This is a genomic window from Candidatus Poribacteria bacterium (assembly GCA_028820845.1).
Lineage (GTDB): Bacteria > Poribacteria > WGA-4E > WGA-4E > WGA-3G > WGA-3G.
Genome location: JAPPII010000034.1, coordinates 1 through 41,981 on the forward strand (window position 1 = coordinate 1; position 41,981 = coordinate 41,981).

30 protein-coding genes are annotated in these 41,981 nt (G+C 48.6%); 6 read left to right on the top strand and 24 right to left on the bottom strand.

What is annotated here, in order from left to right:
* Positions 1-326 precede the first annotated feature (326 nt).
* Together OXN25_08485 and OXN25_08490 are read left to right on the top strand one after the other, a co-directional pair.
* Positions 327-1,070, top strand: a complete 744-nt coding sequence (locus OXN25_08485) for a 4-phosphopantoate--beta-alanine ligase (GenBank protein MDE0424889.1) — start codon at positions 327-329, stop codon at positions 1,068-1,070.
* Positions 1,054-2,982, top strand: a complete 1,929-nt coding sequence (locus OXN25_08490; GenBank protein MDE0424890.1) for a hypothetical protein — start codon at positions 1,054-1,056, stop codon at positions 2,980-2,982. Before OXN25_08485 ends, OXN25_08490 begins: the two co-directional genes overlap by 17 nt.
* Positions 2,983-2,997: 15 nt before the next feature.
* On the opposite strand, the gene OXN25_08495 is transcribed toward OXN25_08490, so the two are convergent.
* Positions 2,998-4,797 carry an ABC transporter ATP-binding protein gene (locus OXN25_08495; GenBank protein ID MDE0424891.1) on the bottom strand — a complete coding sequence of 600 codons (1,800 nt, stop codon included), beginning with the start codon at positions 4,795-4,797 and terminating at the stop codon, positions 2,998-3,000.
* A gap of 30 nt (positions 4,798-4,827) precedes the next feature.
* A complete protein-coding gene (locus tag OXN25_08500; protein ID MDE0424892.1) occupies positions 4,828-6,660 on the bottom strand; it encodes an ABC transporter ATP-binding protein in 1,833 nt (610 codons plus the stop codon).
* Positions 6,661-6,744: 84 nt separating this feature from the next.
* On the opposite strand from OXN25_08500, the gene gnd reads away from it, so the two are divergent.
* The 4 genes from gnd (at position 6,745) to OXN25_08520 (ending at position 12,192) form a co-directional block, all read left to right on the top strand.
* Positions 6,745-8,244, top strand: coding sequence for a decarboxylating NADP(+)-dependent phosphogluconate dehydrogenase (gene gnd, locus OXN25_08505; protein ID MDE0424893.1), 1,500 nt, complete (start codon positions 6,745-6,747; stop codon positions 8,242-8,244).
* Positions 8,245-8,406: 162 nt separating this feature from the next.
* Positions 8,407-9,300, top strand: a complete 894-nt coding sequence (locus OXN25_08510) for an HAD hydrolase-like protein (GenBank protein ID MDE0424894.1) — start codon at positions 8,407-8,409, stop codon at positions 9,298-9,300.
* Between the two features lie 222 nt (positions 9,301-9,522).
* A complete protein-coding gene (locus tag OXN25_08515) occupies positions 9,523-10,473 on the top strand; it encodes a D-2-hydroxyacid dehydrogenase (GenBank protein ID MDE0424895.1) in 951 nt (316 codons plus the stop codon).
* A 102-nt stretch (positions 10,474-10,575) separates the two neighbouring features.
* Positions 10,576-12,192, top strand: a complete 1,617-nt coding sequence (locus OXN25_08520) for an AAA-like domain-containing protein (GenBank protein ID MDE0424896.1) — start codon at positions 10,576-10,578, stop codon at positions 12,190-12,192.
* Between the two features lie 47 nt (positions 12,193-12,239).
* Here OXN25_08520 and OXN25_08525 read toward each other — a convergent pair whose 3' ends face one another.
* The 22 genes from OXN25_08525 to OXN25_08630 form a co-directional block, all read right to left on the bottom strand.
* On the bottom strand, positions 12,240-14,348 hold the full coding sequence (locus OXN25_08525) for a nitrate reductase (protein ID MDE0424897.1): 2,109 nt from the start codon (positions 14,346-14,348) through the stop codon (positions 12,240-12,242).
* A gap of 216 nt (positions 14,349-14,564) precedes the next feature.
* The gene (locus OXN25_08530; protein ID MDE0424898.1) at positions 14,565-15,917 is read right to left on the bottom strand and encodes a NarK family nitrate/nitrite MFS transporter; all 1,353 of its coding nucleotides are present in this window, start codon (positions 15,915-15,917) and stop codon (positions 14,565-14,567) included.
* A gap of 101 nt (positions 15,918-16,018) precedes the next feature.
* Positions 16,019-17,608 carry a ferredoxin--nitrite reductase gene (locus tag OXN25_08535; GenBank protein ID MDE0424899.1) on the bottom strand — a complete coding sequence of 530 codons (1,590 nt, stop codon included), beginning with the start codon at positions 17,606-17,608 and terminating at the stop codon, positions 16,019-16,021.
* Positions 17,609-17,838: 230 nt separating this feature from the next.
* Positions 17,839-18,441: an ANTAR domain-containing protein gene (locus OXN25_08540; GenBank protein ID MDE0424900.1), complete on the bottom strand. Its 603-nt coding sequence runs from the start codon at positions 18,439-18,441 to the stop codon at positions 17,839-17,841.
* 289 nt (positions 18,442-18,730) lie between these two features.
* Positions 18,731-19,399 carry a 50S ribosomal protein L11 methyltransferase gene (locus OXN25_08545; protein MDE0424901.1) on the bottom strand — a complete coding sequence of 223 codons (669 nt, stop codon included), beginning with the start codon at positions 19,397-19,399 and terminating at the stop codon, positions 18,731-18,733.
* Between the two features lie 85 nt (positions 19,400-19,484).
* Positions 19,485-20,525 (bottom strand): AIR synthase family protein, encoded by a 1,041-nt coding sequence (locus OXN25_08550; GenBank protein MDE0424902.1) that lies wholly within the window; start codon positions 20,523-20,525, stop codon positions 19,485-19,487.
* Between the two features lie 8 nt (positions 20,526-20,533).
* Positions 20,534-22,462, bottom strand: coding sequence for a hypothetical protein (locus tag OXN25_08555; GenBank protein ID MDE0424903.1), 1,929 nt, complete (start codon positions 22,460-22,462; stop codon positions 20,534-20,536).
* Positions 22,463-22,492: 30 nt separating this feature from the next.
* Complete coding sequence (locus tag OXN25_08560; protein ID MDE0424904.1) at positions 22,493-24,358, bottom strand: bifunctional homocysteine S-methyltransferase/methylenetetrahydrofolate reductase; 1,866 nt, start codon at positions 24,356-24,358, stop codon at positions 22,493-22,495.
* A gap of 54 nt (positions 24,359-24,412) precedes the next feature.
* Positions 24,413-26,029: a dockerin type I domain-containing protein gene (locus tag OXN25_08565; protein ID MDE0424905.1), complete on the bottom strand. Its 1,617-nt coding sequence runs from the start codon at positions 26,027-26,029 to the stop codon at positions 24,413-24,415.
* 189 nt (positions 26,030-26,218) lie between these two features.
* On the bottom strand, positions 26,219-27,817 hold the full coding sequence (locus OXN25_08570; protein MDE0424906.1) for a dockerin type I domain-containing protein: 1,599 nt from the start codon (positions 27,815-27,817) through the stop codon (positions 26,219-26,221).
* A gap of 29 nt (positions 27,818-27,846) precedes the next feature.
* A complete protein-coding gene (locus tag OXN25_08575; protein ID MDE0424907.1) occupies positions 27,847-28,572 on the bottom strand; it encodes a glycosyltransferase family 2 protein in 726 nt (241 codons plus the stop codon).
* Positions 28,573-28,599: 27 nt separating this feature from the next.
* Entirely contained in the window at positions 28,600-29,391 is a 792-nt protein-coding gene (locus OXN25_08580) for an SDR family oxidoreductase (GenBank protein MDE0424908.1), read from the bottom strand.
* 162 nt (positions 29,392-29,553) lie between these two features.
* Complete coding sequence (locus OXN25_08585) at positions 29,554-30,591, bottom strand: Ldh family oxidoreductase (protein MDE0424909.1); 1,038 nt, start codon at positions 30,589-30,591, stop codon at positions 29,554-29,556.
* Positions 30,592-30,612: 21 nt separating this feature from the next.
* On the bottom strand, positions 30,613-31,683 hold the full coding sequence (locus OXN25_08590; GenBank protein ID MDE0424910.1) for an Ldh family oxidoreductase: 1,071 nt from the start codon (positions 31,681-31,683) through the stop codon (positions 30,613-30,615).
* 274 nt (positions 31,684-31,957) lie between these two features.
* On the bottom strand, positions 31,958-32,293 hold the full coding sequence (locus OXN25_08595) for an XRE family transcriptional regulator (protein ID MDE0424911.1): 336 nt from the start codon (positions 32,291-32,293) through the stop codon (positions 31,958-31,960).
* Complete coding sequence (locus OXN25_08600; GenBank protein MDE0424912.1) at positions 32,290-32,637, bottom strand: type II toxin-antitoxin system RelE/ParE family toxin; 348 nt, start codon at positions 32,635-32,637, stop codon at positions 32,290-32,292. Before OXN25_08600 ends, OXN25_08595 begins: the two co-directional genes overlap by 4 nt.
* Positions 32,638-32,817: 180 nt before the next feature.
* Positions 32,818-33,153 carry an XRE family transcriptional regulator gene (locus OXN25_08605; protein ID MDE0424913.1) on the bottom strand — a complete coding sequence of 112 codons (336 nt, stop codon included), beginning with the start codon at positions 33,151-33,153 and terminating at the stop codon, positions 32,818-32,820.
* A gap of 33 nt (positions 33,154-33,186) precedes the next feature.
* The gene (gene nifS, locus OXN25_08610) at positions 33,187-34,347 is read right to left on the bottom strand and encodes a cysteine desulfurase NifS (protein ID MDE0424914.1); all 1,161 of its coding nucleotides are present in this window, start codon (positions 34,345-34,347) and stop codon (positions 33,187-33,189) included.
* 128 nt (positions 34,348-34,475) lie between these two features.
* Positions 34,476-35,807: a hypothetical protein gene (locus OXN25_08615; protein MDE0424915.1), complete on the bottom strand. Its 1,332-nt coding sequence runs from the start codon at positions 35,805-35,807 to the stop codon at positions 34,476-34,478.
* Positions 35,808-35,943: 136 nt separating this feature from the next.
* Positions 35,944-36,579: a penicillin-binding protein activator LpoB gene (locus tag OXN25_08620; GenBank protein MDE0424916.1), complete on the bottom strand. Its 636-nt coding sequence runs from the start codon at positions 36,577-36,579 to the stop codon at positions 35,944-35,946.
* A gap of 37 nt (positions 36,580-36,616) precedes the next feature.
* Positions 36,617-38,404 carry a threonine--tRNA ligase gene (gene thrS, locus OXN25_08625; GenBank protein ID MDE0424917.1) on the bottom strand — a complete coding sequence of 596 codons (1,788 nt, stop codon included), beginning with the start codon at positions 38,402-38,404 and terminating at the stop codon, positions 36,617-36,619.
* A 205-nt stretch (positions 38,405-38,609) separates the two neighbouring features.
* Positions 38,610-41,747 carry an SUMF1/EgtB/PvdO family nonheme iron enzyme gene (locus OXN25_08630; protein MDE0424918.1) on the bottom strand — a complete coding sequence of 1,046 codons (3,138 nt, stop codon included), beginning with the start codon at positions 41,745-41,747 and terminating at the stop codon, positions 38,610-38,612.
* Positions 41,748-41,981: the final 234 nt, after the last annotated feature.

The following is a 41,981-nucleotide window of genomic DNA, read 5'->3' on the forward strand; positions in this document are numbered from 1 at the left end:
CAAAGGAACCCTGATAAGCACTGCTTTACAATCACTTTTGAGAAATATCAGGCCATTTATTTTTAGGATTCCCCATAAATATACTACAATGCCTTGAATTTGTCAAATCTGAGCCGGAACAGGACTTACGCAATTTTGGCAGTCATGCATTCTGTGAGATGGAAATTCCTATACACACATAAACGTTTGGAAGGCACAACCTAACAGGTTATGCTACAAAAGAGCATCCTGCGTAAGTTCTACGGAATTCGGTTACACATCGGCTCTTGTAAACTTATGCAAAACGCAGTATAATAGGCGAAAACTTGTACTGAGGTGTTACGCAATTGAGCGACGTTCCGAAAACACATCCTCGATACTTTTCATTGACGCTCCGAGACACCATCGTTGCAGGTGTAGAGCAAGGGATAACCTCTATTCACGGACTCATCGCGCACGGGCGCGGGGAGGCTTTTGACTACCTCATTGGAGAAGCGACACAGCCGTTCGCGCTTGAGGCGCTCGGTGCTGCTGCTGCGATGCTCCGTTTGGCAGCACACCCCGTCATCTCCGTCAACGGGAACGTGGCAGCATTGGTACCCGACGCACTCGTTGCGTTAGGGCAGATCCTGAACGCACCGCTCGAAGTCAACATCTTTCACACGGAAAAGGGACGCGAAGAGAAAATCCGAAAGCATCTTCTAAAACATGGAGCATCGCACGTACTGATGCCTACAACCGAGGCACAACTCTCCTATATCGACTCCAATCGCAAGTTCGTGCATCCAGACGGCATCTTTAAAGCAGATGTCGTTTTCGTGCCGCTTGAGGACGGCGACCGATGTGAAGCACTCCGAAAGATGGGTAAAGCAGTTGTAACCGTCGATTTGAACCCGATGTCCCGGACGGCACAGCAGGCGAATATCACAATCGTAGATAACGTTGTGCGGGCACTACCGTTGTTATGCGAAGAGATTCAGGAATTCAACGATTCTGCCGCAAAAGACACTGTGACACAATACAGTAACAAAGCAGTATTGAAAAAAGCGTTACAGCACATCAGTAGGTGCGGGAATGGAAACCAACAGTAATAGTAAGCAGAACCTCGTCAAACCGCATATTCTGCTGATTGGATTGGTACTTGTCGCTTTCAATAGTTACTGGTGTCTGATGGGAACGGAGGTGTGGCATTCTACGCAGCTCACAATCGCTTCTCTATTTTTCAACGCCGTTTTCACCCTTCTCGTCTTTGTCCTTATCAATCTATTGTTTCAAAGATTTGTGCCGCGTCTGGCGATGTCGCAAGCGGATTTGCAAACCATCTATGTGATGGTTGTGATGCTCACGACAATCAGCGGACACACGATGATGGGCTACCTTATCCCTGTCCTTGCACACGCCTTCCAGTTTGCAACGCCAGAAAATGAGTGGATTCCGCTTTTTGGACACCACATCCCGACGTGGATCGCCGTCAAAAGTCCGCGCGTCTTGGACGGCTTCTATAACGGCGATTCTACCCTCTACACCCCTTCTCATTTAGATGCCTGGATACCACCCGTGCTGGCGTGGTCGAGTTTTGTCATCGCGCTCTGGTTGACCTTGCTGGCGTTAACCGTTTTTCTCCGAAAGCAGTGGACCGAAAACGAACGTCTGAACTATCCGATCGTTCAACTCCCTTTGGCACTGACAAGCAATCCGAAACGTTTTTTTACTTCGCCGTGGATGTGGCTCGGTTTCGCGCTTGCAGGGAGCGCGGAGCTACTGAACGGACTGAACTATCTGTTTCCTGACATACCTTCACTCCCCATCAAAGGCAAAACGATTGGACAATTCAGCTCAAAGCCGTGGAGCGCGATGGGACCGATTCGCATCTCCTTTTATCCGTTTAGCATTGGTTTGATGTTCTTTACTCCCTTGGATCTCTCGTTTTCGTGTTGGTTTTTCTGGCTTTTCAGTCGTATCCAACTGATTGTAACGGACGCGTTTGGGGCGCGGAATATCTACCACCTCGAACAGCAGACAGGGGCGTGGATTGCGTTTGGCTGCATTCCGTTGTGGATGGGTCGGCGACACTACGGACGTATCCTTCGGAAGGTTTTCGGGATTGCCCAACGCCGTGGTGAAGCTGCACCTGACGACTCCGGTGAACCGATGCGTTATCGGACTGCGGCGGGTCTGTTCACCGTCGGGATGCTGTTTCTTTTCTTTTTCTGTCACCAGATGGGAATGACATTCTGGGCGATTGGACTGTTCTTTCTGTTCTACTTTCCACTGGTCATCGGTATCACGCGTATCCGTGCCGAGATTGGACCGCCGCTGCATCAACTGATTTTTGTCGATCCCGGACGGACGATGGTTTTGGCATTAGGGACGCGGCGCCTCGGTGCCGCGAATCTCACAGGACTCACGTTTCTCTATCCGTTTGTCCGCTGCTTCCGCGCGCATCCGACACCGAGTGAGTTGGAGGCTTTCAGGCTGGCAGAGCGGAGTCGTATCGGGTATCGGCAACTCCTCATCGGGATGATCTTGGCGATTGTGTTCGGTATCCTGATAACGTTTTGGGCGTATCTACATGTCCTTTACGATATGGGGGCAGGGAGCAAAGCACGCGGATGGATTGTTTATATGGGATGGGAGACGTTCAATCGCCTGCAAACGTGGCTGGTCAGCCCGCGGGAGACGAGCGTTCCCGAACTGAGTGTTATCGGCAGCAGTTTTCTGTTTACGATATTCCTGATGATGATGAAGATTCGGTTTCTCTGGTGGCCCTTGCATCCAGGGGGTTACGTGCTGGTGAGTGGCACAGGGATGAGCGGTCTATGGTTTCCGATCTTCCTCAGTTGGTTGGCAAAAGCAATTGTGTTGAAGATTGGGGGCGTGAAACTCTATCGGCAGGCGGTACCGTTCTTTTTAGGACTTATCTTGGGAGACTATACCCTTGGATGTGTCTGGAGCCTGATTGGGTTGGTATTGGAGATGCCGACGTATATTGTGTGGCATTGATTCCGATAACGCACCTTACCGCCCATTCTTTTCTTGCCCCTTATACTGCAACCGATACAACCGATGATAGATGCCTTTCTGTTGTAACAATTCGTTGTGTGTACCGGTCTCCCGAATTTCTCCGCGGTGCATCACAATAATCCTATCCGCATTCTGAATCGTCGAGAGTCGGTGGGCGATAACAACAGAGGTTCGGTCCTCCATCAAACGTCTGAGGGCATCTTCTATCAAGATCTCGGTTTCTGTATCAACACTGGAGGTCGCTTCGTCAAGGATAAGGATACTCGGATCAGAAGCCAAAGCACGCGCAAACGCAACGAGCTGCTTCTGTCCAACGGATAATCCACCACCGTCTTCTTTAATCTCAGTCCCATAGATCTGCGGCATCTTCTGAATGAATCGATCTAAGTGTACATCTTGCGATGCACGCTTTACCTGCTCCGATGAGATTGACGGATTGCCTAAACTGATATTCCGCTCAATTGAGTCAGAAAAGAGGAAGATGTTCTGTTGCACAATGCTGATAGCTTCCCGAAGTTCCTCCACGTTCATCTCTCGGATGTCCACGCCGTCAATCAGGATTTGACCTTTGTTAATCTCATAGAACCTACAGAGCAGATTGATAATAGAGGTCTTCCCGGCACCCGTATGCCCAACAAGCGCGACCTTTTCACCCGGTTTCACTTTGAATGAGACATCTTGCAGAACGTAGTCATCATCGTTATAGGCGAACCAGACGTTCCGAAATTCAATCTCACCTTTCAGCGTCTTGGTACCATTTTTAGGGACGGCAGAAGCGATAGTCGGTTGCGTATCGAGCAATTGGAAGATGCGTTCGGAGGAAGCCATAGCGTTTTGGAAGATGGTATATTTTTCGCTGAGTTCTCGGATGGGCCAGAAGAAGCGTTCAGCATAACGGATAAATGCTAACAGTACGCCGAAGCTTAGCGCGTCTTGTACAACCTGTCCACCGCCGTACCAGATAATCACGGCTATCGCAAGAGAAGCTGTCACTTCAATCAGTGGGTGAAAAATTGAAAAATAGAAGATGCTCTTCAGATTGGCAGCGAGGTATCTCCGGTTGCGCTCGTTAAAACGGAGGTGGCTCCGTCGTTCTTGTGCGAAAAGCTTCATCGTCGTCATACCGACGATGTTTTCTTGCAGGAAGGCATTGATTCGTGCGAGCTGCTTCCGCTGTTCCCGAAACGCACGGCGCGAATAGATTTGGTAAACGAGCGTTGCACCGAAGATAATCGGTATTACTGTGAACGTCACGAGAGCAAGTTTCCAGTTATAAAGGAGCATTGCCACCATGATCCCCAAAATCTGGAGCAGGTTCGCGAAAACGGTAATCACGCCAGAGGCAAAGAGTTCGTTGAGGACCTGAACATCCCCCATAACACGGGTCATCAACCTACCCACTGGATTTTTATCAAAAAATTGAACGTCCAAGCGTTGCAAATGTGAAAAGAGGGTCTGTCGCAGATCGTGCATCACATGTTGCCCAATCATTTGCATCCGGTATTCCTCAAAGTAGCTAAATACGAACTCGCCAATCAACGCCACTACGAAAAAGATCGCGATCGTGCTTAATCCGTCTAAGATGCCCGGGGTAATGTGCTCGTCAATACCGCGCTGCAGTAGGTAGGGCCCAGCCAAGCGTGAAAGCGTATTCCCGACCATGAGAAATCCGATGATGAGCAGCTGGAATTTGTAGGGTTTGAGGTACGCCAAGAGCCGTCTCATCAGTACTCGGTCATAGACTTTCCCGAGGTCCTGCTCCTCATCGCTATATTCGTATAGGTCGCCTCCCATGCCAAACACAGGTGGTTCCTCCTTTAAATTTTAAAGTTCCTCAAGTTCCTCTTGCAAGAGTTGTGTTTCGTAGATACCCGCATAAATCCCATTTTGTTCAATGAGTTGTTCGTGTGTGCCTGTCTCAGTAATGCTTCCGTCATTGAGGACGATAATATGGTCGGCATTTTTGACAGTGGAGATCCGATGCGAAATGAGGATCGTCGTGCGGTTCTTCATAATTTCGTCGAGCCGACTGAGAATGGTATCTTCGGTCTGGGTATCCACATTCGCGAATGCGTCGTCAAGGATGAGGATTTTGGGTCTGATGATAATTGCGCGTGCGAGTGCGCTCCGTTGGCGTTGTCCACCTGAGATAGTTATCCCGCGTTCACCGAGGAAAGTCTCCAAACCGTCAGGAAACTCCTCAATTTGATCAAGGAGGTCGGCGGTGTGCGCTGCCTCTCTTATCTGTTCCTCATCTGGTGTTTCAAGGCCGTAGGCGATATTGTTTCGCAAATAGTCAGAAAAAAGAAAGGGTTCTTGCTCGACGAACCCGATATTGGAACGGAGGACGCTTAGGGGTATATCCTGAATGTCCACACCGTCGATAAAGATGGTTCCGCGTTCAGCTTGACGGATGCGTGGAATTAGGTTGACCAATGTAGATTTCCCAGATCCAGTTCCACCGACAATCGCGAGGGTCATACCACGCTTAATTTTAAGGTTGATGTCTCTGAGTACAGGCGTTCCGTCTGGATAATCAAAATTCAGGTTTCTAAACTCAATCTCACCTTCAATGGCTTTCAACTCCCATTTTACATCTTTAGCATCAAAGATTTCCGGCTTTTCATCAAGAATTGCTTGAATCCTGTCCATAGACGCTGCCCCGCGCTCAAAGGTGTTGACGATGAAACCGAGCGTAATCATGGGGCGAACAAGCATCATCAGGTAAGCACTAAAGGCAACAAATTCGCCGAGGGTAATTGTCCCTTCGATGACATGAAGTCCACCCATCCAAAGAAGGACGACACCGCCAATGCCGGGTAGAAATCGGAAGAGCGGAAAAAAGAAGGTCATTAGTCGGATCTGGCGATGGTTACGATCGACAAATTCTTGGTTTAATTCCTGGAAATGCCCAACTTCACTCTCCTCAAGTGTATAGGCTTTGACAACGCGGACACCTGACAAGTTCTCTTGTACCTTGGTATTCAGCGTTGAAAACGCCTCTTGGATACCCTCGTAGTGGACATGTAACCGTTTTCCCAGGGAACGAATTAAGACGGCAAGGATTGGGTATGGGAGCAAGGCAACAACAGTTAGACTTACATCAATCCGCAACATGATAACAAGTGCGAACCCGAAAAACACTATTGCATCCGCCGTATACATCACAGCACTGCTCAGCACCATTCTGATGGCGTTTAAGTCGCTGGTTGCGCGCGTCATCAGATCACCCGTGCGAACGTTATCGTAATACGCAGCGGAGAGTTTTTGGAGATGGAGAAAGAAGTCAGCGCGAAGATGAAACTCCATCTGCCTTGCGACCCCTTGTATGATACGCCGTTGCGCGAAACGTAGGATACCGGCAAAGAAGGCGACACCAAAAACGAGGGCACCAAAAAAGAGTACCCGCCCGGAAGATACCGTAAAGTTGGGATCTTCAAAAGTGCGCTGCAACTCATCAAAAACCATCTCAAGGATCTTTGGGCTAATCAGGAGAAGCACATTTGTCACAATAACAAGAATGAAACTGATTACGATGGCGTATCTATACCGAATGATGTACTTCTTGAGACCGAGTAGACTACGAATGGTGGGACTCCTTTCCGGCGAGTATGTCTTGCCGTGCGATGTGTCTTTTATCTTTATATTTTGACGCAAATCTTGGATATGTGTTTAATCAAGTTTTAAGGGTTGTGGGTTGTCTAAAAATATATTGACACTATTTCGTCAGCGTTTTATGATATGCAAAACCAACTTTATCACAGGAGGAACATAAATTTGGAGGCAGATATTGGACTCATCGGATTAGCAGTGATGGGCGAAAACCTTGCCCTGAATATGGAAAGCAAAGGCTTTGAAGTGGCGGTTTTCAACCGGACTCTCTCACGCGTTGACGCTTTCATAGCAGGTGCTGCAAATGGTAAAAATATCACAGGGGCACATTCAATTCCAGAACTGATTGAGAAACTGGAAAGCCCCCGAAAAATTATCCTAATGGTGAAAGCGGGGGAACCCGTTGACGCGTTTATTGCGCAATTAGTCCCACACCTCTCAAAAGGCGACCTCATTATTGACGGTGGAAACTCAAACTTCAACGACACCGTCCGTCGGCACGCCGAGTTAGCGGAAAAAGATATTCTGTTTATTGGGACAGGCATTTCCGGTGGCGAAGAAGGCGCGCTCAAGGGACCGGCGATGATGCCGGGCGGTTCAGCGGCGGCTTACGCACTCGTAGAGCCGATCTTCACAAGGATCGCAGCGCAGGTAGACGGCACACCGTGTTGTTCTTACATCGGACCAGACGGTGCGGGGCATTATGTCAAGATGGTGCATAACGGCATCGAATACGGGGACATGCAGCTGATATGTGAAGCTTACTCGCTGATGAAAGGTGTCCTCGGCATGAACGCCAAAGAGATGCACGAGGTCTTCAGTGAGTGGAACAGCGGCGAACTAAACTCTTATCTCATTGAGATTACGGCTGATATTTTCACACAACTCGACAGCAGCGGTACGCCTTTTGTTGATGTCGTGCTGGATCAAGCCGGGCAAAAAGGGACCGGCAAATGGACGAGTATTTCGGCCCTGGATCTGGGTATATCCGCACCGACGATCGCGGAGGCGGTTTTTGCGCGTTGTATCTCGGCGATAAAAAGTGAACGCGTTGATGCGGAACAGGTTATCCAAGGACCTTCCGGGGCATACCAAGGCGATCGTGAGGAAATGCTACAGGCGATTCACGACGCACTTTACGCCGCGAAAATCTGCTCCTACGCGCAAGGCTTCGCTTTAATGCGGGAAGCAAGCGCAGAGTTGGGATGGGATTTAGACCTCGGCAAGATTAGTCTCGGTTGGCGGGGTGGGTGTATCATTCGGGCAAAATTCCTACACCGGATTGCGGAGGCGTTTGCGCGGAATCCTGAGTTGCCGAACCTCCTACTCGACTCGTACTTCCGAGGTGTCATTGAAGCAGCACAACCCAACTGGCGAAGTGTTATTAGCACAGCCACGCAGCTCGGTGTCCCTATTCCGGCGTTCAGCTCGGCTTTAGCATATTTTGATAGCTACCGTAACGGTAGACTCTCTGCGAATTTGATTCAAGCGATGCGCGACTACTTCGGCGCACACACCTATCATAAATTAGACGCAGAAGGTAACACGATCCTCGGAAAAGATGGGGAGCCGACGGTATTCCATACCGAATGGATGCTGGAAGGTCGCCCAGAAGTTATTGTTGAATAGGTATTAGTTGTTGGTTATTAGTTGTTAGTTAAGAGGTTTCTCTGTAAAAAATCGCCACCACTTGGAGGCCTCCAGAGAGACATGATTAGTGAAAGACGCTTTTAACCGATAGCCACTGATAACTGACAACCGATGACTGACAGCCACGTTCAAGGAGGGTTTATGGATTACGGAGCACAACAGGCATTATACGATTTTCAACCACAACACGAGTTCTTTGTCGGAATTGATTCCGACGGCTGTGTGTTCAATAGTATGGAGGTTAAACACAACGACTGCTTCAGTGTGAACCTCGTCAAACATTTCGGCTTGGCATCAATTTCACGGCAGGTGCATCAGGCATGGGATTTCGTGAATCTCTACTCAACAACGCGCGGCACGAACCGATTTAAAGCGATACTGCTGGTGTGTGATTTCCTACGCGAGATGCCACTGGTGCAAAATATGGGTGTTACGGTGCCGGAACTCCCTTACTTAAGAGAATGGTCTGAAACTGAAACCAAACTCGGAAATCCAGCACTACAGGCAGCAATCGATAACGCAACCGGCGAGCGGCACGCGGAACTGCGTCAAGTTATGGAATGGAGTCTCGGCGTGAACGAAAGCGTCGAAGAGATCGTTTATAACCTTCCTCCATTTCCTGGGGTTCGCGAGACATTACAACGACTTCAGGGCAAAGCGGATGTTATCGTCGTGTCTGCTACACCCGATGAAGCACTCCAACGGGAATGGGCGGAACACGAGATTGATGCTTATGTCGCCGTGATTGCTGGACAAGAGATGGGAACGAAAACGGAACATCTCACGATAACCACGAAAGACAGATATGCCGAAAACCGGGTTCTCATGCTCGGCGACTCTCCGGGTGACCTGAAAGCGGCACGAGATGTGGGTGCCCTGTTTTTTCCTGTTAATCCGGGTTCTGAGGACGCATCGTGGCAATTGTTCCTTGACGAGGCAATGGAAAAGTTTTTCAATGGACAATATGCGGGTGCTTATGAATCTGCGTTGATTGACAAATTTCAGGAATTGTTGCCGGAAACCCCACCGTGGTAATAAAAAAAATAAATGTAGCACAAACTGTATGAAGATTAATTTATTAATTCGGCAATTTTCAAACGTGCGATAAATCGCACTACTACGAACCAGCCCGTTTGTAGTAGGGAAACCATTCATTGCCCGTCAATTACCGATTTATTTTCCTAAACTTCATTTAGTTTGTGTCGTATGCCGCGCAAACTAACAGTTTGCGCTACAGGAGATTAGGAAAGGGAATCTATGAAAATTCTACTTCAAGGACGTGTTGAAGGTGAACTACTCCAGAGATTGGAAAGCATCGTTGGTGACGAACACACTTATGTTATTCCGGGTTCACGCGAGGAGCTTATCGAAGAAGGCAAAGACGCTGAAGTCTTTTACGGCTACTGCAGCGAAGACATTTTCCCGCATCTGCCGAATATCAAATGGATCCAATCCTCCAGTGCGGGTATGGATCGGCACATGTATCCTGCGCTCCGCGAGAGTGATGTTATTTTGACAAACGCTGCGGGATTGTACGCGACACACGTCGCTGACCAAGCATTCGCACTCCTGCTCGGTTTGGCGCGCGGTATCCACGAATCCGTGCGGAATCAGGACAAACACCAATGGGGCGGTGCAAGGACAATGCCGATGATCGAGATTGATGGGTTCAAGATTGGCATCGTTGGGATGGGTGGTATCGGGACGCAGATGGCGAAACGCGCAAAAGGCTTTGATATGTACGTTATGGCTGTTGATGCCTACCGCACAGATAAGCCTGACAACGTGGATGAACTGCTGCCGATGGACCAGTTGTCAAATATGATGAGTCAGGTGGACGTTGTCATGATTGCGTGTCCGTTGACAGAGGAGACACGAGGTCTCATCAACAAGGATAACCTCTCTGTGATGCAGCCAACAGCGTTTTTTATTAACGTCGCTCGCGGTCCTATTGTCAATGAACCTGATTTGATTGAGATTCTGCAAGCCGGGACAATCGCTGCAGCAGGTTTGGATGTTACTGAGATTGAACCGCTCTCTGCGGACAGTCCATTGTGGGATTTTGACAACGTTATCATTTCGCCGCATTCTGCCGGTGGTTCGCAGCGCCGTATGCACCGTATTACCGGGTTCTTCTTAGATAACTTGGAACGGTATCTGAAGGGTGAAGAGTTGCGGAATATTGTGAATAAGGAACTTGGATTTTAGGCATCTGCATTTAGCACGAGGTTTACAAGCTTATGCGGGCGGATGTCATTTAGATCCGCCCGTTTCCTTATACTTTTTCTTATGTGATGAGAAAAAATATATATGAGAAGATTCGGTACACAGGGTCCCGTGAACCCTGAACAGCATTACGTTGTTCCTCGCACTGCAGAACTCACCGAGTTCATCAAGCGCGTTAAAGAGGGCCGCTATATCGTCATTTTCGCACCGCGCCAGACGGGCAAGACGACTTTCTTTCAGCGCGCCGTTGCAGCACTCACCGCTGAAGACCTAATCTATTTCCCTATTCAACTGAATTTTGAAATATATGTAGATTGTGACCGTTCCGAATTTTACGAGTCTCTCACCAAACGGATTTGCAAGGAAATTGAACGCGTTTTCCACGAACGCGGAGAGGCACTCAACGAAACACTCAAGCATTTTCTCGACAATGCCCAGATAACCAACCATTTGTCAATGATGGAATTCTTTGAACAGGTTCAGCGTTTCCTGAAGGACGGGGAAAACTATCAGAAAGTTGTCCTCATTATTGACGAGTTCGATGGCATCCCTACATCTGCCCTGAAAGGTTTTCTGCACGCGTTCCGACATACTTACATCACTCACGCCACGCTTCAATGTCCGCATAGTCTTGGCATTGTGGGTGTCAAAAGTATTGCACAACTTGACTATGATCGCTCTGTTTCTCCGTTCAATATCCATGACGATTTTGCTCTGCCCAATTTTACACTCACACAGGTGCAAGAGCTGTTTGGACAATATACCGCTGAGGTCGGACAGGCTTTTGCTCCGGAAGTAATTGAATCCATTCACAAACAGACCGGGGGGCAACCCTTCCTCGTCAACCGATTCGCGCAGATACTCACAGAGGAGATGGACATTCCGAAAACTGAAACACTTACAATGACACATTTTTCAGAAGGATACGAATTATTTTTAGACGAACGGAACACCAACATTGAACATCTCCTGACCAATATCCGCAAAGACCCGCGCTTTCAAACCCTACTTATGCGAATCGTCTCTTATGAGGACAGCGTGTCATTTAACCCTGATAATGACATTATCAATGAACTTGCAACGTATGGAGTCATCACGAAAGGGGCTGACAGAAAGTGTGAAATTGTCAATCCTATTTACCTGTACCGCATTGTCCAAGCATTCAAACCGATAGTCAACGGGTTGGAGCGCGACTACTTCCCCGAAGACACCGATGGATTTCAGTACCTCACGTCCGATGGACACATTCAGATGGAACGGCTCATGGATAACTTCCGAGACTTTATTGCCCGCGCAGGATTTAGGATTCTACAGGTACCCGAAACGCCCCAAGAATTCATTGGGCAGCATCTTCTCTTTGCCTACCTTGACCAGTTCGTTGCGAGTGTGAACGGAGCGATGTATATGGAAGTCCCAACCGGACGGGGTCGGATGGATCTGATCATTCTTCACAACCAGAGAAAATATATCGTTGAGACGAAGATATGGAGAAGCGATCGGCTCTATACTGAAGGCAAACAGCAACTGGCGGCGTATCTATCAACGGAAGGTGTAACAGAGGGTTACTACGTTGTGTTTGATCACCGCGAGGTGCCGTCACCGCGTACAGAGACTGAAAAGATAGATGGGTTGACGATTCGGAGTTATGTGATTCCTGTGGTGCCAGAACGTCCTTCGCGTGCCGTAGAACAGAAGGTTTAGATTTACTCAGTGAAACTGCATCCGAGTGAGATGTGGGTGCGGCACGCCTAAGAATTGTCAACCTCAATCCGTACAGCACAGAATTTCAACTCCGGTTGCTTGGAGACCGGATCAAACGCTGGATTCGTCACGTAGTTTGAATTGGTCTCGGCGTGGAAAAGGTCTCCCCAATGAAACGGCGTAAAAAGCAATCCTCGCCGAATTGCTTCTGTGACCCGCGCCTTTGCATAACATCTCCCGCGGCGTCCAACAAGATAGACCCACTCGCCATCTTGAACATCGTTCTCTGCAGCATCGTCGGGATGGATTTCGACAAAGGGTTCCGGCTCTTTACGCACCAGCTGCGGCACTTTGCCGGTTCGGGTGCGGGTGTGCCACTGACTCTCAACACGTCCCGTCGTCAATCCAAGTGGGAAGTCCTCAGTTACTTCCTCATCGGGAGGCCGATAGACAGGCGTTTTGAATTGTGCTCTTCCAGACTCGGTGAAAAACTTTGTACGTGTGTATCGGCGAGCCGTGCCGGGATGCCGTGGATGCGGACAGGGCCAGCGTAGCGAGGTCTTTGCGAGGCGTTCATTCGTCATTCCGAACTGATCGCACGGTGTGCCTGCTGTCAAGAGGCGATATTCATCCCATACCTCTTCAGCGTTATAGAAGTCGAAATTTGCTTTGAATCCCATCGCTTTTGCGACTTGTGCGAATATCCACCAATCCGGCATCGCTTCACCCGGGGGCGTGAGGAACTGTTCGCTTCGGACGACGAGCCGTTCGCTGTTTGTCATTGTGCCTTGCTTTTCACCCCATTGGGCTGCGGGGAGCAGGACATCGGCGTATTCCGCTGTTTCCGTTGGGTAGTAGCAGTCCTGGACGATGACCAGATCGGCGCGTCGGAGTCCTGCCTGTGATACCTTTGTATCAGGCATACTAACTGCGGGATTCGTGCAGGCGATCCAGAGTGCGCGGACTTTTCCTGCGGCTGCTGCTTCAAACATCGGCACGGCTGTTAACCCTGGATTCGGATCAATGCTTCCGGGTGGGACTCTCCATGCGCCTTCCAGATAGGCGCGGTGCATATCGTTGGTGACGACCCGGTAGCCGGGCAACTGGTGCGACAGATAGCCGACCTCTCTTCCGCCCATCGCATTCGGTTGTCCTGTCAGTGAAAAAGGACCCGCACCCCTTACGCCAACTTCACCTAACTGGAGATGCAAGTTGATGAGCGCGACGTTTTTGTCAACGCCGCTTGTGCTTTGGTTGGTGCCTTGACAGTAAAAACTGAGCAGACGACTCGGTTTAGAAAGGTATTCAACGATCTCGTCAATACGCGCAGGATGAATATCGCAGGCGGCAAGAAGTGCGTCTTCGTCAAGGCTCTTTAAATGATTCTCATAAGCACTGTAGTTTTCAGTCCGCCGACGGATAAAGCGTCGATTGATCCGTCCCATCGCAAGAAGCCGTTTGGCAATGAGTTGCAGGAAAGCGACATCGCTTCCAGGGGCAAGTGGGACGTGGATATCTGAAAAATCTGCTGTCTTGGTGCGGCGTGGATCTACGGTGATAATCCGTGCGCTTGGCTCAAGTGCCCGCCGTTTGCGAATCATCTGGAAAAGCACGGGATGATTGACCACCATATTCGCGCCGATAATCAGGAAGACATCCGCATGCTGAATATCGTCATAGCAGGTAGGCGGTCCGTCGGAACCGAACGCTTGCATGTAACCCACGACTGCTGAAGACATGCAAAGCCGGCTGTTTGTATCTACGTTGTTCGTCCGGAGGAAGCCTTTGAACAATTTGTTGAAAACGTAGGAGGCTTCCGTGTCTAACTGCCCAGAGCCGTAAAGCGCGATGGAATCCTTGCCGTGCTCCAGTTGGACTTCGTGAAGCCGGTTTGCCGTGAAAGTAATCGCTTCATCCCATGAGACCTGGCGCGGTGGTTCGCCTCGCCGTTTGCGAATCATTGGATACGCGAGCCTTCCATCATGATTCTGAAAAACCTGTTTAAGATGTGCACCTTTTGGACAGAGCATACCGTAATTTGGGGCGACATCGCCGTCCGCTGAAATTTTTGTAATCTTGTTATCAGAAACGGTTGCGCGGATGACGCAACCGACACCACAATAAGGACAGACCGCTTTTCCTGTTGAGTTCTCCACTGGTTTCTCCATTATCAAATTAGATAGGACTTACGCAGAATTTCGTCTTTTGTTGATGCGATTGGAAGATTGGAAGCGCGAAAAATGCGGTGAGAAAGCTTCAATACTTTCCCTATCTTCCTTCCATCTGACTGTGGATAGAAGGGAAGATTGGAAGTAGACCCCTTCCAGCCTTCCAGCCTTGAGTATCCATGTTGTGCGTAAGGCCTATCAGAGTTAGGACAAAGCCCCTACTTCCACTTTCAGACGCTGCCTTTCTGCGAGTGCGGCATCGAATGCTCGCTTCTCTGCGGCTTGGACTGCGGGTGAGAATCTCACTAACACTGTAGCAAACGAGGCGATTGTAACCATTGCACCAAGATACAACAAGCCTTGCGGCATCGTGATACTCTCAGCACGGAATAGGAAACCCGCAGCAACGGCACCAGCATTTCCACCCGCGCCAACGATACCCGCAACAGCCCCTAATGCCTTTCTATTAATAAAAGGGACGATTCCATAGGTCGCGCCTTCGGACATTTGTACAAAGAGACTAAAGACTATCATCGCGCCAACAGCAAGCACAAGCACCGCCATCTGTGAGAAAACTATCAGCATGACCCCTTCACCTAAGAGAACAAAGAAGAGAAACATAACACGTCCGCGAAGTCCCCTCCTCTTCGCGAAGAAGTCGGAGAAAACGCCGCCAACCGTCCGTGCGAAAATATTCATCAAACCGAACAGTCCAGCGATGAGTCCAGCGGTCTTGACATCTAACTGGAACTGGTCGTGATAGTAGAGCGCGGCGATATTGTTAATAGTGAGTTCCACACCGAAACAGACAGCATAGATAACAAAGAGTGCCCAGACGCGATAGTCTTTAATCGCCGACATGAAGGACTCCATGCCTTTGCCTTTCGCGGGTTCAAGTTCGCCGCGTTCACGGAGATCTTTATAGTTGCCGTCTGGTGCATCTTTGGTAAAGAAGTAATAGGCGAATCCAGTGATAAATAGCGCGACACCGGGAATAATCATTGCCAACCGCCAGCCGAGAAATTTGTCTACACCGAAACTGAGAATAGCCGTAAAGATGAGCGGCATGACCATCTGCGTGACACCGCCACCGAGATTCCCCCATCCGGCTGTTGTCGCATTCGCTGTGCCGACACAATTCGGGGCAAACATCACCGAGGTGTGATACTGTGTGATAACGAACGAGGCACCGATAGCACCGATTGCGAGTCGAAAGAGCAGAAACGTCTCGTAATTCTGAGCGAGTCCGATACCCATTACTGGGAGTGAACCGAGAATCAGGAGCCACGTATACGCCTTTCGAGGCCCGATCTTGTCGCAAAGCGGTCCGATTAAGACCCGTACCAACACTGTGATTGCGACGGAAGCGATAATGGTATTACCCACCTCTGCTTTTGTTAGCATCAGGTCTTCACGGATAATCGCCATAAGCGGGGCAATACCGAACCATCCGAAGAAAGCTAAGAAAAAGGCGAACCACGTGGTATGGAAGGTACGCATCTGGATCGTTTTTAAGCTAAAGAGATTTATGTGTGTTGCTTTATTTTTTATATCCATAAATTTCTCCAAATTTTTTAAATTATTAAGGATTTCGGCGGGAAGGATGGAAGACTGCAAGATTCGGAGAGACGCTTCTCCGAACCTTCCATGCTTCCGCTCTATCTCCGTGAAAGATAAGGAACGAGACCTTCAAGGACTTGCGGTAGATCATCGCAAGGCACATTTTCTAACAACTTCGGTGCAACTTTAGGGTTAGCACTGGCATCCCCCTTGACAAATACATCCACGGCATCGGTAACGACTCCGTCAATTTTAACCCTCTTTCCAAGAAGTCCGATGTCTGCGGCGGCGTGATTGCCACACCCGTTTGGACATCCCGACCAGTGGATTGTAAGTGGTCTGGTATTGCCAAGTTTTGCTTCCAAATGTCGGATCGCTTCCATGGCGCGTTCCTTGGTCTCAATAAGCGAGAAGTGGCAGTAGTCGATACCCGTGCAACTGACCATACCGCGCACGATTTCGGAGGGATCATAACGGAGTTCTTGCAGGAGTGGCTCTGCAGTTAAGGCACCAACTTTATCGTTAGGAACATTAGTGATAATCAGATTCTGTGCCTGCGTGAGACGGATATCGCCGTTCCCGTATTCATCTGCGAGACGCGCCACCTCGAAAAGCTGTGTTGCCGTAATCCGTCCGACAGGAACAACAAGTCCGACATAGTTGAGATGTGGCTTTTTCTGAGAGAAGATACCGGTATGGTCGGTTTTCTTCTTGCCGCGCATATCTTTTCCAGCAGTCAGGAGCGGTTGTCTTCTGTGCCGCCGCTTTTCTACTTCTTCTCGGAATTTTTCTACACCCCACTCCTGAATCAGAAAAGCGAGCCGCGATTTATTCCGAGCTGTCCTGGCTCCGTGGTCTCGGAAAATCAGAGCAATGTCAGCACACAAAACAGTGGCTTCCTCAGGCACAACAAACGCATCAAGGGGTTGCGCGACGGTGTAGCCCCCAGACCCCATTTTTCCACCAACAGCGACGTTAAAGCCGTGTATCTCTTGACCCTCAATTTCCTTTACCGCTGGCGTAAGGGCAATATCCTGCGAAGCCGTATGGGTGCAGTTATCAAGGCATCCTGTAATACCGACATTAAATTTGCGTGGAATATCGGTAAATTCCGTGTTCCCAACGAAGAGTTTCGTGAATTCTCTGGCGACATGGGACGCATCAAACAGTTCATTGGGGGTCAACCCAGCAACGGGACATCCTATGACACCGCGGATGTTGTCAAAACCGGTTTGGAGTGAATCCAAGCCTACCTCTTCAAGTCGATTCCAGATGTGCTGGACGTTTTCAATAGCGAAACCACGGAGCTGAATCTGTTGCCGCGTTGTAAGATCTATAAATCCGGGCCCGTATGCTTCACTGATTTCAGCAATTGCGCGAAACTGTTCGGCATTAGAAAAACCGCTGGACATGCGGAGACGCATCATAAATGCTCCCGGTGTCTGTTTTCGGTAAAAGATACCTACCCACTTGAGGCGGTCGCGTTCGTTCGTTGGAATCGATTCCCATCCGTCCCGGATGTAATTGGGAATGTCATTGATAACTTCAAGTCCATTCTTCTCCCGCTTCAGTGCTTCGGCAGCATTTACCTTAGACTTTCTCTTTTTCGCAGCTGCAGATGCCTTTAAACTGGGAGCTGAACGCACCTTTCGGTTTGCGCGGATAACCCTCTTTTTCGATTGATTCACTTTTAAACCCTCCTTCAGAAACTGACAATTGAAGAATAAAAAACAAAAAAGGCATCTACTGGTGAGCATATAGTTTCGGTTTACAAGTTGCACCGAAAGCTCAACCCAATAGACACCTATGTCTGGTCCCAAACCCCCTTTGGTTCGGGCTATTTTTGTTTTAAGCTATAAGTTAAGAGGCGGATTGTTACGGAAGTCTCTTAATTTATTAACTCTTAACTATGATTTTTTTACAATTTATTCGTCAACACTTCCGCCATAGATAACAACTCCTGTGAGACTTCCGCAAGGCGTTTTCTGCGATTCATCGCCATCTTTCGTAAAATTTGGTACGCTTGTGCCTCGTCACAACCGCGATGTTGAGCAAGGAGCTCCTTTGCGCGCTCAATGATTTTACGTTCGGCGAGGCTTGTCTTAGTTTTCTCAAGTTCCTCCTGTAATGCCCGGAATTCATAAAACCGAGCAACTGCCGCCTCAATGATCGTTTTAACTCTGGCACCGGTGAGTTCTCCAACAGCATAAGCAGAAACACCTGCACGCGTTGCTGCCTGAATCGTCTCCGATCGCTCATCACGCGAAAACATGACCATCGGACACGGATAGCTTGCGTGAAGAGAGTCAACCCAACCGAGTATTGTCTGTCCGGGAAAGTCAACGCCTATCAATATAATGTCGGGTTTTAAGTGTGAGACCTGGCTTATTAAGTCTCTCTGCAGACGCAGCGGCGCAGCGACCTCGTACCGCCCTGCTTTTAGGATTCGGATTAATGTAGCGGCTCGCTCTCGATTGTTATCAATGATTAAAACCTTTGGCGTTGAAGTGTCTGTTTCCATCCTCCACCCTTCCCAAGTCAATTTCACGTAAATCTGCTGAATTAACGAGGAGCGTCGACTTTAATATGCTATTAGCAAAAACCTTGCCAAAAGTACGAATTGCGCGCTGCAGCTATATCCACAAGGGTTTTGTCAAACAACAACCTTGCAAGATATTCAGCATGTGCAAATTTTTGCCTGTTTTTTTAGCAAGAGACACGCATTTTTTCCTATTTTTTGGGCAATATGGAAAAAGAGGATTGGAGGGGTGGAAGAATGGAAGATTGGAAACAGGACCGCAACTCACCCTTCACGCGTTCACGCGTCGGACGGTATAGATAGAAACTTGGGAAGTCTGTCTCTCTAATGTAACAGGAACGGTAGATTTTTGATAGAGGAAGCCGTTGTCGGCGATATGTTTGAAAAATCCGAGAGCGTTGTTTCGATTTGGTTCGGAAAAGAAGGCGGTCCCATCAAGAGAAAGATGGTTCTGAAGAAACGATAAAATCGGGGTCCAGTGGTGTTCTTCGTAAATGACATCGGCGGCGAGGATATACGGAAATTTGCAGTTGAAACAGGGCGTGTTCCAATCCATCTGAACGAAATCTGCATTTTCTTCAACACCATTTTGATCTGCGTTGTGTTGCGCGAAACGGACGGCTTCCTGCTCTACGTCTGTGAAGACCACACGCGCACCCATCTGACAGGCAACAATTCCTGTCAATCCAAACCCACATCCAATCTCCAAGATATGTGCGCCCTTTAGCCGTGCCCCTATTTTCTCCACATGGCGAGCAAGACCAATCGAGGATTCCCAGAGGTAGGTCCAGTAGGGGAGATAGAGTTTGCCTTCCTTGTCTTCCCGACTGAGTTGTTCGAGAAACCAATCGGGTTCTTCTATAAGCGTGAGTTGGACCCTGCGGGTTTTCAACTTAACAATGGTACTTGTTAGCGGATAGTCTTGTAGTCGGGTTTTCATTTTCAACCCACATCGGCGAGATTAGGAATGCACGTCGCATTTGAGCGAGGACGCTGCAAAACCTCGCCTACCCAGTGAGGGGTGTTTATTTATCTTTAGAATCGCCCATAAAGAGTTTAGCGATTTCATCCGTCTCAAACACAGGTAGCGGTTGTCGTGTACCAGCAGCACCTTCCAACCACAACCCACCTTCAGATGGCAAAAACGTTCCGATGATGTCGGCATTGATACCCTCCTTACCGAGGGCTTGGCAAATCGCTTCGCCTTTTTTGGGGTCCGACGCAATTAACATGGCACCCGATGAAATAACACCAAGTGGGTTGAGCCGAAACATATCACATAATGTTTGTGTTATATTTCCATACAGTCTTGATGAACCTAAAAGTTTATCCAAATAGACAACAACTCCCAACTCGGCTGCGGTTGCCAATTCATAGACCGCAGTTGCGATACCCCCTTCTGTGACATCGTGCATAGCATGGACCCCACCCGTGGCAATTGCGATTTGTGCGTCCTTGAGTACAGAAATCCCGGGATGTGTGAGATAATTCTTTGCCTGCTCCAAGAATAGATCGTCGTACTTTTCACGCAACTGCGCTTCACACTTACGGGCAATAATTGCAGTTGCCTCAATACCGATTCCCTTTGTAAGGATTAATGCGTCTCCTACGCGGGCATCTGCTGAAGTGAACAAGCCATTTTTATAGGTAATCCCCATCATTTGTCCTACGACCACAGGTTGCGTTACGGCTGGTGTAACCTCAGTATGTCCCCCACAGAGTAGGATGTCAAATTCTGCACATGCCTGCGTGAGTTGCGTCATGATGTTGCGAACCATCGTGGGTGTCGTCGCGGCTTCGGGTAGCAGCAGCGTTACCAACAACCATTTCGGCACGGCACCCATTGCTGCAATGTCATTGCTATTGACGCATACGACATACCATCCAATATCTTCAGTCGCAAAGGTGATCGGATCACTGGTAGCAACGAGGTAGTTGTCGCCTAACGCAATGACAGCGGCATCTTCCCCGAGTTGTGGACCGACAACCAGACTTGTACTTCCATCGTGTGTGGGCAGAAGCTCCTTTAAAAAATCGTGTTTGAGTTTCCCAACAGGTAGGTTCATGTTTTTTATTAAATAAAAATTTTGTAGGTTCGTAAGCCGGATGCCGGTCCGATGATTGCCCAAGTGCTGCCGATGACGTAATCGCCTAATATTAACCCCAAAAAGAGCGGTGCGACCTGACGATGGAGCCGCAAGCCACCGTGCCGTAGAATCATTAACTTCAGAAACCACGCCACGAAGAAAGCGAACCAGAAATAATCCATCGCAAAACTGATGGCAAGTGCGTAACCTGCCGGATGGAAGGGCCACCACAAGAAATGCATCCGCATATACATCATCACAAACGTCAGGAGCGCGCCGATACCCATAAAGCCTATACCAACCATGTTCGGTTCCGTTGGGTTATGTAGCCACCGCTGCAGCCGACTAAACGATTCTCTGCCAACCCAGTCTTTGAATCCACCCGCTTTCGCATCTGCACCGTTACGGAAGGTGATGTCCAGATTTGCCCAAAAGGTCACCAAAATCCCGACGATAATTGCTATCAACATCGCCACCCACAAACGTCTATTGCCCATCCCCGTTGATTCGGCAAGTTTGAACGCCTCAATCTGATTCGGCATCGGGTGATTACGGTAACCACGATTGAACCAGTAGAAAAGCGACATAATAGTGAGACTACTCGTGTCAAACTGCCGCGTTCCACCGACTGTCGCGAGCATGTCGTGCGGATTGACGTAGTAAATTTCATGAGGCGTGCCGAGTTCTGCCCGAACACGAGTGATCGCAAACGATAGGAGAAAATAAACCCCAAAGAAAAGACCGGCGACCCACAACGCCATTCCTGCAATAGAGGAAAAGACCCCAAGGGCAACAAGCGATCCGAGGATTCCCAAAAAGGCGGCACGATACGGCATCGGTTCGTTGGAATCATCGAGACGCGATTCAAACCCAAACACTTTTTTCATCACTTCCACCAGATGTCGTCGCGTGACCCAAACGGCAAGCAGGAAAAGAGCAATCCAAGCACCGTACGCTTGTTCGTTGAGGGCAGGAAAATAGCGCGTACCGAGTGCTGCGCCAATGACGAATTCCGCTAAGCGCACAACAAAGAAAAACCAACACGAGAACGAGAGGTCCAACGGCAAGAAAAACGCCAAACCCACTGCGAAAGGATAAACGGAAATTCGGGTCCCACGAATGACGTTCCATGGACGGTCAGTGAAAATATTTTGGAAAACAGCCGTCCGCTTGATATAAGGGATCTCTGGAAACTGCGGAAAAAGATAGTTGACCCCATTAATGACACCGATGGCGAACGCGATGCTGAAGCCTATCCACATCATCCGGTTCTTCAGGAGGCTGATACCGCCATCTTCGGAGAGCCGTAGCGGTAGTTGTATGATTGGATACGCGAGTTTTTCTTGCTCTGCCCATCGCTTTCGGACGATTGTGTTGATGCAAAGCATCATGAACATCATAATCAGGAAAAAGAGTCCCCAAAACGCCAACGGTTTTAGCCAAATCGAGAAGTTATGTTTTGTGTAGAAAGTGGCTTCACCCTCGTAAAACCCTTGGAGGCTTTGGGTATCCGAGATGGTAAGCCAAGCGGGTAGATACCGAAAAAAGAGCGTCTGCCACTCATTCTCGTCGGTTGCGAATTGGAATGCATGCCCAATACTCCCGAACATATTTTGCATCGTGTCGTGTCCAGCAAACGTACACGAGATCGCCACCATGATGTAGACAGTGAGCAACTCTCCCTGTTGTAGCATCTGCCGCGGCGCGAAACGTTTCAAGAGTGTGTTCGCGACAACACAGATGAACATAATGAAGACTGGTTGGATAAAAAGTGGGAGGCATGAACCGTCAAGGGAGTAATACTTCACCTCAACAAGCGTCATCCAATAAACATTGACAGGGATGAATAGAATCCCTAAGAGAAGCGACCTTGCTGTAACGCGTGCTGATGAGATGGAAGTTTCACGAGTTTGCATAGTTTACGAGCCGCGGGAATCGGAAAAATGTTAACGGTAGGTTTTAACAATTTCTGAGATGACGCTGGCTCTGTTTTTCCAATTCATGCGAGCAGGTGGGATGAGATAGATGCCGTCAATTTTACATTCATCTTGATTACGGATGTCGCGAATTAACTCCAAACACAACCGGATACCGAGTTCGTGTGCGGCGGTATCCTCAAGGTTTCGGAATTTGTCAACAATAAATTGAGGGATGTAGAGTCCCAAATTGTCGCGTAGATAGGAGGCACTGCGGAAACTGGTGAGCGGTAGGATGCCGTAAAGCATCTTTATACCGAGATGTTCCGTCGCTTGCTGGGTCCGAACGATATCCTCATAAGTCCAGACCGGTTGTGTATAAGCGAACTTTGCCCCTTGCTTCACCTTATTTGTGAGATGTTTGACGTGGGGTTGAAGGTTCTCAGCAACCGTGAAACCACCACCGTAATAGAATCCACACGGATCGCCAATAGACGAACCGTCAGCGAGTTCACCGTGATTCAGACGTGCAATGAGTTTCATCAATTGAACCGCGCCACGGACATCTGGGACGAGGCTCGCCGCTTCATAGGGACCCACTTTTGGATGGTCACCAGAGAGAGCAACAATGCCACGAATGCCCAACGCCTCCGCCTCAAGTAGGTGCGATTGCATACTGATGAGATTCCGCGAGCGGGTTGTCCAATGGATGAGCGTCGGAATTTGTGTTGTCTGCTGAAGGCGGTATGCCGTACCGACGGATCCAATATTCACGGCAGCACCGGAATTGTCGGTCACATCAAACAGATCAACACCGATGGCAGCGAGATTTTTCGCCTCACGCAACATCGCTCGCAACTGTGGAAATGTATTGGCGCGCATTTCAACACTTATGATTTGCTCTCGCGTTTCAAATACTTGTTGCACAGGATTATCAGTCAGGACTTTCGAGGTTGACCGAATCTTTGGAAGGACGAAGATCCGTTGTTTCCGTTGGACAGGCTTACGCCCTGTAACAGCCTGACGGATTTTCGCCACATAAGCCGGGGTCGTGCCGCAGCAACCCCCAATCATGTTCGCGCCAAGTTCAATCAATTTTCCGACGTAATCGCTGAAAACTTCTGCCTCAACTGTATAAGAGAGCGCAACCTCGCCTTGTTCTACCCTCGGATTACCAGCGTTGGGTTGTACAGCAATAGGAACCTTGATGACAGGTGCGAGGAGCTCCATCGCCTCAACGAGATCGTGTGGACCTCGGCAATTGACACCAACTGCGTGTGCACCGAGTTGTTCGAGCTCTTGTGCAAAGACACGGACATCCACCCCGGCACCTACTGTGCCGCCCGAAACGCCACTAATCTCAACGACGACAGGAACATCGTAAGTGAGTGCTTGCTTCGCAGCGATTTCTGCTTGTTTGGGAGAAACGAAAGTCTCAAGAACGAGAAGATCCACCCCCTCATCAACAAGCGCATCCATTTGCTGTTTAAAGATGCGTCGGATTGCCTTCGTTGAGGGCAGTGTAGTATCTAAGGTTTGGAAAGAGATCGGTCCAACGGAACCGGCTACATAGCAGGTCTCTGGCACAGCAGCACGTGCGAGTCTCACACCGTTTCTGTTAATTTCTCCAGCCTGCTCAGCCAAGCCGTGAACAGCTAACGCTTCACTGTTTGCCTGATAGGTATTGGTCTGAATAATATCGGCACCGGCATTCGCATAGGCGCGATGAATCATTGAGACTTTCTCGGCGTGTTCTGTAGAGATGTTGCAGGCATCAACACATTGTAGATGTGCTGGTACCTGTTTGCGGAGTTCGGTTCCGATAGCACCATCACACACCAAAATCTGACCTGTGAGGGCATCTATGAAGTTATTTTTTCTTGAGGTTATAGCCATCTAAGAGAAAAGCGCGCCTGTGAAGCGCGCTTCCCGATATTCATGAGACAGGTTCTATTTGATTATAGCTCCCGCACTTTCAGTCGGGATATAATAATAACCGTAGATAATGCACATCTCATCTTCAGATGTGAGTCCGAATATGAGGGGTTCATTCGTGTCGTAGTTGTTGTGGGTACACTGGAAACTGAGTCCATCGTCTGATCCTAAGCGGAGAACAGGATCAAAGAGATTAATGGGAGCATTGTCGTAAGCGATGCTTCGGTGCAATAAATCCCCGGTTGATCTCTGATTGATTTCAAACAACTCACCGTGTCTGTGCATGTGCGATGTCAGTAAGAAAACACTTAATTCCGTTTCGGGATTGTGCCCTCGGCGTTCGAGTTCATCTTCAACATACCACGTCATTTTGGAAACGCGCGTTGTGCCGGGAGGCACGTTAATCGACCGGTTAGAGACGAAGATTTCAATCGCCTCGTACTGGACCTCTTCTTCGGGGATCGTGTAGATATTGACGTAAGTTTCGCCAATCAATGTTTCGTCCCCCAGCAAATTGATGTAGTGGGAATTGAGGTCATACATAGTGTCTCCAGGCATTCGCAACCCTACACCTTCAGGAAACTCAAAGAGCGTATCATCCGTCTGCGTGCCGACGACGAAAAGTCTATCAACACCGAAATTGCCAAGTACCTGTGGATCGTCTGGGTCGAGTTCACGGAATCTATCCGTCGCTGGATCGACTGCGATTCCGGGTGTAATACCTCTCTCTGGTACACCGTTTGCCAAACCTTCCTCGGTAAATCGATATAGGATGAAATGATGACTACCAGAAGGATAGAAGATTTCAACCCTATTGATAAAGATGTCGCCCTCTATCGGATTCCCATTTTCATCAGTGATTTGGGTAGCGTAGTAGATTTCGCGTTCCGTACCGGGTTCAATCTTGAAGGGTGGCAGACGGAGTTGATAGCCTTCACCAGGGGCTGGTGGCGCGGGCGGTTCAAACACTTCATCGGGATCACGTAAGACACCAAGGTCCCCAATACCTGCGATTTTACCGGTCTGCGGTGCGCCCGCCGCAATCCATGTGCGGACTGCCTCTATTTTCCCAGTATGGAGTACGCCGCCGCCAAACGGCATCCGTGCACCCAGTTCTGGTGCGGCGGGGCCCATTAGCTTCGCCAAAAGGAAACTATTTTCTGGGTTGCCCGGATCTACGAGTTTCATACCCGCAGCCGCGGCGGCTGGGTTCTGCGGAACCTGTCCAACCAAATCTTCATAGGAGAGCTCATAGGTGAGATTCAAACTACCCGCATTCGCGGGCGCCGCATGACAAACACTGTTCGCACAACTCCTATCAAAGACATATTCCTGAATATCGTGATATGCTGAATTTTCATTCGGCACGGTTTGTCCAAAACTGTTACTGACCCGAACGAGATCAAGCACATTAACAATCCCGTCGCGATTGACATCAGGGTCCTGCGTTGCATTGCGGTCTCTGAGTTGTCCAAAGGCAGCAGCAACAAGTACTAAGTCTTGGATGTTTACCACCCCGTCTTTATTGACATCCTCTAACAGCGTCGGGAGATCACTGTGTCCGAGTGCCAAAAAAGAGAAGCTGCCCATCAGCAAGGTGATGAGTGTGAGATAGACTATTTTTCTTACCATAATTAACAATTCAACCTCCAAATGTGTTGGTTAATACGATTGATTGTGTGCTTGGCATGCTTTATTTACTTATTGTTCACAATAGTGTTATACCACTTCTAAAAGTTTATATCGCATTAACTGCCCTTTAATGCAAAGGTTAAAGCATAATGCTACAAGCCTGCACAAACTAAAGTTTATGCTACAATTTCAATCAGAAATGGTATTAGTTGGCACATAATAATAGCCGACAATAATGCACATCTCGTCTTCGGATGTAAAACCGAATTCAATAGGTACGTCCCGATCATAATTGTTGTGCGTACACTGAAAGCTGAGCCCATCGGTTGCATCGAGTACCAGGGGCTGTGTATAAAAGGTTATCGGTGCGTCATCATAAGCAACACTTCGGTGCAACAAATCACCAGTTGACTGTTGAAAGATTTCAAACAATTCGCCGTGTCTGTGCATGTGAGATGTAAGCATCATGACGTTCAATGTCGTCCCAGGATCTATGCCTTTTAGTTCCATTTCATCTGCAATATGCCAATCCATTTTGGTAACCCGTGTTAGCCCGGGGGGGACGTTAATCTCTGTATTGGAGACGAAAATCTCAATTGCCTCATGCGTGACATCTTCAGGTGGAAGTGTGTAAATATTGATGTAGACCTCACCAATTAGGGTTTCGGTCCCTAATAAATTAATGAAGTGAGAATTCAGGTCAAAGAGGGTATCACCTGCAAGACGGAGTGCAACGCCCTCTGGAAAGGCAAACGAGAAATCTTCGTTTTGTGTGCCGGCAACGAAGAAACGATGCGTTCCAAGGTTTCCAAGTGCCTGTGGGTCAGCTGGGTCTAACTCTCGGAAAGTATCTGCCGGATCAACACCGATTCCGGGATCTAAGCCTGCTTCAAGGATTCCTTCTGAGATTGCAGCATCGGTCATCCGATATAAGATAAAGTGATGGCTGCCGACAGGATAGAAAATCTCATACTTATTTATGAAGATGTCACCCTGTACTGGATTTCCATTTTCATCTTTGATTTGCGTTGTATAAAATACTTCGCGTTCAGTGCCGGGTTCGATTTTGAAGGGAGGCAAATGAAGTTGATACCCTTCACCGGGTGGAGGTGGCGCTGGTGCTTCAAAGATTTCTTCAGGGTCGCGTAAAACTGCAAGGTCCCCCATCCCTGCTACTCTACCAGTCTGTGGTGCACCAGCCGCAATCCAAGCACGAATTGCTTCTATTTTTCCATCGTGGAGCACGCCACCCCCAAAGGGCATCCGTGTTCCTTGTTCTGGTGCTGTGGGGCCCATCAGTTTCGTCAAAAGGAAACTGTTCTCTGGATTGCTGGGATCCACGAGTTTCATGCCAGCCGCAGCAGGATTTTGTGGCACCCCGACAACCAAATCTTCATAAGAGAGACCATAGGTCAGATTTAAATTACCAGCGTTGGCAGGTACTGCATGACATGCACCGCTTGCACAACTTTTATCAAAGATATACTCTTGGATATTGTGATATGCTGAATTTTCATCCGGTGCAGTCTGTCCAAAACTGTTACTGACCCGAACAAGATCTAAGATATTAACGATTCCATCGCGATTGACATCAGGGTCGTGTTCCGCATTGCGATCTCTGGGTTGTCCGAAAGCAGTCGCGACGAGCACCAGGTCTTGGACGTTCACGACACTATCTTTATTGACATCCTCCAAAAGCGTGGGGAGATCGCTGTGTCCAAACACAACCGTAGAGATCGTACCGACGAATAAGAGGATCAGCGCGGCATAAACCATCTTTTTAAGCATAATTAACGAATTTAACCCCCAAGTATTGATTAACGCAATTCATCGTGCGCAGTATTTTTGAAAAGTTCGGTTTTTGAAATAAATCGGTATTTTAAGAGGGTCCAGGCAGCAAAGATGCCGTCTGACCAGAATCGGAGTTTTTTGCCTTCCTTTTTCGTTCGCGGGAAATAGGAGACCGGTACCTCGTGGATGCCATAGCCTGCGCGCAAAATTTTCGCTGTAACCTCTGGACAGAATTCAAAGCCCTCACATGTTAAATTCAAACGTGTTATCAACTCCGCTGAAAAGGCTTTATAACCGGTGGATTCATCGGTAATCCGACATCCGTAAAGAAGATTTGTATAAGTCGCAAGCACACGGTTAGCGATAAAATTATGAAGACTGGCGTTCCCGCGTCCGTTGAGAAACCTCGACCCATAAACGACTTGAACGTCCTCCTGCTCCAGTGGTTTCAAGAGTTCAGAGAGATCCGACGGGGATAACTCCATGTCTGCATCCTGAATAACCACGGCTTCACCTTGGACATGGGGAAGCCCGTTACGGATAGCGCATCCTTTACCGCCGTTCTCTTCGCAGTGTACGACGGTTAACTGATGAACCTCACGGAACCGTTCGAGTGCGTCGTATGTGCCATCGGTGGAACCATCGTTGACGACGATAATCTGTTTTTCCAGGGGTAGTGCGCGTAGTGCCTCCAAGACCTGCCCAATTGTTTGCTCTTCGTTATACGCAGGAATGATTACAGACACTAACATCGTTTATCATGCCTCCGTCAAAGCACGTTAGAGCAGAGACTTCACCATGCCGCCATCTACCTGAATCGTTGTCCCCGTTATGTAACTTGCGCGTTCAGATGCGAGAAAAACAACCAACGCTGCGAATTCCGCAGGGTCTCCAATTCTACCGAGTGGGATGTCCGCTGTCATCCTTTCGAGTGCCTCATCAAATGTGATTCCGGCTTCTTCTGCCCGGACAGTCGCAAGCTGCTGGATACGATCGGTGAAGATAATACCCGGACAGACATTGTTGACGAGGATATTGTCTGGTGCTAACTCTGTTGCGAGCGTCTTCGCAAAGCCGATGACCCCTGTGCGTGCCATGTTCGACAACATAAGGTTATCCACAGGTTGCTTGACGGAAACGGAGGTGAGATTGATAATCCGTCCGCCGCCGCGTGCCTGCATTGTCGGGACGACAGCGCGACAGAGGTTGATTGTGCTCATTAGGTTTAGATTAACAGCGTCTTGGTAATCCTGTGCACTGAGGTCGTCAAACCGTCCCGCTCTGGGACCGCCTGCGTTGTTGACTAAAATATCAATACCACCGAAGTGCTGAATCGCCGTGTTAATGAGGGTTTCAACCTGCTCCGGTTGACTAACATCCGTCGGAATTGCCAACACTTCAGAACCTGTCTGGCTACGAATGTCGTCCGCTGTTGTTTCCAGTTCATCTGTATTTCTTGCACAGATCGTGACCTTCGCGCCTTCCTGTGCCAAGCCGAGTGCGATCGCGCGTCCAAGTCCTTTGCTTGACGCGCCTACGACTGCTATTTTATCTGTGAGTCCGAGATTCATTACCTTATCAATATGGGTTTGTAAGTTGTACCCTACAACACCCTATATCCTTTCAAAATGGAGTTGATGTTTATTAACGTCAAATACATCGTTAAGTATAACACCTTTACATGGGTAATGTCAAGGTCAATCTCGGACTGTTTAGGAGCATTCGATTCTCTATCACTGGGCTTCAGGCATAGGGACACCCCACTCTTCGGCACAGTCGCGGAGTTGCTGATAGATGGTATCGGGCACATCAATCCCGTTTTCGAGGCGACGTGTGCGGGTGTTGACCTCAAAATCACCAGGGACTAATACCTCGTCAAAACCCGGAGCGGGTGGAACTGATTTGATACTGTCTAAAAAGGCACGGACCCCCTTTTGGTACTCTTCAAGTGGCATGAAGGCGTTAACATCAATCACCTGCATATAGAGACCACCTATCTGTCCAGCGTCAACGTTAAACGTTCCTGCTAATCCACCAAGGAGACAGACGAAGAGGGAGAGCGCATAGCCTTTGTGTCTACCGAAAGCAAGCAGGTGTCCACCATCGCGGTATTCTGATGTTTTGACGGTGGGATTGCCGTGCTTGTCAACAACACATCCTTCAGGCAAATCTCGATTTTCGCTGTCAGCGACGTAGGTTTTGCCGTTTGCAATCATACTGGTTGCGAAATCAATGAGGAAAGGTCTATCATCACCTGTCGGTACGCCGATAGCGATAGGGTTTGTGCCGAGTGCGCCGACTGCACCACCGAACGGAAGGATACGTCCGCCGCCTTTTGAGCCACCACCGACCGAGATCATTCCGATACAACCCGATTCAGCGGCTTCTTGTGCGTATTCACCGACTCTGCCGATATGGTTGGTATGCGTAAGCGTCGCGAAGCAGGTACGTGTGCTTTTCGCCTTCTCGATGGCACGACGGATTGCATAACGTGCTGCATAATGCCCAAAACCGCGTCTGCTATCAATATGAAGTGTGTTGTCGGTTTCTCGGATGACTTCTGGTTCAGCAGCTGGACGGATACCTCCGCTTTCAATCGCATCGAGGTAGGACGGGATACGCAGCACACCGTGTGAATCATGCCCAGCAAGATTGGCTTTTATCAAAATTTCGGCGACATCATTAGCGATACGCCGTGGGGTGTCCGCTGCGACAAACAGGTTTCTTGTGAACGCTTGAAGCACTGCGGCTTCAAACATAAATCTTTTCATGATGAATTGCCTCCTGCAAAGCTACTCATAGCGAGCCCTATCTTCCGCCTCAGTTATCCCTTCGCCGATAGAAATGTCGAGTTTGTCTGCACACTCTTGGAGTTGACTGTAAATGGTATCCGGTATTTCAATACCATCGACTAACCTTTGGGTTCGGTACCGGTATTCAAAATCACCTGGAACTAATACCTCGTCAAAGCCGGGGGCGGGTGGTGTGGATTTAATGCCATCTAAGAAGGCACGTACACCTTTCTGGTATTCATCAATGGGTGTGAAGGCGTTGACATCAACGGCTTGCATGAAAATGCCGTTCATTGAACCTTGCTCCACATCGAATGTTCCTGCCAATCCACCAAGGAGGCATGTAAACATAGCGAGTGCGTAGCCTTTGTGTTTTCCGAATGCGAGAAGCGAGCCACCATCGTAAAAGTCAGCGGGTTTGACGCTCGGATTTCCGTCTTTGTCAAGGATACACCCTTCCGGCAAGTCGATGCCTTTGCTTCGGGCGACCTGAATTTTTCCTTCGGCGACCATACTCGTGGCGTAATCAACGATAAACGGACTGTCATCTCCGGTGGGTATACCGATAGCAATCGGGTTTGTTCCGAAAGCACCTTCCGCGCCACCAAAAGGCACCGTTGGGCCTCTGCCTCTACCGCCACCACCGACGGTGATAAGTGAAATACATCCGGCTCTTGCTGCTTCTTCAGCATATTCGCCGAGACGTCCGATATGCCCGGTATTGCGGATACTGACAGAGCAAGAGGTAGCCGTTTTTGCCTTCTCAATGGCTCTCTTGATAGACCAACGTGAGGTGTAATGTCCGAAACTGCCTTGCCCATCGACGCTCAGGGTATTCGCGGTCTCTGCAAGGAGTTTGGGTTCGGCTGTCGGTTTTAAGGATCCGCCATCAATACCGCGCAAATAGGCGGGAATGCGGAGTACGCCGTGGGAATCGTGTCCAGCGAGATTGGCGTTGAGGAGGATTTCAGAGACATCCTCTGCGATGTGTCGTGTAACACCGGCAGCGACGAATATGTTGCGCGAAATTGCGTGGAGATGTGGGGCATGAAGTAGATGTGTCTTTTCCATATGTTTGGGTCCTTTATCTTTATAAAGTGAGTTGGGAGTATGGAAGACTCTCAAAAACTATGCCCTTATTTTATGCGATATGCTTTTTTTGTCAATAGAAAAAGCGGATAGTAGTAGGCACTTTGTTTTCGGTTATCGGTAAAAGAGAAATGGAAAGTCTCACAAGTTGAATAACACGGGCAGTCAGACGAAAACCTGTAGTTATCGAAACCGAGAAAAACTGGAAACTCCTCCAACGGCGAGAGGCGGTTGTAAGCGCAATTGTTAAGATTGGTTAGGCAGCCGTCGAAACAGAGATACTTATGGTAGACGCGTCAGCGGATTTTCGGTGAAGAACAACCTCAACATCGTGATCCAACCTTCTCAGGAGCAAAAGTAAGTAATCAACAGAAAAGTCATCGAATAACCCATCCAAAAGATCTGAAAGTTCAGACTTACTGATGCCCAAAATTTTAGCAGCCTTGCCTCGCCTGAGGCAACGCTCGGTTATGAGGTCATCAATTATGAAGACCAAGCGAGCTTTTGCGAGTCTCTCCTCTGGTTCGGGCAGTCCTAAATCTTTGAAAACGTTGCCGCTGCCGACTTCATATTTAATTTTTTCTTTATTCATCTTTCATCCTCCCTTCGTGCGAGTTCTTTCGCCATACTTAAACGCCTACGGATCAAATCAATTTCTTTTTTCGGGGTCTTTATGCCGAATGTAGATTTCTTTTGAAAACAGTGTAGGACATAAATTCGATTATTAAGGTTTACAGCATAAACGGCACGATAGGTATTCCGGGCGTAAGTGCTCACGATTTCATACACACCCGGAAAACCACGCAAACGTTTAATTTTGTTAGAAGTTTTACCTTCTTGCACCAGTTGGAGGAGGTATCCTACTTTGCTCTGTACATCGTTGGGAAACTCTAACAACCGTTCCTTAGCGTCCCCAACCCAAGAAACGGATCTCATTCGCTCCATTTGCATAAAAAGATTTTACCATACCTGGGGGAATTTACCAATTTTTTAGCTTTTTAAAATTTGTTCAGGATTTACGCAAATTTAGCAGATAAGGCGAGAATTTACTGTTTTTAACCCCCTAAATCCCCCTTATCAGGGGGACTTTAAGAGAAAATGCGTAAGTCCTATTTGTTAAAAGGATGTAGAGATACGAAGTCCTTTAGGAGGCTCGCCAGGTGGTATCTCATGGACAACAAACTCAACGTAAATATCCAACCTATCAAGGAGTGAAAGTAAACAACCAAGCGAAAAATCAGAAAATTTGCCTTTTAGCAGCGCATCCGCTTCAGACTTATTAATATCCAAAGTCTCAGCTGCCTTGCCTCCTTCAAGCCCACGTTCAATCATAACGTCCCGTATTATCACAGCAAAACGAGTTTTTATGAACGCTTCATCTGAATTAGAGTCTGCTGAGTCATTGAAAGCGTCAATACTACTTTTTTTAATTTTCTTTTTTTCTTTTTTCATATCTATCCCTTCAAACTCCTACAAACCAATAGTTTATCCCCTATACAACGTCCGCATCTGTTGGATGACCTTCGGTAACTTGGCAATAACGGCATCAATTTCGGCTTCGGTTGTGTCTCTGCCGAGCGAAAAACGGACGGTACCTTGTGCTAATCTCGGTGGTAAGCCGAGTGCGGCAAGGACATGCGAGGGTTCCATAGAACCAGAGGTACACGCAGAACCCGTCGAGACACAGATACCTTCCATGTCCAAGCGTAAGATAAGACTTTCCCCTTCGACAGATTCAAATGAAACGTTAAGCGTGCCGGGAGCGCAGTAGTCAGGGTGTCCGTTGTAATGGAGCCGATTAATGTGGGCATCTAAGCCTTCACGCAAACGATGTGTTAATCGACTTAGGTGTTTGGCATAAGAAGCCTGCTCCTGTTTGGCAAAGTCGGCGGCAGCCCCAAGCCCGACGATAGCGGGGACGTTCTCGGATCCAGCACGTCGATTGCGTTCATGTGAACCGCCATGGACGAGGTTGGCGAGTCGGGTACCGCGGCGGATATAGAGAACACCGATCCCCTTCGGGGCGTAAATCTTATGTCCAGAAAACGCAAGGAGATTGACACCGAGTTCTTGAACGTTCATATCCAATTTGCCGACAGATTGCACTGCATCCGTGTGGAATGGAATATCGTGTTCCTGTGCAACTTCGCATATCTCTTCAAGCGGTTGGATGGTGCCGTTCTCGTTGTTGACGTGCATGATGGAGATGAGGATTGTGGTGTCGCGGATCGCCTCGCGGAGTTGTTCAACACTTATCCGTCCGTACCTATCCACGGGAAGGTAGGTTACCTCGAAACCGCGTTGCTCCAAGTACTGACAAGTATGCAAAACGGCGTGGTGTTCTACAGACGAGGTGATGATGTGGTTACCTTTACCACGACTCTTTTGCAATTCGGTTAAGCCTTTGATGGCATGGTTATCCGACTCGGTGCCGCTGCCTGTGAAGACAATCTCACTCGGACTCTTGGCACCGATGAGTTCGGCGACCTGTTCGCGTGCGGTGTCAATGGCAGTTCTCGCTTCGCGTCCGTAAGCGTGTATACTGGAGCCGTTACCGAATGCCTCGGTGAGATAGGGCATCATGGCATCCCGGACTTCGGGACGAAGCGGCGTTGTTGCGTTGTAGTCTAAGTAGATGCGTTGCATGTTTTTTGTCTATATTGCGATCTGGAACAGATCATTCAGGACTTACGCAAAATTACGGAATTCCATTATTTATCACACGCTCAGTGCGGTTGGGAAACCGCACCTACCAGAGAATTGGGTAAGTCCTATCATTCATAAGTTCGGTAGTTCAGAAAGGTGATCCGATTCGGATTAATTTTAACATCTGGCACGGATTCTCGTCGACTGACCCGTCTGTTCGCATTTAAAAAAGAAAGGTTGAGCGTATGCGTCCCTGCCGGAAGCGACATCCGCACGACAAAAATTTGATTTGGTAGCGTTTTCCACGAGCGGGTGTCCGCCTGCTCCGTCGCAGCCCCTGCAAGGTTCACAAGCAGCCCTAATACTTCATTTTCCTTGTTTGCCTTTCGATAGGCCAAATATTTCGCTACAGATCGGACTAAGGTTCGCAAGAGAATGATGGGACGCTCCGCATTAAAGGTCTCTACAGCAATGGTTTCTACGTCTGCTACAAGCACGCCTCTCTTTTGATTTTGCCCTACTGTCACCTCAATTCCTGAGAAGGACGGACGATTGGAGCGAATTGCGGGTATCGCAACGCGTAGAAGATATTCCAATTCGACATCCTTATAGACCCTCCCTTCGCGTCCTACAAGTGTCGGAACAAACTTTTCGTCCTCCACATCGTCCACTTTCAGGATCGGAAAGGTTAAAGCCTCTTCAGTTTTGGGAGGAACGTAGCCAGTCTCATAAAAGAGAATCAACTCACCGGTATTTTCAGGACGCGGTGGCGGTTCCCCGTATTGATTTCGGTAACGTTCAACTTCATCGGTAAATCCGAGTTTGCGTGCCAATCGCACGAGTGAATTTCCGATGTTGTCTGGCATCTCTACACCGGTTTTCTCAGCGGCGTTCTGATAGTATTCTGCGGCTTGCCTGTAAGAGATGTAGGCATCATTCCATTCGCCTGCGGCTTCAAAAACCATGCCCGAAAGATTCGCAAGAAACCCGGCACCCAAGAAATCATACTTATCATCGCTCTTGAAGTAGTCGATGAGCGCCGTAGCGCGGCGGCATTCTACCAAGGCACCGTCTAACTGACCTTGATAGACATAGTTGAGTGCGCGATAGTAGTGGCTTAAAAGCCGTTCATATCGGGTTCCAGCATACGGACGCAATTTGTCGGAAGTAACTAATGAGGTTACTTCTTTTGAAACACTCTTGGTATAGCGATCCTCTGCGATATCTCCGGCTTGATCCAACGCTGCGCTGCTTTCAGGGAAATGGTCGGCATAATGCGCAACAAGTCCAAGCTCAAACAGAAAAGGAATATCAGAATTTTTCGGTGCGTGTTTCTGAAGATAGGTATAGGCAGCTTCTGGCTGTCCTGTCTCCAAAGGTGCTATAGCTTCTGAAAACTTATAACCACCACACCCTATCAGTAGAGAGATAATAAGCAGAAACGGGAAAGCTTTAATCATATATTTTGTAATCTTCAAACAAGTAGCAGTGAGCAGGCACGGGGACCCGCTCAAACAGGGGCGTTACGGACATTCTACAGTCAAATAGCAGTGAGCAGGCACGGGGACCCGCTCAAACAGAGACATTACGGACATCCTACAGTTTAAACTTGTCGCGTCCGATAAATTTCTTAATCTTTTTGTTCCCGATCCAGATCTTTTCGTTTGTTTCAATGTTCGTCAAGGTAAGATCGGTCTGATAGAAGATGACCTGATCTCCCCCTTCGCGGTCTTCGATGGTGTTAATTTCGCCAGTCATCATGTAATCTGCGCCGAGTTCGCGTCCCATCCGTTTGACGGTCTCAAGCGCAGCGAATTCTCCTTGGTCAGCCCGTTCCTCGCGAATTTCGCCGCGTTCACTCGAACTGGATACAGTGCGGACTTTCCCGGAATTGATAAAAGCGCGCTCAATATCAGTTACAAATGTTGCGACAGGGATATGTTCCATACTCTTATTACGGATCCCGCCAACAATGACGACGGGTTTTCCGCCTGTATTTATACCGTGATCGTTAATCCAAGGGTGGCTCAGACAATCCCCAATAATCTCGTCGGCGACCATACGCGAATCTGTATCGTTCCAACGTCCAGAGAGATCGATTGTCGTGTCGGCATCAACACGGGTAACCTGTTTAGAACCACTGCAACCGCTAAAAATGATTATACTCATGAAGACGGTGTAAATTGCCAATTTATATGAGACAAACTTGGGCACCGTCAAAATTTTACACATCAGATATACTCCTTGCTATAAGGGTCAATTTTTGTCATCAGAAATCTAAGTCGGCTTCTTGAACAATTTTTTCAACGAAGGTATCAAGTGTCATTGCGCCGATGTCGCCTTCATCTCGACTTCGGACACTGACGGTGCGGTTTTCCTGTTCACGTCCACCGATAATTAGCATATAGGGGACACGTTGTAAACGGGCAAGTCGAATTTTTGCCCCAATCTTATCGTCGCTGTTATCCAATTCAACGCGACACCCCTTTTGCGATAGCAACCGGTGGACTTCTGTGGCGTAATCAACGAAGCGTTGACTGATCGTCATGACAACACACTGGACAGGAGAGAGCCACGTCGGAAAAGCACCGGCATAATGCTCAATGAGCATGGCGATGAAACGTTCAAAACTCCCACAGATCGCACGATGGATAACGACAGGTCGTTTTTCCGAGCCATCGGGTGCGACATAGATGAGTTCAAACCGTTCAGGGAGTTGGAAATCGAGCTGGACGGTAGCACATTGTACATCTCGGTTGAGTGAATCGCGCACCTGAAAGTCAAGTTTGGGTCCGTAGAACGCAGCCTCGCCGGGATCGATACTATACTCAACCTGATTGTTTTTCAACACACTCTCAAGCATGCTTTCCGCACGATTCCAGACTTCAATATCGCCCATAAACTTGTCAGGATTGCGTGTGCTAAAATCACAACGGAACGGCAAATCAAACGTACCGTAGATACGGTCAAAAAGTCCAAGAATGCGTTCATACTCATCGGCAATCTGGTCTTCTGTAACGAAGTTGTGCGCATCGTCTTGACACATCTGACGGACGCGCGACAAACCGGTTAACGTGCCAGTGGCTTCATTGCGATGTAACACGCCTTGGTCGTGTAGACGGTAGGGCAGGTCCCGATAACTGTGGCGCGCACTTTTATAGATAAGCATGTGCGCCGGGCAGTTCATCGGTTTAAGTGCACTCACCGATCTCCCGTCCTCGCTTTCGATGAGGAACATGTCATCCCTGAAGTGTTCCCAATGCCCGGAGGTCTCCCAAAGACTGCTGTCATAGATAAGTGGTGTCCGTACCTCTTGATACCCTTCACTGAGATAAAGTTTTCGCACCTTTTCAGACAAATGATTATAGACGAATGCCCCTTTGGGAAGCCAAAAAGGACTACCGGGGGATTCAGGGTGCATCTGAAAGAGTTCTAATTCGCGTCCGAGTCTGCGATGGTCGCGCTTGGCGGCTTCTTCGCGTTGTGTTAAGTATGCCTGAAGGTCGGCTTTGGTCTCCCATGCGGTACCATAAATGCGTTGTAACTGCTCGCGATTGCCATCACCACGCCAATAGGCTCCAGAAACGCGGAGCAGTTTGAAATATCGGCACTCGCCTGTTTTTTCGACGTGCGGTCCTTTACAGAGGTCAGTGAAATCACCGTTGTGATAGATAGAAACACCTTCGTCAGCGACCCCTTCATCACTGGCGTTGACCTCCTGATCGGAGATCCCGTCGATTAATTCGAGTTTGAATTTTTGGTTTCGTTCGCCAAACCATTCGCGAGCCTCATCGTAGGTCCACGTCTCCTGTTGGAAAGGCACATTGGCTTTAATCATCGCCTTCATGTGCTTTTCGATCTCCGGGAAATCGTCGGGTGTAATGGGACGTGGCACCTCCATATCGTAATAGAACTCGTTCTCAATCGGGGGTCCGATTGCGAGTTTGACGGTACGTTCGCCATCTGGGAATAATTGTTGGACGGCATACGCCATGATGTGCGCGGTTGAATGGCGTAGGCGTTGTCCGTAGTCTTCAGGTTGATTGGGTTCAGGCATTGTGATCTACTCTCATTATGTCGATTCGTAGTAGTTAGAAAATTGTTCTCAATAGACTTAACGTCTTCTTTCAAATTTCGGTTTACGCAATTATTTTACATCATTTCATAGAGAAATGCCAATCAAAAATATCCCAATCAAGGCAAATCCTTTCAGCGGCCAGAATCGAGGCGGACTTCACAGCGAAGATCGCCTACGATAAAATCTAATTTTCCTTTGCAGGTGAAACTGCCTGCACACACCGAAAGCCGAGGCCAACACCCGTAAGTGTTGGTGCAACCCTATTGCGATAGGCAACCCGGACGTTTTGAACCTCAGTATGGTACCAGGCACCACCACGCACCACGCGGGAAGTCGTAACATTCGTAAAGTCAGATATAACTAAATTCGCGTTCTCTATTGTATTCACGCCCGCCAATGGGTTACGATGCGGGGAAGAAAAATAGAAATCGCCATAATACGCATCAAGGCACCACTCCAGCACGTTCCCTGTCAGGTCATATAAACCATATCCATTTGCTGGATACCTACCAACAACCGTGGTGTCTCCAACGTGGTTACCGTAGTTAGCCTGTCCATTTGAAATCGTGTTCCCCCATGGATACTGCAGACCGGACTTACCACCACGCGCCGCTTTTTCCCATTCCGCTTCGGTGGGTAAACGCTTACCTGTCCATTTTGCGTAAGCCATTGCCCCATACCAACTCACGTAAGTTACCGGATGGTCTCCTTTTCCCTTAGGATAGTTGTTTCTATTCCAGTGCTTTAAGTAGCTCCCATTGTGATATGGAGATGGTATTTGGTCTTTCCTCCATTGTGAATTCGCATCAACAAACGCTTTGTATTGTGCGTTCGTCACCTCGTGCTTGTCTATATAGAATGCGTCTATGTAGACAGTATGCACTGGTTTTTCGTCGGTGTTGTCGTTACTGCCCATCTGAAACTCGCCCGCGGGGATTAAGATCATATCCGAAGGCACTGAAGGGGTTATGGGTTTCGGGGATGGGGTGGGTGTTATCAGTGTGTCCTGCTTTGGTATAGCGAGTGTTGGTTTGCTTGGCGTGGTTGGTGGCGGGGGAACAGTCTCGTCTTGTTTGGTAATAGGGACAGGTTCCTGGGATGGAATGAATTTTTTCTCGGGTTCCATCGCGGTCTGTTTTATGGGAGCAGGCTCCGAGGGGGCTATAGGGGTTGTAGGTTCGGGATCCAGAGTTGGTATTGCTGTTGTCTCCTGCTTTGGGGCGACAGTCTGGAATTCGCTCGGCGTAGTTGACGGCAGCGGTGCAGGCTCCTCCTGTCCAGCTGTAGAGACAGGTTCCTCGGCTAGCATAGGACCCGCATCCGATTCCGTTGTGCTCTGTTCTGTGGAAACAGGATCGGGCTCCTCGCGTGTGATGGTTTCCGTTTCTAATCCGGATGCGCTTTGTGCAGCTGCAGGTGTCGTTTTGTCAATACTCGGAGGTATTAGGGCACTGACATATCTAATTGTGCCGATAACACATAATAAAAGGACGGGGGCCACGGCTACCCAGATCTTCATCCGTTTTTGATCGTAAATTTTCATGGTTCGGTAACCTTGAATTACCAGACCCATCACCAGTCCCCAGAACGCCCAACCGGCAACAAGCGGGATATTGAATCCAAGATCAAATAGGAAATCCAGCCCGTTAAAAATGGCTGTTCCAATGAATGCTAAAGCGACAAATGGGAAAGCCACCACAATAAAAATCAAGGACAAAATACCAACAGCAACTGACCCAATAAAATATACGATAGAGCCCAGCAAACCCAGCACAATAACAGCAACAATAACAAAGCGCCATAGACCCTGCAGCTCGGTACCACTGCCTGTATATCGTCCGTCCTGGTCATAGTAGTCGACATTGACCGTCTTAGGGGTAAGATTGCGGAGTATCTCAAAGCAGAATTTAGCAAACTTGGCATAGTAGTGTGCCAGCCACTTGATAGCTTTCCAAGCAGAATTACCTATGGGATTTAGCGTTTCTGCTAGCTTGCGGTGGTCTTGTGCCTGAAAGAAATTTTTAATGAGCAGAATTGGCAGCAAAAATCGTTGCCAACTAAACGATCTACTAACCACGAGGAGCCAATGCGCGTATATACCTATTCCAAAGATCAAGGAGCCCGCCCATGCCAGATATAGGGGAGATGGAATTACAATGAGACGGCTAAAGAGAGCGATCGCCGCCATTAAGACACCACTGATAAGCACCCAGCGGAGCAATGGCTGAAGCCCATGATTAATATAGATCGGAACCTCCAAACTCCGACCGTTGGTGTCAATGACAAGGAATGTCTGATGGGCTTGGTTGGATGTTAAGACGTTTTCATCGAGATGAATGCTGACCATGCCCTTGCCATGGATATTTGTATCAGAAAGCTGCAGTCCCGGTATATCGTTTTTCAGATGGACATCGCCGTGGAGAAAACCGCGCCCGACGTTCTTAATTTCGGAACGGATCGTTCTTGCGGTGCCCGTCTCGGCGGTTTTCGCGATCCTGTTAGTTTCGGAAGGGGACGTTTCGGTGCTGCCCATCTCCACGCCGTTGAAGTGTATTTCGGGATGGCTTATCGCTGGCACCGGGTTTCCGATTCGTGGGTTAAGTCCTTGAACAAAGGCTTCTAAACCGATGTCTTGTTGGTCAGTATAGCGATTTGTGAGTTCATTTGCGGTATCTGCAAGTTGCGGGTGCTTGATGTACTCAAGCCAAAACGCAAAAAACCCGTTATACAGCAGCGTTTTTGCCTGATCCCAATTCTTATCTATCAAGCGAGCGAGGTGTTGCGGCGTGTTCGCGCCTTTTCCCTTCTCCATTCTCACTTCATCGTGAAGCACTGCAAGCATCGTCATGAGTCCTGTGTCGCGATCATCGGAAAATCGGCCTACAATTGTTTGGGCAGCATCAGCGAACAGGTTCTGGTCAGCACTCCGGAGGTTTTGCTCCAAGGTTCCGTCATAAAGGGCATCAGTGGCATGAGTGGGGTGCTGCTCTATTAAGGCCCCCAAAGCTGCGATGCTACGTGCTTCTTCGCCGCCAGGGAAGGTCAAAACAGACTGCTCTAACTCTTCCGGTTCCTTCGTGAGGGCTGCAATGTGTTTCCGGCGTTTTCGTGGGTCCAGCAGCGTCTCCTTGGCATCATTGAGAACTTTCTGCCACTGTGCTTGCGTTAACCCATCTGAACGCGGCACATTCGCATACGCCCCAATTGTGAGAGCATACTGCTTCGTGTGCGCAGCGTTGACGAGGTTTTTTATCGTTGTATCATCTTTGCCCTGGATATCGTCGATTGAGAGTTCAAGCACTTCAAAGTAATTGTAATCCATAATATAACCCCTTATCTTTTGCTATGTAAGCCCTATTATCGTAAATCCCAAAGAACATGTCGACAGTCATTTATAGTAAAACTTACAATTAACGATACATCGTACACAGGCGAGGTTGGGAAACCTTGCTAGCGGAGGTGAAGGGTTTTCGCTTCTATTGAGATGTCTTTTTAATTCTGACTGATATTTCTCAAAAGAGTGTTTGATTCAATAGTTATGGGTGTTCCTATGGGT

Coding starts and splice junctions, on each gene's coding strand:
- OXN25_08540 (MDE0424900.1), bottom strand. CDS start 18,441: ATGGAAACAGACACTTCAACGCCAAAGGTTTTAATCATTGATAACAAT.
- OXN25_08545 (MDE0424901.1), bottom strand. CDS start 19,399: ATGAAAACCCGACTACAAGACTATCCGCTAACAAGTACCATTGTTAAG.
- OXN25_08590 (MDE0424910.1), bottom strand. CDS start 31,683: ATGGAAAAGACACATCTACTTCATGCCCCACATCTCCACGCAATTTCG.
- OXN25_08550 (MDE0424902.1), bottom strand. CDS start 20,525: ATGAACCTACCTGTTGGGAAACTCAAACACGATTTTTTAAAGGAGCTT.
- OXN25_08575 (MDE0424907.1), bottom strand. CDS start 28,572: ATGTTAGTGTCTGTAATCATTCCTGCGTATAACGAAGAGCAAACAATT.
- OXN25_08530 (MDE0424898.1), bottom strand. CDS start 15,917: ATGGATATAAAAAATAAAGCAACACACATAAATCTCTTTAGCTTAAAA.
- OXN25_08510 (MDE0424894.1), top strand. CDS start 8,407: ATGGATTACGGAGCACAACAGGCATTATACGATTTTCAACCACAACAC.
- OXN25_08605 (MDE0424913.1), bottom strand. CDS start 33,153: ATGAAAAAAGAAAAAAAGAAAATTAAAAAAAGTAGTATTGACGCTTTC.
- OXN25_08555 (MDE0424903.1), bottom strand. CDS start 22,462: ATGCAAACTCGTGAAACTTCCATCTCATCAGCACGCGTTACAGCAAGG.
- OXN25_08595 (MDE0424911.1), bottom strand. CDS start 32,293: ATGAATAAAGAAAAAATTAAATATGAAGTCGGCAGCGGCAACGTTTTC.
- OXN25_08580 (MDE0424908.1), bottom strand. CDS start 29,391: ATGAATCTCGGACTCACAGATAAAATAGCAGTCGTAGGCGCGTCAAGC.
- OXN25_08495 (MDE0424891.1), bottom strand. CDS start 4,797: ATGGGAGGCGACCTATACGAATATAGCGATGAGGAGCAGGACCTCGGG.
- OXN25_08620 (MDE0424916.1), bottom strand. CDS start 36,579: ATGTGTAAAATTTTGACGGTGCCCAAGTTTGTCTCATATAAATTGGCA.
- OXN25_08490 (MDE0424890.1), top strand. CDS start 1,054: ATGGAAACCAACAGTAATAGTAAGCAGAACCTCGTCAAACCGCATATT.
- OXN25_08585 (MDE0424909.1), bottom strand. CDS start 30,591: ATGAAAAGATTTATGTTTGAAGCCGCAGTGCTTCAAGCGTTCACAAGA.
- OXN25_08565 (MDE0424905.1), bottom strand. CDS start 26,029: ATGGTAAGAAAAATAGTCTATCTCACACTCATCACCTTGCTGATGGGC.
- OXN25_08515 (MDE0424895.1), top strand. CDS start 9,523: ATGAAAATTCTACTTCAAGGACGTGTTGAAGGTGAACTACTCCAGAGA.
- gnd (MDE0424893.1), top strand. CDS start 6,745: ATGCAAAACCAACTTTATCACAGGAGGAACATAAATTTGGAGGCAGAT.
- nifS (MDE0424914.1), bottom strand. CDS start 34,347: ATGCAACGCATCTACTTAGACTACAACGCAACAACGCCGCTTCGTCCC.
- OXN25_08560 (MDE0424904.1), bottom strand. CDS start 24,358: ATGGCTATAACCTCAAGAAAAAATAACTTCATAGATGCCCTCACAGGT.
- OXN25_08600 (MDE0424912.1), bottom strand. CDS start 32,637: ATGAGATCCGTTTCTTGGGTTGGGGACGCTAAGGAACGGTTGTTAGAG.
- OXN25_08615 (MDE0424915.1), bottom strand. CDS start 35,807: ATGATTAAAGCTTTCCCGTTTCTGCTTATTATCTCTCTACTGATAGGG.
- thrS (MDE0424917.1), bottom strand. CDS start 38,404: ATGCCTGAACCCAATCAACCTGAAGACTACGGACAACGCCTACGCCAT.
- OXN25_08630 (MDE0424918.1), bottom strand. CDS start 41,747: ATGGATTACAATTACTTTGAAGTGCTTGAACTCTCAATCGACGATATC.
- OXN25_08570 (MDE0424906.1), bottom strand. CDS start 27,817: ATGCTTAAAAAGATGGTTTATGCCGCGCTGATCCTCTTATTCGTCGGT.
- OXN25_08520 (MDE0424896.1), top strand. CDS start 10,576: ATGAGAAGATTCGGTACACAGGGTCCCGTGAACCCTGAACAGCATTAC.